We start from the raw sequence: 56,159 nt of genomic DNA, 5'->3' as shown, positions 1-56,159 counted from the left end.
TTTGGAGCCCGGATCTGATCAAAATCTGGCAGGGCGGCCCCCCGGCATATCCCCCGGAACCCTTCCTGGAAGAATGCCGCCGCTTCGACGTCACCCCCTGACGCCCTCAAAATCAAAATCAGCAAACAGAGAACAGAGAACAGAGAAATGACCCTCTCCCAAATCGACCACCTCGCCCTCCGCTGCGCCTCTCTTCAGGCTACCACGGACTGGTATGTCTCCACCCTTGGCTTCGAGCACGTTTATCCCGGTCACGGCGGTGGCGTCCCCGTCTTCCTTCGCCTCGGTTCCACCTTCCTCACTCTTTTCCCCGAAAAGGAAAATCAGCCCTCCGCCAAAAACGGCCAGGCCTGGCACCTCGCCCTCCGTGCCGCAACCTACGCCGACTTCCAGTCCGCCCAGGACGAACTCCGCTCCAAGGGCATCGCCTGCCAGTTCCGCGACCACGACATCTCTCACTCCATCTATTTTTCAGATCCCGACGGCTTCCTCCTCGAAATCACCACCTACGATCTGCCGAAGGAGCCACGCTGATGTCCATTACCCTTCATGCAAAACATCGAAGAAATACGCGCTGAAGTCCTCCGCTGGTTCGATCCCACCTCCCGCGAAGCTGACTCCGACAGCGAGCATCACTCGCCCGACGGCCGCTATTCCCTCCGCTGCACCGGTTTCCGTATGTCCGATCCCCGGCGAAACTGGGTGGTTCTTGAAGTGTGCGTCATCGAAAATGCCTCCGGAGAGCAGCTCTTCAAATTCGTCACAGACCACGACGAGAGCTTTCATGCCTGGCTGGTCGTTCATGGCACCGATTACCTCATTTTCCCCGAGGCGCAGGGCGGCCAGACCGTCTTCGATCTCACGCACCGCAAATTTGCCAGCCACTTCACCTCCGAAGACGAGTTCATCTGGGTGGGGTTCCATCTCTCACCTTCCCGTCGTTGGCTTGCCATTCAGGGATGCTATTGGGCCTGCCCTGACAGTGTGATGGTCTATGATTTCTCCAAGCCGCTCTCACTGCCATTGCCCAAAGTCCGCGAGATATGCGAAGACTGCAATACCAGCTTCTCATGCTGGACAGAAGCAGATGAACTCATCCTCACTGACGGCCAGCTCTTTAAAATGCCGGACGCCCCATGACCCTCCACTCCAACACCGAGCCGGGCGGCAAACCCACGAACGAAGATTACCTCATCGCCCGTCGTCACCCGTCGGCCTCTGACACCCTCATCTGCCTCCTCGCAGACGGCCAGGGTGGCCAGTCAAACGGCGCTCTTGCCGCACGCACCGCATGCGAAAGCGCCTGGATCCACGCCCTTCATCGCCCCGCTCACTCACTCTTTGAGGATGGCACATGGCCAGATATCCTCCAGCAGGCCGACCACGAAACCTCTCTCACCGGTGGCTTTACCACCCTCATCGCACTGGCCGTCACAAAGGACTTCGTCGCCGGCGCGTCCTCCGGCGACTCCAAAGTCTTCTTCAAACACCGCTCGCGTAGCGATCTCCATGAATGGACAGCCCATCAGCACAAAAATCCCCCCGTCGGCAGCCAGTCCGCGGACTTCGTTCCCTTCATGTGCCATGCCGTTGGCGGCGGCCGCATCTTGATGCTCTCCGATGGCGCTTGGAAATACTGCGGCTACGACGCCCTCACGCAGTCCTTCGACCTTTCCGCCTCTTCAGTTCCAGACCACCTCCGCAATGCCATTCTCAGCAGGTCAGGCCCCACATTGCCCGATGACTTCAGCATCATCACCGTGGACATCGATTGAATATGAAAACGCCATCACCCCGTATCTTGCTCAAGGCGCTCTCAAAAAACGGCCCCTGCCTCCGCCGCTCCCGCCTTCTCTGCGTGGTCATCTCCCTGGGCTTCGCGGTCTCCCATGCCGAGGATAAGACTCCCGCGCAGAGCTACGAGGAAATGTTCATGGGACAGAAGCGTCCCTTCGCCCAGCGTGGCCCGGCTCCTGTGCCCGGAGCGAAGCCGGAGGACACGGCCAGAGCGCTCTACTCAAACGAGGTCTTCTTCAATCTGCGCAACTCATTCCCTCAGCCCATCACAGACTACCTCTCTCCCTGTTTCTCACCCGGTCTGCTCCAGCATTTCGCCCAAAGCCGTGCGGATATTCAGGAATGGATGACACTGCACAAAGACGACCTCATGAAGCTGCCCATGGGCGAAGGCTCCATCTTCCTCTCATGCTATGAAGGCGGCGATGAGTTCTCCATCGGCACCGTGAAAGTGGAGGGAGACAAAGCCGAAGTCACCATCAAGCTCAACTACCATGAAAATGGAAAAGCCTATCCCTGGCAGGACGTCGCCGTCCTCATCCGCTCCTCCGGCAAATGGCTGCTCGACGACATACGTTTTGATGTAGAGGAAAACACTGGGCGCACCCTTCGCAAGCGCACCCAGATTCCCAAAGCAAAGCCATGAGGAGATGCTCCCGCATCTGCCCGCATCCCTCACTTCTTCACCCACCCATCCTTCAGCGTCACCGTCCGGTTAAACACCGGCGCGCCCGGCTTGCTCTCCACTGGGTCCGCATAAAAATACGCCACGCGCTCAAACTGCCAGTGGCTTCCCGGCGCTGCATCCTTCAGGGAAGGCTCCAGCTTCGCCGTCACCACCTCGCACGAGGCCGGATTCAGAAACTTCGCAAAGTCCCCATCCTCGCCCGCGTCAGCATCTGGCGTCTCCACCGTGAAGAGCCGGTCATACAGCCTCACCGTCGCATCCACCGCATGCCGCGCACTCACCCAATGGATGATGCCCTTCGGCTTCGTGCGTCCTTCCGGCTTCTTCCCGTGCCGCGTCGCATCATCATACGTGCAGCGCAGTTCCACGATCTTCCCGTCTGCATCTTTGATGACCTCCTGGCAGATGATGCAAAACGCAAACTTCAGCCGCACCTCGCCACCCGGCTTCAGGCGATGAAAGCCCTCAGACGGAAACTCCATGAAATCATCCGCCTCGATGTACAGCTCACGGCACAGCGGCACCTGCCGCGTCCCCGCAGCCGCATCCTCCGGATGATTCGGCGCTTCAAAGTGCTCCACCTGCTCCTCCGGATAGTTCGTGATCACCACCTTGATCGGCCGCACCACGCCATACGCACGCATCGACACCTTGTTCAGGTCCTCACGGATCGCATGCTCCAGCAGCGCGATCTCCGTCAGCGAATTGAACTTCGTCAGTCCAATCGTCTTGCAAAAACTCCGAATCGCCGCCGCCGTGATCCCCCGCCGCCGCATCCCCGAAATCGTTGGCATCCGCGGATCATCCCACCCGTTCACCAGATCATCCTTCACCAGCCTCAGCAGCTTCCGCTTGCTCATCACCGTGTAGGTCAGGTTCAGCCGCGCAAACTCCCTCTGATACGGCGCGCCCGGCAGCCCGTCCACATTGTTGATCAGCCACTCATACAGCGGCCGATGATGCTCAAACTCCAGCGTGCACAGACTGTGCGTGATGCTCTCCAGCGCATCGCTCAGCGGGTGCGCATAGTCATACATCGGATAAATGCACCACGCATCTCCCGTCCGGTGATGGTGCGCATGCAGGATGCGATACAGCGCCGGATCGCGCAGGTTCATATTAGGAGATGCCATGTCGATCTTCGCCCGCAGCACCCTCTCACCTTCCTTAAACTCACCCTTCCGCATCCGGCGGAAGAGATCCAGATTCTCCTCCACACTCCGCTCCGCACCCGCGCTCCGTGTCCCCGGAGACGTCAGCGTGCCACGATTCGCCCGCATCTCCTCATGCGTCTGGTCATCCACATACGCCAGCCCCTTTGTGATGAGCTGCTCCGCAAAGGCATACAGCTTCTCAAAGTAGTCGCTCGCATAAAAAAGATGCTCACCCCAGTCAAACCCCAGCCACTTCACATCCGCCATGATGCTGTCCACATACTCCACCTCCTCCTTCGTCGGATTCGTGTCATCAAACCGCAGATGGCAGCGCGCATTCGGCGCATGCTCCTGCGCCAGCCCAAAGTTCAGGCAGATGCTCTTCGCATGCCCGATGTGCAAATAACCATTCGGCTCAGGCGGAAACCGCGTCACCACCTGCCCCCCGTTGCGACCCGCCGCCAGATCGGCAGCGATCATTTCACGGATGAAATCAAGAGAGGCGGTGGGGGTGGCGGCAGCTTCAGACATGAAAAAGGGTGAGGGCGAACGTAGGAGACGGAAGTTTAAAGTTCAAAGTTTAAAGTTCAAAGTTCAAAGTTCGCCGTTCTCTGTTCCCAGTTGCGCGCCGCCCGAATCCGTTGTTTTTCCCCCCATCCATGACCCATTCCGCCCCAGCGCCCACGCACCTCGATCTCTCCCAGCTTGGCGAGCCCGTTTACCGCGGCTCCGTTCAGAATCTCTACGCCGTCCCAGATCATCCCGGCTACGTCGTCTGCGAGACCACCCCCGCGGGCTCCGTCTTCGATGTCGGCTCCATCTTCAATATCGAAGGGAATGACCTCAACCGCGCCATCTTCCGCCACGCCATGTACTCCCGCCTGGCCCAGCCTGCCACCTGGCAGCGCGTGAAGGCCGCCATCGAGGCCACCCCCATGGACCCCGCCTGGCGCGCCGAGCTCCTCTCCGGCCCCATGGAGACCATGCTCGAGCGCGGCGCCTCCACCCATCACCTCGGCATGGTCGATGCCGTCACCGGCGAGATCGTCCGCGAAGGCCTCCCCGTCAATCCAAGCTGCTACAATGTCGTGCGTCGCTTCCCCGTCATGCACCCGCCGCAGCGCAATCTCCTCGGCACCCACGTCTTCGACTACGTCCAGTTCCACCAAAGCTCCACCTACGTCGTCCCTCTGGAATACATCGTCCGCTTCGGCGTCACCAGCGGCTCCTCCATCCTCAAAAAATATCAAGGCCTCAGCGAATCCGCCAAGCGCAGCTACGAGCAGGAGCTCGGCCTCAGCAAGCCCATGGGCGTCTGGGAAATGCTCGAGCGCCCGATCTACGATCTCACCAGCAAATACGAGCCCGAAGACCGCGCCGTTAGCAAGCAGGAGGCCCTCATCATGTCCGGCCTCAGCAGCCAGGATTTCCTGCACACCGTGAAGCTCGCCATCCTCGGCGGCTGGGCTGTCCGCGAACTCCTCGAATCCGCAGGGCTCCTCCTCTGGGATCTCAAATGGGAGTTCGCCGTCGCCGATGAAGAACTCCTCTTTGTCGATACCATCGACGCCGACTCCTTCCGCGGCACCACTTTCCTCGACGTCTCAGGCCGCAAGCTCGTCATCCATTACAACAAGCAGGCCATGCGCGACTACTACCGCCTCGTCCACCCCGACTGGTACGCCGGCATCAATGAGGCCAAGGCCCACGCTCAAAAAATCGGCACCCCCTTCAAGCAAGTCCTCAAAGCAGGTCAGATCGAAGGCAAATGGCCCCACACCCCCGAAGTCGATCCCGCCTTCCTCGATCTCCAGGCCCTCAAGACCGCCCTCATCCGCCAGCACGTCGCCTCCGAGCGCGACGCCCCCTCCATCCGCGCCGACCTCGAAGCCACCGGCCAGGCCGAAGTCGAATTCTACCGCCTCCGCGGCCTCCTTGACCAACTCCTCGCCGCAAACTCCGTCGCATAGACTCGCTCTCGAAAAGCCTGTCCTATTGCGCTTGCACACGCAGCACCCCAGCTAGAAACCGCAAGCGCACCCCTCCGTCCGTAGGTTGGGTGTGTTTGGCGTCGAGACCACACCCGTGGTCCAACCCATCCTCCGCCAAACCGCCCGACTGCGAGGACTCCCGCACCTCCCACACCCCCACCTCACTTCGACTGCCAGCCCCCCCTGGGAGCGCGACACTCCGATGCCGCAGCGTTCCGCTCTCGCGCAGCGCTCCGCACCTCCTCAGACCTCTTCCTCAAGGACTGCTCCAACAATCGCGCTCCAGCCACTTGAACAGGACGCAGAAGAGAGATCCACCCGCAATACAATCATCATCGCAACGGCAAGGCGCATTTTGCCGCCTGCCATCGTGCCACAGGGAAGGGGATAAGACACCCCACCTCACTACGAACAACCCTCCAGGGACGTGTTCCGCACATGCCATGCGCTGCTCCGTTCCCCACTCACCGCTTGTCTCCCTCCACGCTCATCACATCATCCATTCCCCAGACAGACGCCCTCTCAAAGTCATCCGAAGGCCACAGCAGCCAGCTGAGCAAAGACGTCCCCTCGCACATCACCGAGATGCGGCAGTCATGAAACCTGCGTTTCGGTACAGGAATCTCCATCTTCACGCTTCCAAACGGCGCCACCCAGTGATCCATCGTCGAAGTGCACCACGTCTGCAGATCTCTGCGCCCATCTCGCATCATCTCGTACGCTGGAAGATGATCGTTCACCGCCAGGTAACGCACCGGCGTGATCCGGTCATTGATCAGTTCGCATACCAGCCGGCGTGAACCATCCTGATTTTCTCGGATCTCCCGCACCGCCATGTGCAACTGCCTCCGGTTCAGATGCAGCGCCACCACCTCAAACAGCAGCGCTACCAGCAGCAGCAGCGTCAATCGTTGCATGATTTTCCTTCGTCTCATCAGGTTCGTATCACGCAATCCACGCATTCTTCTTGGGCATTCCTTGCGCGAATCCCTCGCCCCAAAAAAAGAACTCAAATTGAATGGATAAAATGCTTGCGCGAATCGCGAGAACGCTTATCCATCTCGCCCCCTTCCTCGGAACGGGGAAAAGTGATTCCTGAGTAGCTCAGCGGTAGAGCGGGTGGCTGTTAACCACTAGGTCGTAGGTTCGAACCCTACCTCAGGAGCCATTTGCAATGGCAGAGTAGCTCAGGGGTAGAGCAGAGGACTCATAAGCCTTTGGTCGGGAGTTCAAATCTCCCCTCTGCCACCACGATTAACCCCTTCAGATTCGTGGTCGGCCAACACGATCTCAAAGAAATCGTCCTCGTCCTCCTACTCGAACTCGTCCTCGATCACAGAGTTCCGCCCCAGGACACCAGTAAAAGTGTCCCCACATCACCGCTGCTGCGCCAGCTCTCTCCATTCGGGATTCGCTTCGCAGCATTGCTTTCCTGCTCTAGCGAAAGTCCTGTCGAGCGTTCAAGAGCAAAACGATCTCAAGCGTATCACCACCGCAGTTTGGCAGCGAAGTGATGCGGGCACTCCTGCCCGCACCGAACGTCCCTCCAGCCCACGCCCTGCTTTCCCGCAGTCCTCCCGCAGAAAACAGCGTCCCTTCTGTCCTTCGGACATGCCACGCCCTCTTTGTCCACCACCACCCCACCTTGCCCCAATCACCCCACTCCGCTACTCTCCATCCCCACGCTCGCCTGCACCGGACAGCCGCAAAAAAACGCTCCACCCATGCTGCCCCTTCTCATCTCCCTCGCCGCCGTCTTCCTCGCGGCCATCGCATGGCTCCATTTCTACACCACGCGTCTTCACTCCCGCCAGCTTTCCACTCTCGCCTCCATGACCTGTCCCTACTGCGGTCATCCTTTCGGCCAGACGACAGCCATCGCCTCACGAGACAGGTTCCTCGCTCAATGCAATGAGACAAGGCTCAGGCTCCCAAACTGCAAGATCAACTTCGCCCGCATCTGGCCCGTTCACTGCCCCTCCTGCTCTGCCCCATACGAGTTTCATCTCGATACCCTTCAACTGCGCTCCCCTCGGCCTCAATCATCCTCTGCCGTCTGACTCGCTCAGCCATCGCTCTCCATGAAATCAGCCATCGCCCTCACCATCGCCATCCTCGGAGTGCTCCTCTCCGTGGCGAACGGCTACGCCGTTCTCAGGACCACTCACGCCGGCACCTCCGCAGCCCTGGCCCTCATGCGTTCGCCCGCCCCTGATCCATCCCATCTGAGTGCCATCGTTGGGGAAACCATCATTGCCGTCACCAGCCACGGCATGTTGGCCATCCTACCAGCCACGTTGCTTTACGTCGCGCTCACCGCTCTCCGGGTTCGTCAGCACTGGTTCTACTCCTGCACCACCGTTGCCGCCATTTACTTCCTCCTCGTGCCACCCTTCGCCACGCTTTACGGCATCATTCTGCTCGTCGCTCTACGCCGCCGAAAATCCGAGTTCGGAGCCCCCGCCATCCCACCATCGACTCATTCCCCCGAGAATGAACCCGTCTGACACAACGGTCATTCAATACCCGCCGGTATCCCCAAACTTCCCCCCCAGGCGCCATCCATCCTCTCAGCCGCATCCTGCGAGTCACCGTTTTTCCACCGCCCACCACGCAACCACCCCGCTTCCCCGGCCCACCATCGCCCCCTCTCGCCAAATCATAAATCAAAAATCGTAAATCATAAATCCCCGCCCCCACTCCCCCTTTGCCCTCTCCTCCTCCCCATCTATATTCCCGCCCCGATGCACCTCCCCATCCGCCCGCGCCGCAACCGCCAGTCACCCGCCATCCGCGATCTCGTTCGCGAGACCGAGCTCACCCCAGGCCATCTCATCTACCCTCTCTTTCTCCAGGAAGGCACTGAAAACACCCCCATCGCCTCCATGCCCGGCTGCACCCGCTGGAGCATCCCCGGCCTCGTTCAGGAAGCAGGCGAAGCCCACGCCCTCGGCGTCCCCGCCGTCGTTCTCTTCCCACGCATCCCCGACGAGCTCAAAACCCGCGGCGCAGAAGCCTGCCATGCCGATGACGGCCTCGTCCCCCGCGCCATTCGCGCCCTCAAAGCCGCCCACCCCACGCTCACCGTCATCACCGATGTCGCCCTCGATCCCTACAACAGCGACGGCCACGACGGCCTAGTCACCGACGACGGCCGCATCTTGAACGACGAAACCGTCGCCGTCCTCTGCCAGCAGGCCCTCTGCCACGCCCGCGCCGGAGCTGACATCGTCTCCCCTAGCGACATGATGGACGGCCGCGTCGCCGCCCTTCGCGCCGCGCTCGATGCCGCCGGCTTCCAGGCCGTCTCCATCATGAGCTATACCGCCAAGTACGCCAGCGCCTACTACGGCCCCTTCCGCGGCGCCCTCGACTCCGCCCCCAAAGCCGGCGACAAAAAGACCTACCAGATGGACCCCGCCAACTCGCGCGAGGCCCTCCGCGAAGCCGCCCTCGACGAAGCCGAAGGCGCCGACATCCTCATGGTCAAGCCCGCCGGCCCCTACCTCGACATCATCGCCAAACTCCGCGCCTCCACCACACTCCCCATCGCCGCCTATCAGGTCAGCGGCGAATACCTCATGATCAAAGCCGGAGCCGCCGGCGGTTGGATCGACGAAACCAAAATCATGCACGAATCCCTCATCGGCATCCGCCGCGCCGGCGCCGACATGATCCTCACCTACTTCGCCAAACAGTGGTCAAAATCCTGGCGCTGAAGCCCGGCCACATTGTGCCAAACCGTCCGATCACGAGGTGTTCGCACGGTTTCCTACTTTCCGTACGCTGACAGAAGGGCTGGCTCCCCGCGCCTCTTGCCCGCCTCCACCTCCCACCCCTTAAAAACTCTCCGCCATCTCATCCAGTTCCCGATTGATCCGTCCCTTCCACTCCGCAGAAATGTCCAGCTTCAGCAGTTCATCAAACGTCTCGATGGCCTTGATCTTCCTCCCCGCGGCCAGCAGCGCACGCGCATAAGCTTCCAGCAGACCGGCCTTGGCGGTGAGGCTGGAGATTTTCGTGAAATCCGTGCCCTCAAAGGCCTTCACCGCTTCCTTCGCACGCTTGTCGTCCACCAGCAGACGTGACAGCGCCGCGAGGCTCTCCACCCGCCACGAATAGTTCGCGGGCGTCACCTGGATCGCCTGGCGGAACTGCGCCTCCGCCTCCTTCGTCTTGCCTTGCTTGAGATACAGCACGCCCACCTCGCGCAGCGCACGTCCGCGCACACCCGGCTCGGCTCCGGGAGACTCCGCCGTCAGCTTCCATTCCTGCAGCTCCGCTGCCGCATCCTTCCGCGCATGATGAATCCCCGCCAGCAAACTGTGCGCCTGGCTGCGGCAGCGCACTGGCCAGGCATCTATGTCCTTGCCCTTCACCAGCGCCAGCGCCTCATCGTACCGCTCAAAGTCCGCCAGCACGCGCAGCCTGGCGAAGTCACGATGCGCAGGCTCCTTCACCTTTTCCGCCAGCGCCAGCGCACGCGGTGCGTCCTTCAGCGAGTCCACGGCCATGCCGATGGCGAAGTCGAGGTACGTGAAATTCTCCGCCGCATCGTCGGTCTTCGCCGCCATCGTTTCCAGTTTCTGAATCGCCTCGTCATAGCGCTTGTCCGCACGCAGACGCTTCACCGCGCTCATCTGCGTGTAGTCAATGGCCAGGGCGGAAACCCCCAGCAGGGAAAAGGCGGCAATGATAAAAAATCGGGTCATGAGCGGGGAATCACTTGAAGGTGGCTTTGCCAAAAGAGGCGTCTCCCGGGATGTGCGAGGCGTTCAGCTTGCCTGTCCATGCAGAAAGTTCCCGGCTGGTTTTCTTGCCAGCGGCGTCCAGAAAGTGCACGCGGCCCACATTCAGATACCACGTCTCCCCAGGCTTCGGCGGCTTCGTGCGCAGCGTTTCAAAAGGGATCACCGCCATCGACTCCCAGTGGCTCTTCGCAGGCAGCAGCTTCGTTTCAAAGCTCCACTCACCATTCCAGCCCTCGTCATTCCACCCGTAGCGTGGGTGCAGGTAGTCGGAGATGAAGCCGTGCTCCGCTTCATTGAAGGAGCTCGCCTCAGGTTCATACGCAAAGTAAAAGTAGCGCGCCCGGTCGCCGCTCGGAGACACATTGATGACAATGCTCTCCTGCAGCCACAGCTCCGCATCGTGCCCGCGTGCCGCAAAGCTCATCTTATCCGCCGGCTGCGTGCCGCTCACACGCACATAGAGATTCGCGTCATCGCACAGCACGCGAAAGCTCGTGGGCGCTTGCAGTGCTTCAGCAGATCCGGACGGCAGCATCGCATGCTCTGCCGCCTTTTCCCACAGCGGCGAGTCCAGCGTCACAGCGCCGCTCACACGCTCGATCGCCAGCGCCTGGCTCTTCTGCAGCAGCGCCTCAGGATTGGCGCGCATCTTCGCCGTGTCCCAGTTGAAGGGCGCACGGTCCAGATAACGGCCCGCATATTTCAGCGAACTCTCACTCGCGTATCGATACGCAGGATTCTTCTTCTTCGCATACTTCGCATCGCCATTCACAACGCCCGCGATGAAGGCATTGCGCGCATCAATCGCATCCAGCAGTTGTGTCATTGAGGCCGCGTTGTTCATCGCCTGATGATTGCGCCACGCATTGATCACCAGCGCCAGGTGCTTCAGGAAATCAAACTCATAGCGCACCATGTCCAGCCTGCGTTTCACCTCGTCCAGTTGCGCTCCGCTCTCCGCCGCCGCCAGGTCCTCCTCCAGGGCGTTCACCACATCCGGCGTCCACACTGTTCCCAGCGCAAAGATGGGGTCGCGCCCTGATTGATACGCGTACGTCCGGATCGCCTGCCACAGTTCCACGCGCTTCTGCACATTGGTGAAAAAACGCCGCATCGGATTCTCACATTCACGGAAGGCCGCCTGCAGATACTCGTCAAACAGTTCTCCCGCGCTCTGGGTGGTGGGATCAATGCCCAGGCGCAGATACACATAGATGTTCGGTCCCTCCAGTCCCCACTGCCCGCCTCCCGGGCTGCCGTTCACCTGCACGGAGTGCACGCGGTTGCTCACCAGCAGACGGTTCTGCTCCGCGATCATGCCCACCGTCGTCAGCGGCGTCAGCCCCACCAGGTGGAAGTTGCCCCAGTTGTAAAGATACGCCGAATATCCGCCCGGCACCTTGAGCTGATTCCACGCCGCGAAGGCCTCCGCGTCCGAGTGCATCATCTCAATGACAACGTTCTCCGGAAATTCTCGGAAGCTCTGCGGCGGCTGAATCGTGGGGCCGTAGGAGGTCATGAGGATCTTCTTGCCCGGCCGGTCCTTCAGCAGCCGCAGCGCCATGTCCCGGTGCATGATCCACAGCTTCTCGCCCCACGCCCGGTCATTGTTGTAGGCGATGCCGTCGGTCGGCTTCGTCGTCGGTGCGATGCCATACAGCGCCGCGCATTCCGCGCACTGGCATGGCCTGTAGCCATCCGCCTGCCCCAGCTCCACCATGTCAAATCCATCATCACAGCGCGCCACGATGTGCTTGTAGATCAGCTCCTGCACTTCCTTGTTCGAGAGGCAGAGCTGCCCGTCATCCGCGGAGAGCGCCGGCTGCCGCACGCCCGCCGTCATCATGAAGTACTCTGGGTGCGTTTTTCCATATTCCTTCATCGGCACCGCAGACGGATGCTGATGCCCAAACCGCGACCAGATGCGCGTGAAGCGCAGCGCGTGGTTGGCCGTGTAAAAAAGCTCCTTGCCGCTGTGCATGTCATGCTCCGCAAACTGCGGCGCACTCAGCACATCCAGCGTCGGCGGCACATGGATGATCGACTGCGGCACAAACGTCGTGCCCGCCTCATCCGGAGAAAGAAACCGCGCCCCCACGTAGCGGTGCACAAACTCCGCCACGCCAAACAGCGTGCCCTCATACGGCCGCGCCTCATCCCTGCCCGTGCTGCGCTTGCCCGCCAGCCGGTCTGGCTCGTCATTCCCTGCGATGATCACATCCTTGCCCACCACCTTGTGCGCAAATCCCCAGCCGTTCAGCTTCTTCATCTCCACCCCCTTTGCCGCCGCAAACTTCGTCGCTCCCAGATAAAAGCCCGGTCGCGCAGCATCCGCAGCCGACTCCTTCACCACAGCCAGCACGATCTTGTTCGCCGCAAACGCCTGCTGCAGCAGTTCCGCCCCGCGCGCCACCGACGACTCAGCCACTTCGTTCACCGCCACATCGGGCACCACGATCTGATACTTCGACCTCCCCCGAAACCCAAGAATCATGTCCTCCGGTGCGTCCTCATCATTCACCTTGGTCTGACCAAAGGCCGATGCAGCGAGGGCGAAGAAACAAACGAGTAAAAAAGTCGGGCGCATGGTCGGTGTCGTGAGCAGAAAATGGATGGACCCACGCAAACGTCATCACCCGCCACGCTTTGTCGTAAACTATCACCAACTGCTCTTTTCTTTAGACTTCACGCAGCAGCTTCGCCACGTGCATCCCGTGGAAAAGAGGGATCATCCTGATCCCTCCAACGTTCCGCGATCACTCAGCGCCCCGAATCGGTGCAAGCCTCGATTGCAGAAAAGATTTGAAGACCTCTTGCCAATGATTGGCAGTATCATCCCTCACCGAAAGCGAAACACCTTGAACATGCGCTCAAAAGCCTCGCTGTCCTCGGCTGGCAGGGTTCCTGGCGTGATGCTCACCAGGGACAGCATCTTCACTTCGTTGCACAAATAGCGGCTGCGGATGATGAGAGACTTGTTCCGCGGTGATCTCGCCATGATCTCAACAATCGTCTGATCTTTCTCCGAGAGATCCTTCCTCGACAAAACTTCTCCATTCCGGACGTTGGCCAGGTTGCGCTGGATCTCCGCCTCAATGATCGCCTCACGCTGCGCCTGCGTCTGCATTGGCAGTTCGGGCAGCGCGTAATACATCAGGAAAAAAGCCGCGTTCCCCAGGTCCTTGCCAAAGCTCGACATCTGCCCGCGCCGCTCCAGCAGAAGCAGGTCCGAAGTCGAGTTCATCGCTCCATCCAGAGCCTCAAAGGAGATCCGTGGCATGGTGCTGCCCGCCGCGGTCGGCACATGGGCAAAAGTGGTCAGCGTGCTGCCAGGCCTCCCATCCTTCACCACGGACTTGAGATCCAGTTTCTCCGCCTGCCTGCGCGCAGCCTCCAGAAACGATTGCGGTGGCCGAATGGGAAGCTCGACATGAGACGCCGCCAGCAGATCGATGACCTTCACCGTCTCCATCCCCAGCAGCTTCGTGTCCGCACCCACGTTCAGTTGAAATAGCACCAGGCAGGGCAGGGGATCTGCCTCCGCCGCATCCAGGCGCGTGCCGGCTCCATTCATTTCGCAAAAGACGCAGAGCAGGCTGGCAAGGATCGGTCGGAACCACTTCATGCCAGGAATCTGGAACTTCATGCAGCCAATTGCAATCCGCGAAGAACCGCGCATCCGCACGCCTTGTTGCTGGCTGCACGCTGAAGGGCAAACGTGCTGCCCCACACCCACCCTACGTAAGATGGTATGCAGGCACAGGCTGTCACCGCCCACCCCTTCAGCACGCCGTCACGCACTCCGTGACCACTGCGGACGCGGGTGCCCTCGTGCCCTCCTGTTCGCGCCTCCCGCCCCCACGCCGAAACATCCACGCCACCAGCGACAGCGTCACCAGCGAGCTCAGCGGCATCAGAATCGCCGCCAGCAGCGGGCTCAGATGTCCCATCAGCCCCACGATCACTGTGACAATGTTATAGCTCACCGAGAAGCCAAACACCGCATGCACGGCACGCCGATGGGTTGCCGCGATCTCCAGCAGGCTGCTCATGAAGCGCATGCTGTGCCCAAGGAAATAGAAGTCCGCCTTATGCTCCAGAAAGCTCCGCCCCGTCACCGGACTTCCCGCGCAAGATGCCGCATCAAACGCCAGGCTGTCATTCGCCCCGTCGCCAATGTACAGTGTGCTCTGCGGTTCATGCGCCGAGATCCATGCCGCCTTCTCTTCGGGCGTCAGGCTGTGCTGCCATTGCCCCGGTTGCAGATGCAGCTGTCCCGCAATCGCCGCCACCTTTGCTTCGCGGTCACCGCTGAGAATGCTCACCCGCAGCCCCCGCGTCTGCAGTTCCTCCACCTGCGCCAGAGACTCCGCGCGCAGCGCATCGCGGAAGCGGAAGGCACACAGCGTTTCCCCATCGCGTGTAAAGACCACATCTGCCGCCGTGTCCTGCGGCTTCGAGAGGCTCCACACCACGCCCGCATGCTGGCAGCGCAGCCCCAGCCCGGCCTCTTCACTCACTTCCGTGCTCAGGCCTTCACCCGCCAGATCACCCAGCGCATCATACAGACTCCGGCTCACCGGGTGCAGATTGCCACTCGTCAGGTGCCTCAGCACCTGGCGCGCCGTGTCATCCAGTCCCTTGAGAGCCTCTGGATTCAGCAGCAGCGGATTCTCCAGCGTCAGCGTCCCCGTTTTGTCAAACACCACATGCCGCAGCCGCGTCAGCTTTTTCCACAGCCCCAGCGTCCTCACAAACACACCTTGGTCCGCTGCGCGCGCCGCCGCGATGTCATCCGCCAGCGGCGCAGCCACGCCCAGCGCACAGGGGCAGGACACCACAAACACTGAGATCATCACCTGCAGCGCCCGCGTCCATTCACCCGTATGCCACCACCACCACAGGCCGCCCGCCACGCCGGCAAGCACCACCACCACCAAATAGCCCCGCAGCAGCTTTTCCAGTCGCAGATCCCGCTGCTCACCTCCGCGCCGCGCCTCCAGCAGTTTGTGCAGCGTCGAGTCCTTCCAGCCCTCCAGCGCCACCGCGTTCAAGGCCCGTGCCCCCGCATTCAGCGCACCCGAGGGAAGCAGCTGCCCGCCGCTGCGCGAGCAAGAATCACTCTCCCCGCTGATCCACTCCAGGCTGATGCTCGCATGCGCATCCGTCAGTTTCGCCGCCACCGGCACCGCCTGCCCGGGCTTCACGCTGAAGCTCGCTCCAGCCTCCAGCGCCTCCAGCATTTCCTTGTCGGGGATGGAAGGATCACGCAGCAGCTTCCGGCGGTTTCTCACCACCGCCATCTGCTGCACCAGCCGCCCTGCAAGCATCAGAAAGATGAACATCGCCACAAAATCAAAATACTTCAGCCCTGCCTCCCCGCTCATCCACCCGATCAGCGAACCCGCATAGGCAGCCACGATCCCCAGTGTGATCGGTGTGTCGATGTGCAGCACACCCGCGCGCAGCGCCAGGTATGCCCGTTGTGCAAAGTAGCTGCCACCCACCAGCATCGAAAGCGTGGCCGAAGCCGCCGCCACCAGGTCAAACCAGTGCGCAAAGGGGAAATCCGCCGGCATGCCAAAATACGCCGGCAGGGAGAAGGCCATCGCATTCATCGCAAACGCTCCGCACACCCCGGTCCGCCGTTCCAGGCCGTTGTCGCTGGTCTGGCCGCCATCCACTCGTTGCATCCCCAGCAGATAACCAAAACGCTGCAGCTCCCGCGCAAACTCCACTGGCTGAAATTTTCCCGGCTCCCACGCCATGCGCAGCTCACCGCTCGCTATGTCCACCTGAATCTGCGTCCCACCCATTTTCGCAAACACCCGTTCAATAAGCCAGATGCACGCCATGCACGAAAGCCCCTGCACAGACACTCCCAGCTCAGCCGCCACATCCGCGCTCGCCCGTGCAGCCTCCGCGGCCATCGCCGCATTCTCCAGCCACGCATAGTCCTGCTGCCTCATCGCCTGCGCCGGCACCGGCGGCAGGTTCAGGCCGGATTTCAGATCGTAGAAATGCTCCAGCCCTTCGTGCTGCAGCAGATCATGGACCGCCCGGCACCCCGTGCAGCAAAACTCATCGCTTCGCGTGTCCGGTACCGGTGTGCCACAGTGTTTGCAGACAGTTTTCATATTCGTTTATAACATTTCATTGGGCCATACCCTCGGAGCGCAGGCCTCCAAGCCTGCAGAACTCCTCAGACACCCGCCGCCCCACTTCTGAGTACGTCGTTCGGCCCTTCGCGTTCTTCGTAGCTTTAGCGAAGAAGGGAGCCCGCTCCGAAATCCCCGCTTCACCCCAAATCTCCAACCCACCCAGCACACGTATGGTAGCATCGGCTTTCGCCGGAATCTGGAATGCCGCTTCGCGCAGCAGCCTCCCAAATAAACTCCCCGCCCCCTCACTCTGAGTCTCTTGTGTCGCGTTCATGCTCATCACCTGCGTCGGTCAGTTGTTCATCGCATGGCAGCAGCTCGCCGCCTCATTGCTGCCGAAGTCCAGCGTATCCCTCAGCCTCCACGCCAGGATCACCGCCGTCACCAGCGCCAGCCCTCGCTGCACCTTGCGCATCGTCTCCGGCTGCAGCCTTCCGCCCAGCAGATGCAGCTGCGTCTGTGCCAGAAAAAGCAGAGGCAGCGTCCCCAGTCCAAAGGCCACCGCAAATCCCGCGCCCTTCGTCGCGCTCCCGTTCGCCGTCGCCAGCGCCAGCATCATGTAAAGAGGCCCGCAAGGCAGCAGCGGCGTCGCCAGTCCCAGCAGCCCCGCACGCAGCGTGCTCTTCATCCGAAACGCCGCCGCTTGCACCTTCCTCAGCCCCGCAGCCAGAAACTTCGGCTTCGGCAGCCACTTGTCCAGCCCCAGCCCCACGCAGGCAAAGGCCAGGACCAGCATCCACGGCAGCACCATCCCCGCTCCGTGCTGAAAAATCGCCAGCGGCACAGCACCCGCCATTCCGGCGATCGCTCCCGCCATGCCATAAGATACCATGCGCCCGCCATGGTACAGCGCCGTGCTCCGCATGAATCCGCCGCCTTTCCCTGCGATCGCCCACGAGCAGGAGAGCGGTCCGCACATTCCCACGCAGTGCACACTCGTCACCATCCCCGCCACAAAGGCCGCCGCGCTCGTGTCGATCTCCATCATTCCACGCTCAGATGCTTCAGCGGCACAGCCTCCGGTTGATTGTTCAGTGCGATGTAGAACAGAGCGCTCCACGCGCTGATCAGCACCACAAACGCAAACACCACCCACAGCCAGGGCCTTTGCCCGAAGAACCCGGGGCTGTCTGCGTTACTTTTGGAGATACTTGCTGGCATCGAGGTAGTCATTGGTGGTCAGGGCCGCATCCGGGCCGGTAAACTCGAAGGGTTTGGTATGGTAGCTCTTCCCATCCTTCGTGTCGGTGATGCAAATGCTGAGCTTGAAAGGGGCTTTGTACGCGGTCTCCGGCAGGGTGATCATCATCGGCTTCAGTTCCTCTCCCTGCGCTGCAATCGTGATCGGCACATCCGCTCCGGCCGCAGCCAGGCCGTTTGGCAGGGTGCCTTCCATCGCCATCGTGAAGGTCCGCGGCTCGTTGCGCTTGTTGATCAGCCGCACCAGAAACTGGTTTCTCACGATTTTGTTCGTCACATAATACGGCGAGCCCTGCATCCTCAGCACATTCGCGCGCATCGGCTCGATCCTGCTCGCCGAAAAGGCAAACACACCCAGTCCGATCACCAGCAGCCCGGTGTAAAACATAATCCTCGGCCGCACCAGCCGCGTCTTCCCGCCGCTGAAGCCTTTCATCGAGTCATAACGCACCAGGCCCGGCTTCCGCCCCAGCTTTGTCATGATCCCGTCGCATGCATCCACACAGGCCGCGCAGCCGATGCACTCCAGCTGCAGCCCGTTGCGGATGTCGATGCCCGTCGGGCACACCTGCACGCAGCGCAGGCAGTTCACGCAGTCTCCCACTCCGGCAGTTCCGGCCTTGCCTCTGGGCTCACCACGCTTCTTGTCATACCCCACGCTCACCGTGTGGTCGTCCGTCAGCGCCGACTGCATGCGCCCATACGGGCACATGATCACGCAAAACTGCTCCCTGAACCAGCTGAACGCCCCATACAGACCCGCCGTCAAAAACAGCATCACCCCAAAGGCGATCATGTGGCCCTGCGGCGAATGGTGCATCATCTCATACAGCTTCTCCAGCGAGACGAAGTAGCTCAAAAAGATGTGCGCGATGATCAGCGAGGTCAGGATGTACAGCCCATGCTTCGTCACCCGTTTCGCGATCTTCCCCGCCGTCCACGGCGCTGCATCCAGCTTCCTCCGTGCCGTGGCATCTCCATCGATCAGCCGCTCAATCCTGCGGTACACATGCTCCAGAAACACCGTGTAGGGGCATGTCCAGCCGCACCACACACGCCCAAACAGAGCCGTCACATAAAACAGGGAGAAACCCAGGCCCGTCACCAGGAAGAAGCCCACCCACAGGTCCTGCACCGCCAGCGTCAGTCCCATGAAGTGAAACCGTCGGTTCAGCACATCCAGAAACACCGCAGGGAATCCGTTCACCGGTATCCACGGCAGCGCCACATAGATGATGATCAGCATCAGTGCCACCACCCGCCGGCCCCTCGTGTACTTCCCCGCCACATCCGCAGGATGCAGCGTCTTCTTGCTTCCATCTTCATTGATGGATCCGAGGGAGACTAGGTTTAAAGGGGAGAGGGGCATCTTGATTCCTTGCTCTTATTGCGCGTTCGATGGGTTTGCAGGGGCCGCTGCCGGCGCAGGTGCAGCAGCGGGTGCGGTGGTATTGGCCGCAGGTGCGGGTGCAGCTCCCGTGGCTGCCCCGGGCGCTGGCGTCGCTCCCGGTGAATCCGCCGCACGGGTGATCGGTTCGCCTTCCTTGTGCTTGCTCAGCACAAACGCCACCACCTCGCTCACGCGTTTCATTCCCAGCACTTGCTCCCATGCCATCATGCCTTTGGTGATGTCGGGCGAGCCTTTGCGAACGATTTTGAAAATCTCAGTCGGCTTGCCGCCGTGCTTCCATTCCTGGTCGCTCAGCGGCAGGCCCGGCAGCTTCGCTCCGGCCAGCGTTCCATCCAGGTTCGGTCCGTGGCATGTCACGCACATCCCCTGCGTCATGAAGGTGGCTTTGCCCGCCTCCACCGCCGCTGTGTCGCGGGAGAGTGCCCACAGCTGTTCGTCCGTGATGCTTTCCATCTGCTTGTCTCGCGCCACCTGCATCTCGGCCATGACTTTGTCCATGATGGCCGTGTCGCTGCTGCCCAGCCCCAGCTGGTAGTAGCACAGCCAGTGGATCACAAAATACGCGATCGTGATGTAGAGGGTGAAGAGCCACCAGTTCGGCAGCTTCTGGTCATACTCCTGAATCCCGTCATAGACGTGATCGCGAAGTATTGGCTCGTTGGTTTGGGATGGCTTCTTGGAGTCCATGGTGATTTTTTTATTCGAGGGGAAGACGTGACATGTTTTCGGCTTTGTCCTTGCGCAGCAGCATCCCGCGCAGGGTCATGATTCCAAAGACGAGCACGGTGGTGGCGAAGGAGACGAGCGGCACCACGAGGTGCCAGTTTTCATAGATGATGCGCTTGTACATGGTCGTGGATTCGGGTTTGTGTCTCGGGTTACTCCGCGCCATTGGCACGGCGCGCTTTGTCTGGAATCACCGGCGCCAGCGGGAAGGGGACTCCCTGGCCTTTCTTGGCCAGCGTCTCATCCACCTGCGGCTGCTCAAATTGTCCCAGCTTCTGCAGGTAGGCGATCACCGCCACCATCTCGCTGTCAGGCCGCACCACGATGTTCGATTTCTTCAGCTCCGTGGCGATCTTCACGCCCTGCTCCAGCGCCTTCATCTTGATCTCCGTGGCGTCCATCGGAGGGTAGGGGACCCCAAGGCGGCGCAGCACGGCAATCTTTTCCGGCAGCGTCTTCTGATCAAACGCCTTCGTGCTCAGGTGCGCATACGGCGGCATGTTTGACTGCGGAGACATCGAGCGCGGATCCATCAGGTGCTCATAGTGCCAGGAGTCAGGCCGCTGTCCGTTCTCACGGGCAAGATCCGGACCTGTGCGCTTCGATCCCCATTGGAACGGATGATCATAGATGCTCTCGCCCAGGCGTGAATACTCACCATAGCGCATCACATCCGGCACCAGCGTGCGGATCATCTGCGAGTGGCAGTTGTAGCACCCTTCGCTCACATAGATGTCACGACCCGCCAGCTCCAGCGGCTCATACAGCTTCTGCACGCGGTCCTCCACATTCTTCGCGCTGTTCACCGTCACCGTTGGGATGATCTGGATCAGCCCGCCGATCACCACTGCCACAAAAGTCAGCACCGTGAAGGGCAGGTAGTTGTGCAGCAGTTTCTCATACCAGTTCGCCCACGTGTGGCTCGTCTTCTTGAACCGGCTCACCGCCATGATGGAAAAGATCACCGCGCAGATCAGCGAGGCCACATCCGCCCCCGGTGGCAGAAACAGCCAGCCAAAGATCAGCAGCATCGCCCCGATCGTGCAGGCCGTAGGGTCGTTCAAAAGCGTCTCCTTCATGCCCATCGTGTCAGAGCCGCCCTTCGTCAGCACCGCCACTTCGCGCACTTCATTCACCGCCTTGCCGCTGCGGATGGTCAGCCACAGGTTCACGCACATCACGATCCACCCCACCAGGAACATCCCGCCACCAATGATTCGCAGCCCCATCAGCGGGCGGATCGCCTGCAGCGTGTCCAGGAAGGTGTTCTTCAGCGCCAGCCCGTCTGCGGTCACCTGGTTCAGCATCAGGCCCTGCATCACACCGCTGATCCACATTGCCACCACGTAGAGCAAAATCCCAAACGTCCCGATCCAGAAGTGGAAGTTCGCCATGCTGATCGAGTGCAGCCGTGTATTCCACAGCCTCGGCGCCAGCCAGTAGAAAAGGCCCGCCGCCATGAATCCATTCCAGCCAAGAGCGCCGCTGTGCACGTGCCCGATCGTCCAGTCCGAATAGTGCGAGAGCGAGTTCACCGCGCGGATCGAAAGCAGCGGTCCTTCAAAGGTGGACATGCCATAAAATGTCACACCCGCGATGAAAAACTTGATCACCGGATCCGTGCGCAGCTTGTCCCACGCCCCGCGCAGCGTCAGCAGGCCGTTCAGCATCCCGCCCCAGCTCGGCGCCCACAGCATCAGGCTGAAAAACATCCCCAGCATCTGCAGCCACTTCGGCAGCGCCGTGTTCAGCAGGTGGTGCGGTCCCGCCCAGATGTAAAGAAACACCAGCGACCAGAAGTGCACGATCGAAAGCCGGTACGAATACACCGGCCTCTCCGCCGCCTTCGGCAGGAAGTAGTACATGATCCCCAGGATTGGCGTCGTCAGGAAAAACGCCACCGCATTGTGCCCATACCACCACTGCACCAGCGCATCCTGCACTCCCGCAAAAATCCCGTAGCTGTGTGTCCAGCTCGTCGGGATCGAAAGATGGTTCACAATGTAAAGCATCGCCACCGTCACAATCGTCGCGATGTAAAACCACAGCGCCACATACAGGCTCGGCTCGTTGCGCTTGTGCAGTGTCAGAAAGAAGTTCACCGCAAACACCACCCAGATCACCGCCACCGCCACGTTGATCGGCCAGATCAGTTCCGCGTATTCCTTCCCGCGTGAAAGGCCCAGCGGCAGCGTGATCGCCGCAGCCACAATGATCAGCTGCCAGCCCCAGAAGTGGATCGCACTCAGCGTGTCGTTCCCCATCCGGCATTTGCACAGCCTCTGCGTGGAATAATAGATCCCCGCAAACATCATGTTGCCCACGAACGCAAAGATCGCTGCATTCGTGTGCAGCGGTCTCAGGCGGCCAAACGTCAGCCATTCGGCCAGGTTCAGCTGGTGGAAGTTGAGCTGGCTGGCGATGAACACGCCTGCGAGCATGGCAACGACTCCGAAGATGATCGAGGCCAGCATAAACTGGCGCACGACCTTGTCGTTGAACTCAATGGGTACTTTGGTGGCTGCGGTGCTAGTCATGGGAAAACGGAGTGCGGGATCGGGATGCTGGCACGGTCATCCGTGCTCCCTCAGGCTCATCCAGGGGCAGCAGCGCATCCTGTTCGATGCTGCCCCTCCGCCGCTGCACCCGTTCCGCCAGATAAAGGGCCGCAAACAAGACGGCAAACATCAGGCTGACAAAGATGGTGACGGCGAATACTTCCATGAGGGTTTGCGGAGCACTGGCTCTCGCTGCGTCCACAGAAGCGCAGAACCCTCCCCCCCGCTCCACCCCCCTTGGTATAGCCTCACCCGATCTTGTGGCTCTGCACAAATCCTGCGCAAATGGCGCGTTAGAAAGCACCCCCACACCCCGTCAGAATGCGCCGAATCCATCCCGTCCCCTGCCTTCATCATCCTCGTGAAGACTGGGAGCCCTCGATCGAAAGCACCAGTCTCTTAACCTCCTCCGCAACCGCTCGGATTGCAGCAGTCACAATACCATCAACCCGCAGCGCCTAAGGCCTCAAAGCGAAACCCCTCTCCCCATCGAGGACAAACGCAAAATGCCCATCGTTCTCTTTGGGGAGAGGCCGGGTGAGGGGCCACCCATCACGTCGCTGCCGACCGATGCTTCGTCTTCACAATAGTCTGAATCCCACAACAACGTGCGGCACCCCGCTCGTTAGCCGCTCCCACCCTTTCTCAGTCGTCCCGGTTCGTTTCTTCCACCCATCACATCCGATGCTCCAAAGCGACCATGAGCAAGCGTTCCCCATGTCAGCAGACAGGCCCGCAAACGCCCCGCGCCGTGGGCCAAAGGCCCGCCGCACTCAGCCCAGGGTGCCAGCCCTAGGTTCTGGCCACGCGGCCCTCTCACTCAAAGTCGCGCTCTGAAGGAGCGCAGGAGAGTCCGCGCAACCACCCGCACCGGGCAGACCCGTAATAAATTGAGCATGGTATAAAGCTCCACTCAGCATCACGCCAGGCATGCCATAGGAAGAAAAATCTCAAAAACGCCGGGAAGCCCTGAAGCAGCAGCGGCTTCCCCATGCTCCCCTCCATCCCTCACTTCTTCTTCCCCTTCGCCTTTCCACTCTCGGCCTTCTTTGCCGCCGTCCCCTTCGCCTCACCATCACCACCCTTCACCTCGCCCACTGGCGGCGTTACCGGCGTCAAAACAATCGGCCCCGTCGCCGGGCCGGGCAGGGGACTCGTCGTCGTTCCAGCAGCAGACCCTGGCGCAGGTGGCGGCGTCGTGATCGTCCCCGGCACCCCCGGAGTCGCCGCATCACTTCCAGCTCCAGCCGCAGGCGTCGTTCCCGCCGGGGGTGCCCCAGTCGGAGCCGCGCCCGAACCCGCACTCGCCCCAGCCGCAGCAGGCATCGTCGTCTCAGTCACCGGCGGCGTCACCGGCTCCGGCTTCTTGAAAGGATCCTCCCACACATGCAGCGCAAAGCCCGCGCCCACGCCCCCCACCTCACCCAGCAGCGCCTGGCACTTCTCCTGCCACTTCACCAGGTTCGGCGCACTCCGCTCCTTCTCCGCCGTCCCTGGGAAAATCAGGTACGTCACCTTCAGGTCGCTCTCCGGCCGGATGTACGGCGTCGCCTTCGCATTCACCGTCTTCGCCATCAGCAGAGACGCCTCCCCCATTTTAAAGCTCGGCCCGTAGTCCCCGCAGATCGCCGGATAAATCTTCCCCTCATGAATCACCGCCGCGTAGTCCCCGATCTGCGGCGTAAACTTGTTCTGGTCCCCATACCCCCGGAACAGCAGCGAGATCACAATGAACGGATCCTTCTCCGCGATCAGGCTGCTCCGCGATTTAAATTCCCCGATCTCTACCTTCAGCTGATTGATCATCACGCTCAGCTCCCGGTTCCGCGCAGAGCTCAGACCCTTCTTCGAAAACTCCTCCTGCGCCTTCGCCAGCCGGTCCTCCCACTTCGCCAGCAGCGGGTTCGCATTCTTCGTCGTCTTCGCCCACGCATAGCTCGTGAACGGCTGGTAATAATCCGACAAATAAATGTACTCATCCAGCGTCGGCATCCGGTCCCCGTCCGAGCCATCCGCCACCACGTCCATCTCAGACTGGATCAAGAGCGCCCGCCGCTGCGTCGCCGGGTGCGTCAGCTCCAGGATCGTCTCCGTGTCATAAAAATTGTGCCTGTCCAGGATCTTGTTCAGCCGCGTCAGGTCATTCTGCACCCGGTTCGTCTTGTTCTCATACAGCTTGTGGTAAAAGCCGCTCACCTTGCCCGCCGGCAGCATCGTCTCCAGCCCCGGCAGCATCGCCGGCAGATTCTTGTTGATCCTCGAGAGCTCCACCAGCGTCTGGTTCGCCTTTGGCACCCGGATGCTCAGCTGAAACTCCGCCTTGTACGCCTCCGGATCCAGCCGCTCCAGACTCGCAAAACCGCCCTCCTCCGTCATCAGCTTCGTCTTAACCGTGATCCCGTTGAACAGCGTCGCCACATCGATGTCCTTCCGCGGCACATACTTCTCCGGCAGCGGCGGCTGCACCTCACGGATCACCTCCTTCGTCACTTCCTTCACCACCGGCACCTCCTTGATCACATCCCGCATCACATCCCGCGTGATCACGCGTTCCTTCGTGCTCCTCGCGGAGGCCACAATGTCCTGGATCCCCTTCTTAATCTTCCCCGCATAAGGCGTAAAGGGCAGCACCAGCCCCACGATCAGCACCAGCAGAAACACCATCCGCAGCATCGAGCCAAAGCACCCCCGCTTCCGGCGTGGCGGTTCATACGGGGCGGGCATTTCAGGTTCCGGCTGGGGCAGGGGAGAATCCAAAGACATACACGTGCAGAAATCTAATCTCGTTTCAGCGCATCCGCGACTGTATCATCATAGTCATCATCATCTTCTTCAGCCCTCTTCCAGCCTGCCCTCCTTCAGCAGCAGCCGCCGGTCCCCCCGCTTTGCCAGGGTCTGGTCATGCGTCACCACCACCAGCGTCTTCTTCGCCTCATCCACCACCTGCATCAGCATGTCGATCACCCCGCTCCCCGTGCTCGCATCCAGGTTCCCCGTCGGCTCATCCGCATAAATGATCCCCGGGTTGTTGATCAGCGCCCGAGCGATCGCCACCCGCTGCTGCTCCCCCCCGGAAAGCTCTGTCGGCAGATGCTGCAGCCGCGCAGTCAGCCCCACCTTGTCCAGCAGTTCCCGAGCCCGCGCCTCCGCCTTCTTCCCCCCGATCATCGAAGGCAGCACCACATTCTCCAGCGCCGTCAGTTCCGGCAGCAGGAAGTAATGCTGAAACACAAACCCCATCACCTGGTTCCGCGTCCGCGCCCGCTCCGCCGCCTCAGCCTTGTACAGCGAGCGCCCATGTACCATCACATCCCCGGAAGTCGGCTGCTCCAGTCCCCCCAGCACATACAGCAGCGTCGTCTTGCCCGCCCCCGACTGCCCGCACAGAAACACCTTCTCCCCAGCCGCCACCTCCACATTCACCCCCCTCAGCACCGGCAGATCATGCCCTCCTAAATGATACGTACGATGCACATCCTGCGCGGCGAGAGGGGCTGCTTCCTGGCTCATGAAAAAGAAAGAAAATGGTGTCTAAAAAAGAATCCCCCACGCTCCCGCAGACACCCCACCCCGTCAAGCCATCATCCCCCTCTTTCCCACCCCTCCCGCACGCACAACTGCCCCTCTGGAAATACTCCTACCCCTTCAACCCGCATCCTCAAATCTCTGCCTCTTTGCCGCTACCAAGTAACTCAATCTGGGATCACGCGTGGGTGTCGCTTGGTATTCCGATACCGAGCCGGCACCGTCGCGGCATCGGAATACCAAGCCACATCACCCATGCCACCCGCTTTCAGCAAATTCTCCGGGGGCCTGATCCCCGCGAGTTCATCTCCGTTTCCCACTCATGCCGCCTTGAGTTCCGGCGCTCTGCGTTAAAACCGAACGTCTCAAATCCCGTCCACCACCACCATCCGCTGCAAACCTCGGCCCGCCACGCCAGCTCCGAAAGCCCGTAGGGCTGTCACAACCGTAGCCGTGGGTGCCAACCCACGGAACGCATCACCCACACCCCTCAAACCCGTGGAACCGCGTAGCGGTGACACAAACCGCGCCACCTCAAAACGCTCCACCACACAAATCACGGCTGCCTCACCACCCGGCACACCATCGGCATCACAATCACCATCTTCTCCTGCACCACCTTCCCATCCCTCCTCATCACCATCGGGCTCAGAGACCAGTAATTCCCGCCCAGCTTCGCGCACACAAAGCCTCAGGCATCCGTGTCTATCCATGTGATCCGTGGTCCTACCATTCTGAAATCGAAAACCAACCGCTCCCCACCTCCGGCCAGTTTCCAATTCTCATTTTTCAGTTCCCAGTTTTCAGTGCCCCCGCGCCCCTCTCATTCATTCGCCAACTCCACCACTCCTCTGCCGCACCGCCTCATACATCACAATCCCCGCCGCCGTCGCCAGATTCAAACTCCGCGTCCCCTCCATCGGAATCCTCAAGCATCTCTCCATCTCCATCACCGACGCTGGAATTCCCCGCGTCTCCGGCCCAAACACCAGATAGATCTCCTCCGTCCTCAGGTCCGCGTTCCAATACGTCTTCTCCCCCTGGCACTCGATGAACCAGCACTCAGCCCCGGCCGGTATCTCCGCCTTCAGCGCCTCCCAGCTCTCCCACACCCGCACCTCAATCTCCTGCCAGTAGTCCAGCCCTGCGCGCTTCAGCTGCTTGTCATCCAGACTGAAACCCAGCGGCTTGATCAGATGCAGCCTCGCCCTCGTCGCCAGGCACAGCCTCCCGATCGCCCCCGTGTTATGCGGGATCTCCGGCTGAAACAGCACCACATTCAGCATCGCGCGTCACCCCTTGAACACAAAAAACTTCCGGCACACAAAATTCACCAGCGTCGATGACACAATCAGCAGCAGCTGCGCCGACAGGGTGCTGATGCCATACATGCGGATCAGGGGCGGGCCAGCCAGCAGGCCGATGGCAAAACCCACCGAGCTGACCGTCGAAAAATAGATGAACTCCAGCACCCTGTGATGCCTGCCCGGAGTAAACACCCAAAGGGAGTTCGTCACGTAGGCAAAGATATTGCCAAAGAAAAAAGCGATGATGTTGTTGTAAGTCACGTGCAGCGCACGCACTTCGTCAGACACTCCGCTGCTCACCAGCGCCGGAAACGGGCCCCACCTCGAAATGCAGTAAAAGATGGCCGTGGTAAGCGTCAGCGAACCGATGCCGCAGATGCCGTACTTGATGAACTGGATCAGCGGATCGGTGTCGCGCGCATTCAGCCGCGCGAGAATCGAACGCCAGCTGTTTTCACGTACAAATTGAAGAACCTCACCGATTTTTGACATCATCAGGTGAGGCTCTCCGGGGATCGTTGCTCTGCAAGCAAAGGATGCGTTTAATAGTAATGGTAGTTCCCGTTACGATCGTAATATCCCTGCTGCTGCGGCGGGCGGCCATAGCCCGGCTGTCCGTAGCCAGGCTGGCCATATCCCTGTTGATAGTTGCGCTGGTCACGCGCATTGCCGAGAGCATTGCCGCCCAGGGCACCAAGGCCAGCACCGATCGCAGCGCCTTCAAGTCCGCGACCACTTTGATTGCCGACGATGCCGCCAACGGCTGCGCCGCCCAATGCGCCCAGGACGGAGCCAGTCTGAGCATTAGGACCCGATGCGCAGGAAACCAGCGACACCGCGGTAAGGAGGGTAAGGAGAGTGTTCTTCATGATATTGGGTGATAGTCTAGATACGGTGCAAATGGCTCCTTTTTAGTAGTAGTAGCCACGACGGCGATCCTGAGCGTTGCCAATGGCATTTCCGCCCAGCGCTCCGAGGCCGGCACCGATGGCCGCGCCTTCCAGGCCGCGTCCGCTTTGGGAGCCAATGATGCCGCCAACGGCTGCACCACCGAGGCCGCCAATCACGGCACCTTGTTGTGCGCCAGGTCCGGTTGCGCAGGAAACCATGGAAGTGGCAGTAATGAGGGTGAGGATGAGGTGTTTCATAATGTTTGTTTTATGATCAAGCAGATTGCTTTGTCGTGAAATACGCCCGGTTTGTTCATAAAGAAAAGTAAAATCCTTTGTGCCGGACTTGGTTCTGCCTTCAAATCGCGCACCACCGTTGCTCCGGTCTTGTCTGTCTTTCTTTATTTGACGCGCATTCTGCCAGAGCTTACAAACCTTCCCGCCTCCGACACCAACTTCCCATGCAAGTGCATCTTTTCCTTCGCAGCCTTTTCGCCGTCTCCCTCCTCAGCCTCACCGCTCTCCCAGCTAAGGCAGACCAGCTGCCCCTGGACCATCCTTGTGCCACTTTGGTGAAGAAATACCTCACCGCAGTCGTGCAGCAGGACTGGAAGACGGCCTCCCAGATGCTCGTGCCCTCCTCCTTGGAGCGCCGCCAGCAGGAAACCGTCGGCATCATCAAGCAGGCCCCCACCATGTCCGACGAGGAAAACATGCTCTCCGGCTACAACGTGAAGGGCGTCAGCGACCTTGAAAAAATGTCCCCTCAGGAGTTCTATCAGGTCGACCGCGAAGCCTGGCACAAAAAGCTCAAGCTCACCCCTGAAGCCACCAAGCGGAAGCAGGAAACCCTCAAAATCATCGTCCTTGGTCTCGTCGACGAAAAGGACAAAGGCTTCGTCCACGCCACCGTCCGCACCTCCCAGGAAACCCTCACCGACCGCATCGAAGAGCTCTTCCTCATCTCCTTCGTCACCGATCCCTCCAACCCGAAAAACTACCTCATTTCCCCCGAAATGAAGGATCGTCCCGTCATCACTCCTCTGGACGGCTCGGCTCCCAAGGAGCCCAAGTAAGCGTCAAAGCAGCCCCCTCAGCTCGGCGAGTTTAACCTTGCCGAGCTCACTTCGCGGAATCGCCGGCACATGGCGCACATCATGAATGTGCTCCAAAGGTCTCAATAGGTTGTTGAGACTTGTTTGCAGTATTGCGGAATCCGACACACAAGTACCGCTCACCGCGAGCACCAGCTGGCTCTCTTTTCGGCCATCCGGCACATCACACACCGCCGCATCCGCACCACCCAGCCCCAGCTGAAGTTTCAGCGCCTCGATCCGGTCCTGGATCGGCTCCAGCGCCACCAGCTCTCCCAGGATCTTCACGATCCCCGACTCCCGGCCCAAGAACCGCAGGCAGGTTGCACCTGCCGCATTTTGCCACACTTCCACACGGTCGCGCGTCCGCATGCCGCTGGCGGGTATTTCCTCCCAGCGCCAGACGCCACCCTCTTGGATCGCATAGCCTTTGGCCAGGGCCGGGCCGCTCACACTCAGCACGCCCTCCGCGCTGGTGCTCACTTTCCAGATTGGCAGCACCTCCATTCCTCCGCCTGCCTCCCGTTGCGCTGCTACGCCAGAAGCCGTCTCCGTCATCCCATAAGTACGTCGCACCGGCCACCCGAGATCCAGCGCTGCTTGTTCCAGTTCCGGATTCAAAGCCCCGCCTCCGACCAGCACAACGCGCATCGTTCCCGGCGCACGCAGCCCTGCCGCCACCAGATCAAAGACCTGCGTCGGCACCAGGGAAGCCAGCGTAGCGCCAGCCTCGGCGCACTTTTCTACAAAGACCGCGGCATCCCACTTGCCCTCATACTGCGTCACTTTGCTTCCACTTGCCACCGAACGCGCCAGGATGCCGAAGCCGCCCACATGATAAACCGGCAGTGCCAGCAGCCAGTGATCATCTGCAGTGATGCCAAAGTGCGTGTTCACCGCCCGCGCTGAAGTGATCAGCGCCTCCTTTGTCAGCCCCACCCACTTCCGCGTGCCTTCCGTGCCGCTCGTTTGAAAGAAGCACGCATCCTTCATTCTCAGATGTTCGGCTGCATATTCCGCCAGGCTGCGCCCGTCTGCGTCAGCGTGCGCCTGCGCGATCCACACGCTGCCATCCTGCCAGAACTCGGACTGAAGGATCAGAGACGTCTCCATGGCAGCCCCTCCAGCACTTCGCCAAATCCCAGCCCGCCTCCGCTGCGGTCAGCCGACAGATGGCCGCCGTGCGTCGAGATGCGCTCAAAGAACGCATCCTTCTCAAAAAGGTGTTCCGTGCACAGCCCGCAGTAATCCAGAGCCTGCCCTTCAGACCAGGCCACCGCCGCCTCATACGCGGCAAACATCTGCCCAAGTCCATGATCCATCGCCGAAGTCAGCACCAGCGGGTGGTTCGGATGCATCTGCGCCACCGTGCGCCAGTCACGCCGCGCGGGCTTCACCACCACGGCATCAAAACCCTGCGTTCCAGTTTTCCAGGCCTTGTCCAGGGCGAACCGCACACCCCAACGTTGCCTCATGGCCTCCCAGGCCTCGGCATCGTACGGGAAGGGGTCTTCCACGAAGTCCAGCGCGCGATACACCCGCAGCGGCATGAACTCGATGAACTTCCCAAACGTCAGCCGGTCCAGCACGCCATTGAAGTCCACCCGCAGCCGCACACCCTGGGTTTCAAATCGTTTGGCGCAGCCTTCCAGAAAGCGCGTCGTTTCGCCATAATTGGCAAATCCCTTCGCTTTGATGGCGGGCCAGCCTTCCTCCAGAATGCGCTGCATCTGCGGTTCCGTGTCCGTGGCAAAACTCCAGGAGTAATGGCTGCGTGGGATTTCCAGCCCTTCGAACAGGCTCACGCCGGCACGTCGTGCAGCACCATCCAGCTCCGCGCAGCGCAGTGCCATTGCTGTAACTGGAGTGGTGATGCCGTCGCCGAGCAGGCGCAGTTGCTCCTCCACGGGTGGATCGCCAAATTCCGGCCAGGGATGCACGCAGCCGTAGCCGCCATCCACAAAGATCAGCGCCCCGGCAAACACCCGCCGCATCGATACCGCATTCAGCGCCACGCCGCTGCGCAGGAGGTATTCGTGAACGTAAATCGGGGAGGACTGCATGCGGGAAGATACGTCAGCGCATGGCTTCCGGTGCATGCACAATGCCCCAGCACATCAGTCCTGCGAACATCAGCAGCTGACCTCCGCTCATGGCCAGCAGGCGGTTGTGGCCAGGGCCGGGCGGTTCGGCGATGACGCGCCAGCAGACGAACAAGCCGATGGGCAGGGTGATCAGGGGCAGGGAGAAGGCGCGCGGCCAGCCTTGATGGAACCAGTAGATCCCCACCAGGTGGGCGGTGACGATGAGCAGCACGATCTCCGCCCGCGCAAAGCCCACTCCTAGCCGCACCGCGAGCGTTTTCTTGCCCGTCTGACTGTCTTCCGCAACATCGCGCAAGTTGTTGATGGCAATCAAGACCGTGCTTAGGCAGCCGATTTGAAAACCTGCGACCACGGCGGATTCCAGCCATTCGCCGGTTTGCACAAAGGCCGTGCCCGTCACGGCGACGAGACCGAAAAACAAGATCACGAACAGCTCGCCCAGTCCGCGATAAGCCAGCGGCATCGGGCCGCCGGTGTAGCCGAAGCAGAAGTAGAGAGATGGCAGGCCGATGAAGAGGATCGGCAGACCACGTGCCTGAAACAGCGGCACCGCGAGCAGCGTGGCCACGCCGAGCATCAGCCATGCCGCGATGTTCACTGTGCGTGCTGAAGCCGCCCCACTGGCCGTGATACGCCGCGGACCGATGCGTGCCTGCGTATCGGCACCTTTGATGGAATCCAGCGCATCATTGAAGAAATTCGTGGCAATCTGCAGCGCCCCGCAGCTTCCCAGCGTGCAGAACGCCAGCCACCAGTCGAACCTGCCGGATATCTTGGAGGCCAGCGCACAACCGACCACCACCGGCGCGATGGCCGCCCCAAGAGTCTTGGGGCGTGCAGCGGAGATCCAGTCGAAGATCGAAGTCATTTGGGCATTTCCACCTGGCCGTTCGACATCAGGTAAGCGATGAGGTTTTTGACGTTTTCGTCTCCAAGCGCCGTGAGGAGACCTTCGGGCATGAGGGAGACGGGAAGCTGCTCCTGCTTCACGATCTGGGTGCGCTCGATGGTGAGACGTTCGGCGGGTGTTTGCACCGTGAGGGTGCGTTCGGTCTGCTCGGGGATGACGCCGGTGATGGTGCGGCCGTCTTTGAGATTGAGGACGCTCACGCGGAAGTCAGCGGGGACGACGGCGCTGGGGTCGAGGATGTTTTCGAGGAGGTACTTCAGGTTGTGGCGGTCGCTGCCGGTGAGTTCGGGGCCGATGGCACCGCCCTGGCCGTAGAGCTTGTGGCAGGCAGCGCAGGCGGCGGTGAAGATCATGCGGCCTTTGGAGGGATCCGCTTTCTTCAGGGTGTCTGCGGTGAGGAAGCCTTCCCATTTGGCGAACTCGGCTTTCTTGGCTTCCGGGGTGTCGCGGATCTCGCCCCAGGCTTCGGTGAGGAGTTTGGTCAGCGATTCATCGCCGAGGCTGCGGATCTGGCGTGCCTGGAAAGGAGAGAGAGCCGAGGTGGGGACTTTCTTGGCTTTGATCGCTTCGAGCAGTGCTTTTGCATAGCTGGGGCGGGAGGTCAGGGTGGCCACGGTGGCGGCCTGCTGCTCTTCGCTGCGGCCCGGCCAGGGATTGAGCATGGCCTTGGGGATGTTTGGGTCATCGTAGGCGGCCAGTGCGCTGCGGGAAACGGTGCCCAGCACCTTGTCATTGATGAGCCCACGAATGACGGGCAGCAGCTCCGGCTTGGCGGTGCGGCTGAGGCTCTTGAAGGCGTTGAGGCGCGCGTTGGCATCGCCCTCGGCATTTTTCACGATGGCGACGAGTTCGTCCGCAGCGCGACCGCTGCCGAAGACGGCGGAGAGGTTGCGTGTGAGTCTAATGGTATTGTCGCTGCCGTCACCTATAAGAAACTTTTCCAGCGCATCCCAACCTTTCGGTTTTTTCGCGTTGCTGAAACCGTCAAGTCCTGCGGAGAGGCCCTCAAGAACATCGGTTATTACTTTGTCGGATGCTGCCGTGGACATCACTTGTACCAGCGCATTCACCGCTTCCGGCTTCGCTTCAATCATCTCGGCGATGCGGCGTGCTACGAGGCGGCGCACAGTGGGCAGCTTGGCTTCTTTGATCAACTCCACGCCCTTCATGGGATCAGCTGCCACAGCGGGCTCGATGCCATACCAGATCATGAGAGGCTGCTGGCGGTCGTTGGCGTCTTCTTCGTGCTTGGCCAAAGCGGTGGCGATGGGCCAGCGCTGGTCGAACGGCAGGAGCCGCATGTCGGAGGCGGTTTGCAGGCGAATGAGGCCGTCCTTGCTGTCGGCATCCGCCAGTCCGCGCAGTGCGCGAGGAGCGGGACCGGCGCCTTTTTCGTACTGCTGCTGCAGATCCATGCGGGCCCACCAGTTGTTGCTGGCGGAGCGCTCCGCTTTCTTCGACTCCCCATACACAATCTTGTAAATGCGCCCGCTGGTGCGGTGGACGCCGTCGTTGTCGTGGCATTCGCCGCTGTCGCTCCAGTCGGAGACGATGACGTTGCCGTCGGGGCAGGTGAGGAGGTCGATGCCGCGGAACCATTTGTCCTGGGCCTGCATGAAATCGGGAGCGTGCTTGCCGACGTAGCCGCAGCCCTGGCGCTCGAGCTTGTCCATGTTGATGCGGTTGCCGTGGAGGTTGCAGGTGAGGACGGCGCCGTGGTATTCCTTGGGCCAGAGGCCGCCCTGATAGATGAGCATGCCGACGTGGGCGTGGCCGCCGCCGAGTTCGAGGGTCTTGTTGCTGATGCCTTTGCGGATGTCGCTCCAGCTTTCAGAGCCGGTGTCCCAGTGGAAATGGTCGGCGGTTTGCTCGATGATCTCATACACATGCGGATTGAGATGCGTGCCGAACATGCGGCGGTAGTAGGCGCCGGGGATCACGTGCCAGAGGTGGCCGATGACGGTGTTGATCATGAAGAGATCGCCGTTTTCGTTCCAGTCGTGGCCCCAGGAATTCGTGCCGCCGTGGGCAACGGTTTCCAAAATCTTCTGCGTGGGGTGGTAGCGCCAGATGGCGCAGTTCATCTTCACGCGCTTGTCCGCAGGTGTGCCGGGTGCGCCGACGCTGGAGGTGTCTGTGATGCCGTGGCGGCCGTAGAGCCAGCCGTCGGGGCCCCAGCGCAGGCCGTTGACGATGTTGTGGCCGATGGTCTTCACATTGAAGCCGTCGAGCAGCACTTCGGGTTCGCCATCGGGGATGTCATCACCGTTTTTATCCGCGATGAAACTCAAGGTGCCATTGTGCAGCACCCAGACGCCGCCGTAACCGATCTCCACGCTGGTGAGGTAGCTGCCGCCTTCCCAGAAGACCTTGCGGCCGTCGTGTTTGCCATCGCCGTCCTTGTCTTCGAGGATGATGACGCGGTCGCGCAGCTTGGTGTCCCAGCGCATCGGGTTCTCCGCATAGGTGTAGTTTTCCGCGACCCAGAGGCGGCCCTTGGCATCCCAGCTCATGGCGATGGGCTGCTGCACATCCGGCTCCGCGGCGAACACAACGGCTTTGAAGCCCTTGGGCAGCTGCATGGTGCGCGCGACTTCTTCCGCTGGCATGGGATCGCCTTTCTCGGTGTTGAAGGGCTTGGGGAACTCGTCCGCATGCAGCGCGGAGGTTATGAGGGCGAGCAGGGAGAGAAGCGTGGTGGGGCGCATGGGAAGACGGGATTTTTGAAGCGGGGGAGACTAAATCGCAAATGAGAAGGCAAAGCTGGCAGGAAAAGTCGGGGGAGGGGGAACCGATCTCTGATGCACGTAAATGCTCGCATGGTGCGTTTCCTGCATCAGAATCCACCCATCATGCGCCCCTTTTACCTCCTGCTCCTCACCGGCCTGCTGCTGGGCCAGGCAGACGCGGCCCCGAAATCGAAGCCTGTTTCCAAGCCGGTGGCCAAGGCGCCTCCTGCCGCACGCACGGCTGCCGAACTGGCGGAGATGATCCGCCCTTCGCTGGTGAAGATCTCCCAGATGGGCCGGGAAGGCACGGACGGCATCGGTTCTGGATTCATCATCCGAGAGGATGGATTGATCGCGACAAATCTGCACGTCATTGGCGAGGCGAGGCGGCTGCAGATCGAGATGCATGACGGCACGACGCATGAGGTCAGCACGGTGCAGGCCAGCGACAGCCACCTGGATCTGGCGCTGCTGAAGATCGAGGCCAAGGGACTGAAAGCGCTGCCGCTGGGAGATTCCAGCAAGGTGCGGCAGGGGGAGCCTATCGTGGCCATGGGAGCTCCGGAGGGACTGGGATTCAGCATCGTGCAGGGAGTGCTCTCCGCGACGCGTGAGATCGAGGACCGGCAGATGCTGCAGGTGGCGGTGCCGATTGAGCAGGGGAACAGCGGCGGCCCCATGCTGGACATGCAGGGGCGCGTGCTCGGGCTGCTGACGCTGAAGTCTCTGAAGACGGACAATCTCGGCTTTGCCGTGCCGGTGAACGAACTCAAAACGCTGATCGAAAAACCGAATCCGGTGCCGATGTCCCGCTGGCTGACGATTGGGGCGCTGAATCCGAAGCTGTGGAAGACCCATCTGGGGGCGCAGTGGACGCAGCATGCGGGGGTGATTCGTTCCGAGTTTCCGGGGTCGGGCTTTGGCGGGCGGGCGCTGTGCCTTTCCACGCAGAAGGTGCCGGAGGAGAGCTTCGAGATCGCCGCGAACATCCGTCTGGATGATGAATCGGGGGCTGCGGGGCTGGCGTTTTGCTCTGACGGCGGAGACAAGCACTACGGCTTTTATGCCTCGGGCGGGAAGCTTCGCTTCACCCGCTTCAATGGACCGGATGTGTACTCGTGGACCATCCTGGCAGATGTGCCGAGCGATGCCTACAAGCCCGGTGAATGGAATGTGCTGAGGGTGCGGGTGGAGCCGGAGCGAATCGTCTGCTTTGTGAATGGAAAGAAGGTGGTGGAGAGCGATGACACGGGGCTGCGCGGCGGCTCCGCCGGGCTGTGCAAATTCAGGACGACGGTGGCGCAGTTCCGCAACTTCCGTATCGGCACCGACCTTTCTGAGAAGGCGCTGGATCCCGAAGTGGCTTCGAAGATGAGGTCAAAGGTGGAGGAGTTCGTCGCCGATGCGACCAGCTCTGAAAAGACTCTGGAAGGGCTGCTGGAAAGCCCCGCTGCCGCAAAGCGTGTGCTGGTGGAGCAGCGGCGAAAGCTGGAGGAAGAAGCGACCAAGCTGCGGGAGCTGGAGCGCGAGCTGCACCGCCGCGCGATGACGAAGGAAATCCTGGCGGAACTCGCGAAGCCGGAGCCTGAGATCAACCTGCTGCGCTGCGCGCTGCTGCTGGCGCGCCATGACAACCCCGAGGTGGACATCGCCTCCTACCTGACGAGCTTTCGGGCGATGGTGCTGGATCTCAAAGAAGATCCGGAGATCAAGGCGGGGACGATTCCTGCGGTGAAACGCCTGAACCGCTACTTCTTTGAAGAGAATGGATTTCATGGCAGCCGGGGTGACTACTCCAACCTGTCCAACAGCTACCTGAACGAGGTCATCGATGATCGCGAGGGGCTGCCCATCACGTTGAGCGTGCTGTATGTGGAGCTGGCCTCCGCACTGGGCGTGCAGGGAGTGTTTGGTGTGCCACTGCCAGGGAAGTTCATGGTGGGATTTCGCGATGGTCCGGAAGGAGAGCTGCAGCTGGTGGATGTGTTTGAGCATGGCAAGCTGGTGACGGTGGAGCAGGCTGCGCTGGATCTGACGGAGGACGGGCGCTTTCCGGAAGATGCGCTGGCCCCCATCACCAAGCAGGCCGTGCTGCTGCGCATGCTGCGCAATCTGATGAGCAGCGTGTTTGACAACAGCCGGTCACTGCGGGAGTCGCTGCCGTATCTGAACCTGTTTCTGGCGATCGACCCCAAGGCTGCGCCTGAACGGCTCACGCGCGCGCAAATACGCCAGCGGTTCGGAGAGAAGGCGGGAGCGCGTGAGGATGTGAACTGGCTGATCGACAATTTCCCTGAGGGCGGGCCGCCCGAACTGATGCAGCAGCTGGATGTGTGGATGAGGGCACTACAGGAGTGAGTGTGGCGGGATGGAGATGAAGCGGAGCAGGTGGGGTGGGACGTGGAGCGTGAGCAGCGTTGCCATAGGACTGCCGTGGCGTAAGCCCGTCCGTCTGCGAGCGTGAGGCGGGCTTTTTGGAGTGCGAGCGTCCCAGCAGTCGGCGGTTTGTGAGTGCGACAGACACTTTTGTCTGTCGATCAGCACGCGGCGGAGACACGAACCATGCGCGCCTTCCCAGACGTCTGGTTGGCGAACGCTTGAGGGCGTTCGAAGGCTTGGGAGCTTGCGAGAGCGTTGATCGACAGACAGGAGTGTCTGTCGTACTTCAATTAAGGGACGGGTTCGCCGGAGCCGGGGTAGATCCAGCGGATGACCTGGCCGTCGCGGATCTGGGCCTGAGCTTCGGCATCGAGGGGACCGCAGAAGGCGATGGTTTCGTACCAGAGATTGAGGGTCCAGGCGGGCTTGTTGTCGATGGTGGTGGCCTGAGGTGTGCCCCAGCGTTTGATCTTGGCGGGCTTGATGTCGGTGACCTGGCCGGAGCGCATGCTGGCCAGCAGGAGGTCGTAGCTGCCGTCTGCGTTGGCTTTGGGTTTGCCCAGAGCATCCACGGCATGGGGCAGGCTGGCAGCGTTGGAGCCTGACGCGAGCCTTTGCTTCCAGGCGGCTTGTGCCTGCTCGATGCGGCCTTTTTTCCATCGCTCGTAGGAGGCGCGCACCTGGGTGGGCATGTCGGTGTCGTGCACGAAGATCTGCCCGCGAGCCTGGGAAGTCTCCGTGGGGGCGACGAGAAGCACATTGCCCTGAGCGGAGAGAGCGAATGCGGTGGCGCCTGCGGGGAGAGTGGAGGTGCCGGCGGCCATGCGAAGCTGCACGGGCTTGCTGAGCCTGACCTGGCGAGGGAAGGCGGTGGGAGGAAAAACGGTCCAGTTTTTGGTGAGCTGCTCCAGAGGTTCAATCTGTGGCGGGATGAAGCCTGAGCCGGTGTTTCGAGGCTGGGCAGGGGAGTCCGGGAGCGGACGGGAGATCGGAGCGGCATGGATGGAGATGGGACGCGCAGGGGTCTCGTCCGGTGGCAGAATCAGCGGAGGATTTTCAAAGACGATGCGGCGGCCTGCAGGCGTGACGAAGCGATCATAGATCAGAAACGCCGACACAAAGATCAGCAGGGTGATGAAAAGCGCTTTCATGGCTTAGGCCAAGCTAAGCAACAGAACGGATGGAGGCAAGGGCGTGCGCAGCCTTGCTCATTACGGAAGGCGAATTAGCATGGGGGGAATCAATGCTGAAACACCTCCTGCTGCTCTGCCTGTTTACTGCTGCCGCCCAGGCTCAAGACCTGGGCCCGGCCAAGGATGATCCGTCCGTGCCCAAGGACAGGGACACGATTTTACGCATCCAGATTTTTTTGGACAAACATCTCTTTGGCCCCGGCAAGCTGGATGGGGCGATCGGTGAGTTCACCTACAAGGCGGTGGTGAACTACAACTATGCGCACGGATTCAAGGACCTGTACAACTGGACGCGCATTCAGGAGGCTGCGGAGGCGGAGGTGCCTGTCATTTTTGCTGCATTTAAAGTGCAGCCCGAACTTCCCAAGTATGTGACGCCTGAACTCCCGGAAGACTATGAGAAAGCATCGGTCTATCCCTTCATGGCGTATCGCAGCATGCTGGAGCTGATTGCGGAGCGCTTTCATACCGATGAATCTTTTCTGGGGGTGATCAACCCCGGGAAGAACCTGGCCACGCTGAAGCCTGGAAGCATCATCGTGGTGCCGAATGTGAAGTCGTTTCGGATCGAGGACATCAAACCGATGCAGAGCTTCAAGACGGACAAGCTGCTGAGCAGCCGGACGATCGTGGTGGACACCACCGAGCGCATGGCGGCGATCTACAGCGACAAGGAGGAGATGCTGGCGGCGTTTCCCATCACGCCGGGCAAGCCGCAGTTCATCCCCGTAGGCACGTGGAAGGTGATGACCATGATGGCCACGCCGACCTTCCGCTACGACAAGCAGTTTCTCGAAGAAGGGGTGCGCGGTGAGGAGGCGTTTCAGATTCCCCCGGGGCCGAACAGCCCGATCGGCGTCATCTGGTGCGGGCTTAGCAAGTCGGGCATCGGCCTGCATGGGACGGCGATGCCGAGAACGATTGGGCGTACGCGCAGTGCGGGGTGTGTGCGGTTTGCGAACTGGGATGCGATACGACTGCCGCAGCTGATTCGGCCGGGGACGAGGGTGATTGTGAGGTAGGCAGAAGTCTTGCTGGAAGGGCCATCCTCGTCCGCGCTTTGGGTGAGGCGTGAGCGTGTGGCAGTGAGGATGATCCTACTCCTGGCGAAGGTTCTGCGCTGGTTTCAGGTAAATGAGGGGCTGCAAACTGCGTAGAAGACGGCGAGGTTTTCTTCACTACTTTCCATCATGCGCATTCTCATCGCCGGCCTTTTTCACGAGACACACACCTTTCTCGACGGACTCACAACGCTTGCTGATTTTCAAATCAGGCGTGGGAATGAAATGTGGGCCAGCAAGGGGGACGCGTCGCCGCTGGGCGGGGTGCTTGAGCTGGCGGATGAATTTGGGTGGGAGATGATTCCGGCGGCGGATTATCGCGCGCAGCCTTCGGCAACGGTGGCGGATGAGGTGATTGAAGAGTTTTGGAGAGACATTGCGCCTGCGGCGGCGAAGGCTGACTATGATGCGGTGTATCTGGTGCTGCATGGGGCGATGGCTTCGCAGACGATTCCGGACGTGGAGGGGGAAGTATTGCGCCGGCTGCGTGGGCTGACGAAGGCGCCTGTTTTTGGTGTCTTTGATCTGCATGCGAATTTTTCACCGCAGATGGCCGAGCTGGCGGACTGCCTGGTGGGATATCGTGAGAATCCGCACACCGATGCGCGTGAGGCGGGATTGATTGCGGCACGGCTGCTGCATCGGTGCCTGGGCACGGGGCTGCGTCCACGCATGCAGCTGCGGCAGCCTGGCCTGAACTGGCCGCCGACGGGTACGGCGACGGCGAAAGATCCGATGCTAACGCTGGAGACAAGGGCACGGCAGTTTGAGGCAGAGGATGATGCGCTGTGGGCGATGAACGTTGTGGCGGGCTTCAGCTTTGCGGATACGCCGGACACGGGAGTGAGCTTTGTGGCCTGCACGACGGCGGATGCCAAGGTGCAGCTGGATGCACTGGAACGCTGCGCTCAGGACCTCAATCATCTCGCGCAGATCGTCGATCCGCCTGCGGATGAAGTGCTGGCACAGCTCAAGCCGCTGCCAGCGGGCTTGACGGTGCTGGTGGAGCCTGCGGACAACATCGGAGGCGGTGCACCGGGTGATTGCACGGGGCTGCTGCGTGCGCTGATCCGGCATGGGATTGAGAATGCGGCTGTCTGCATTGCGGATGCGCAAAGCGTGAGTGAACTCGAGGCGGGGGCACGCACGATCAAGCTCGGTGGGAAGGGCAGCAGGCTGGATGCAGGGCCGCTGGAACTGGAGGTGGAGCTTGTGGCGCTGAACGATGGACGGTTTCAACTGGAGGACAAGAACAGCCATCTGGCGAGCATGTGCGGGGATGTGTTTGACATGGGCCGCTGTGCTGTGGTGAAGCATGCGGGGCTGACGATTCTCATCACGAGTGTGAAGACGCCGCCGTTTGATCTGGGGCAGTGGCACAGCCAGGGGATCGCGGTGGAGAAGCTGTCGGCAGTTGCGGTGAAGGCTGCGGTGGCGCATCGGCGTGCGTATGACAAGATCGCGGCGCGGATGCTGTGGGTGGATACGCCGGGGCCGTGCAGCAGCAATCTGGCGGCGCTGCCGTATCGGCATTTGAAGCGGTGAGCGGGGTGCGACGAACGTTGGTTTTCGCCACCGTGATAGCAGCAGACCATGCGTGGAAGACTGATGCTTTCGTCGGCTGGGTGGAATTTTTTGAGAACGTGGGGAATGGCGGTGGCGCTGACCGACAGACTGGAGTGTCTGTCGTACTTCAGCCCCCTGACGATAAGTTGATCCCAAGAGAAATTTAAGTGCGGCGTCATGCGGTGTGAACATCACGCTGTCATGAACCCGAACGATCCTCATCAGCCTCCCGTGTATCAAGTTCCACCCGGATGGGAGAGGTTTCAGCCGCCAGCGGTGGCCGAGCCTGTCTTGCAAGCGGTGCAGGTGGAGGATGCTTCGCCGTCATCGAGTGCGCCTGCGCGAGGTGCGAAGCGGTCTTCTCCGTTGGTGCGAATCTGGCGGCAGATGGGCGGAGGGTCGCTCATGCTGAGCATTGCCGTGCATGTGGGGATGTTGCTGCTGGCGGGGGTGATTTTGGTGGGAACGCAGATGACGAAGAAGGAGATCGATTTTATTCCTGCGGGGCAAACGCAGGCCGGTGTGGAAGCTTCGCAAGCCCTGGAGCATCGCGTGAGCACCAAGCGGCAAACTTCAATGGCGAAGAAACAGCCGCAGACACGCCTTGCAGCGATTGGCGGCGGTGGTGTTCCTATCATGACAGATGCAGGAGACGTGCCTTTGCCAGAGGCCGGGAATGGACTGGCGGACGGAGGGGGCAAGTTGGGAACTGAATCGCTGGGGGGAGGAATGAGGGGGACCGGGCTTCCGGCTGTGGTCATGAATCTGCCCAGCACGTTTTTGGGGCGCTGCTCGGTGCAGAATCGTCTGGAAAAACTACGGCAGAATGGTGGCACGCCGGAGTGCGAGTCGGCGGTGAGCCAGTCTCTCGCGTGGCTGAAGACACAGCAGAATGCGGATGGCTCGTGGGGGCGGAACAACAAGGCGGCGATGACGGGGCTGACGCTGCTGTGCTATCTGGGGCGCTGCGAAACTCCGGACTCACCTTTCTATGGCGACAACGTACGCAATGGCATGCTGTATCTGGTGGAACTGTCGCGGAAGAATCCGCAGGGTATTGTGGCGGAGCAGCCGATGTCGAACTCAGCGACGTATGAGCATGGCATCGCGACGTATGCGCTGGGGGAAATGTATTCGTTTTATCGCATGGGAAACAGCAGTCTGCCCGGGCTGCGGGATGCGTTTGAAAAAGGCGTGCAAACCATCATTGCGGAGCAAAACAAGAAGGGGGCGTGGACTTATGGTGGCAAGGATGCGGGGATGCCGTCTGCGTATAACAAGGAGAGCGGTGGCGAGGATTTGTCCGTGACGGGCTGGCAGTTTCAGGCGCTGAAGGCGGCGAAGCATTCGGGTTTGAAAATCGCGGGACTGGATGAGGCGATCAAGCGGTGCTGCACTTATCTGGAATCGAAGCAGACGAAGGATGGCGGCTTCGGCGTGACGAATCGCGATTCACACTACAACCAATGGAGTCTCACGGGCTGCGGGGTGCTGGGTTTGCAGACGCTGGCGCGCAACAAGGCGACTGCGGTGAAAAAGGGAATCCGATTTCTGCGGGAGTTTCTGGCGGACGAGCCGCTGGACTGGGAGCGCAACTGCAATCTCTACTGCTGGTACTATTACACGCAGGCTTTCTTCCAGGCGGGCGGAGATGACTGGCGGTTTTACAACTCCCAGTTCCTGCCGCAGGTGCTGGGAGCGCAGCTGCCAGATGGCTCCTTCAAACGCGGACGGCCGAACTGGCCTGCGGGCGATGCAGCGGATGCGATTTACAGGCAGTGCCTGTGCACCCTGCAGCTCGAGGTTTACTTCCGTTACCTGAAGGTGGCGGATCGCGGCGAGGGATCGTTCTTCGAGCGATGATGGTATTCGTGCCGCATATGAGAAGTACGACAGGCACTCCAGCCCGTCGGTCAGCGTGCGGCAAACAGACTGCATCCACGCGTTGCCTCAAATCGTCTGCATAGCGAAAGCCGGAGATTTTTCGAAGGCTGTGTCAGCCTGCGTGAGCGCTGATCGACAGACAGGAGTGTCTGTCGAACTACCAATCTCCAGGACACCCTACCGGCTTAGACTGCGCCACACGGCGGGCAGTCTTTCGCGCACCAGTTTGGCGCTGTTGGTGGGGATCAATGCGGGAGACATGGGAACATTCTTCGTGTCCTCGAAGTCGAGCTGGCCGGGGCTGCGGGAATACTTGTAGTCTTTGTCGAGGCTGCCATCGCCGGAGAGCTGGATGCCGACTTCCTCCACGCGGGGCACGGAGAGGTAGAACTGGTGCTGCTCGAGGACGCAGACTTCGCCGGACTTCAGCCGCAGTCTTGCCTGAGCGAGTTCCCGGAAGAGTTCGCGGGCGGTGGCTTCGGCGGGGTTCACAAAGGTGCGCTGCTCGGCGATGAGATCGCGAAATGCATCTTCCTTGCGCAGTTCGCCAAAGGCGGTGTCGATTTCATCCCTGGCGAGCGGATAGTGAGTGCAGCCGAGCACGATGGTCTGCAACGGAGAGGTGGGTTTGGAATCGCGATAGGCTTCGGTCAGAGCACGGGCTTCTTTGAGCGCGTAAGCGGCCACCGAGTCAGGAAAGGCGGTGTCTCCCTCGATGGCGCCCGCGAGGGTGGGGCTGCCCTGCTGCGCGATGACGGGCACGCTCTTCCCAGCGCGACCGAGCGTGCTGGTGATGGTGCGGGGATAGACTTTGCTGGAGCAAGTCCCCACGGTGGCGAGGATGCCGATGCCGCCGGTGGTTTTGGATTCCAGAACGCCGCGCGCTCCGGCTTCCACCACGCCGATGACGATGACCGGAAGCTTCCATGCGGCGACGGCTTTGCGAATGTCTTCGAGGCCGTAAGCGGTGGCGGTATTGCAGGCGATGACGATGGCCTTCACCGGGGGCTTGTCATACCTGGGTGAGGTTCCTTGAGCGGGCCAGACGCGGCGGCCCAGCAGGAAGACCGCGTCCTTCACGATGAGTTCGCGCAGGTAGTCGGTGCGGTTCACGGCGGAATAGTTGCCGTAGGGCATGTTGGCCTGGTCGCCGAAGTAGATGAAGCGCTCCTCGGCAAAATCGGGAACTCCATCCGCGCCGGGCTGCAGGGTGGTATTGTTGAAGGCGTCGAGTGTGAGCAGCGCCTCCAGCACGGTGAGTCCGCCGATGCCGGAGTCAAACACGCCGATGGGAAGGTGGCGAGCGGCCTCGGCATCGCTCCAGGCGCTTGCATCAAAGGTGAATGCGGCTTTGCCATCTGCATGGGCGCGCGCGTGCTCGATGAGATCAGCAGCATGAATTGCGGCGGCGAGCAGGAGCAGCGCGGAGAGAATTTTCATGGAAGAGTGGCAAAAGGGGGCCTGAAGATACGCAGCATGCATGCCAATCGATCAGCAAGTCAGCTGGGGAGGGGGCAATTGGGACGATGCCTCATTCGTCACACAAACGCAAACAGCAGCCGTCCGAAGAACACGGCAGCCACCATGCCGACGAAGTCTGCCGTGAGCCCCGCCACGAGCGCATGGCGAAAGCGGCGAATGCCGACGCTGCCGAAATAGACGGTGAGCACGTAGAAAGTGGTCTCGGTGCTGCCGTAGAGAATGCCGGCGGTGAATTTCACCATCTCGCTCAGGTCAGGCCGGGTGAGGATTTCATTGAGGATGCCCTGCGCGCCGGAGCCGCTGAGTGGGCGCATGAGGGCAAGCGAGAGAAGCTCCACCGGAAAGCCGAGGGCATTCAGCACTGGCGCGAGTGCATACTCCAGCAACTGAAAGGCCCCGGATTCGCGCAGGATAGCCAGCACGGCCAGCATGGCTACGAGGTAGGGCATGATGCGCACCGCCACCTGAAAGCCTTCCTTGGCACCATCCACAAATTCTTCATACACCTTCACACCGCGCGCCCAGGCCACACCTACCGCGAGGATGAGGATGGCGGGAATGGCAAGGCCGGAAGCGCCATCCATCACCCGCCGCCATACCGGTGGCTCGGCCTTCTCCTGGGTCGAGGCTGCAGCTTTTGCTTCTTCTTTTTTCAGTGCGAGGGTCTTTTCGGCCTCCGCTTTCCTTTGTGCGGACTGCGCCAGCACTGTCGAGAGGCCGGTTTGATCGAGGATGGTTTTGCGCCAGTGAGGCGGGCCGAGCTCGAGCGCAGAAACGCTGATGAACAGGAGGCCCAGCAGCATGAGCCAGAACCTGGCCAGCGGGGAGATGCCCGCAGTTCTGACGGAAGCGGCCTGGGCCTCTTCGGCGGCGAGTTCATCTGGCTGCGCGGCAAAACCTGGCAGGCGCTGAAAGGTCTTGGCCGCGATCACCGCCGCCGCGGACGCGCAGGCGGTGGCGAGAATGGTGGGAACGATCACACGGAAGCTGTGGCTCACGCCGGCGGCATTGAGGAAATTCATGGCCGTCATCGGGATGAGCGTGAAGGCGCCAGTGTTTAGCGCGAGAAAGGTGATCATCGCATTGCTGGCGCTCTGCTTGTGCGGATTCAGCTCCTGCAGGTGGCCCATGGCCTTCAGGCCCAGCGGCGTGGCGTTGTTGGAGAGGCCCAGCATGTTGGCGGAGAGGTTCATCACCATGGCGCTCATGGCCGTGTGGCCTGTGGGGACATCTGGAAACAATCGGCGGAGCAGGGGAGAGAGCAGGCGCACCACGGCCTCCAGCACGCCGGCCTTTTCCAGCAGGCGCAGAACCCCGAGCCAGAACATCATCATGCCAGCCAGCGGCAGAGCGATGCCCATGACCGCCTTTTCCGCGCCCTTCATCGCGGCATCGATGACACTGGCGTCTCCCGAAATGCGTCCCACCAGGCCCGCAACCAAAAGTCCGATGAAAAGAAGGGTGGCCCAAATGTAGTTCAGCATGGCTGTGGCGGAAAGTGTGACAACGTGGTAGCCAGATGCGGCTGGAATGCGTAAACGTTTCAGCGCCGGCCTCAAGTGCCAAGTACCCATTCGACTTTGCTGCACGTTCCTGTTCCCTCATTCGTTCACTCCATTCATGCCCTGTCCTATCCAGCTCGCCAGCAAGCTCAGCGGTCTCAGCCAGCATGTGATCCGCATCTGGGAGCGGCGCTACAGCGCGCTGAGCCCCAGCCGCACCTGCACCAACCGGCGCATGTACTGTGACGAGGCCGTGAAGCGCCTGAAGCTGCTGAAGATCCTCACGGAGAACGGGCATCGCATCGGCGGGGTGGCGCGGCTGAGCACGGAGGAGCTGGAGCAGCTCGCCCAAGGCACGGTGCCGGTGGCGCGGCCGGTGCCTGCCATTCCGGCAGATCCCGCAACACCTGTGCCAGCGGACGATTTCGTGACGCAGCCTCAGCCGTCGGATCCCGGCCACTACGTAGAAGCCGCCATCGCCGCCGCCAAGCGCTACGACTCTGAGGGTCTGCGCCGTGCGCTGCTGCAGGCCCGGCTGCAGTTTGGCCAGCGCGGCATGCTTCATCAGGTGCTGTGCCCCCTCATCGTCCAGATTGGCAGCAACTGGCAGCACGGAGAACTGCGCGCCGGACACGAGCACATTGCCACGGCGGTAATCCGTGAGCTGCTTTTGACTCCGGTGCCCGGCAGCCAGCTTCCGGCGCATGCCCCTGAACTCGTCGTCGCCACACCGGCGGGGGAATTTCACGAGCTGGGAGCCTTGATTGTGGCCGCTTCGGCGCGCGACCTCGGATGGTACGTAACTTATCTCGGCCCGAATTTGCCGGTGGAGGAGATCGCAGCATGCGCCCTCGCCCGGCACGCCAAAGCGGTGGCGCTGAGTGTGGTGTACCCTGAAAACTGTCCGGTCATTGTGGAAAAACTCCGCCGCATGCGCGAACTGCTGCCCCCTTCCGTGCGCTTCATCGTGGGCGGGCGGGCGTCAGACGGCTACCGCGCCAGCCTTCCCGATGAAAACATTCAGTGGGTGAACTGCCTGCACGGCCTGGACGAAGCCCTCTGCAAGAATCAGCGCTGAGGCCGGTTGCACACGCTGAATGCCGCCTCTAGTTTGCGTTCCCATGCTTCTCTACCGCACCACCACTGGCAGCTACATTCAGACCGCGAACTCATGGCACGCCGTGCCTGAATCCAACTGGGACGCACTGCTCGAAATCGTGGGCCTGTCCGCCTATCTTGCGCAGATTGCCGCCAGCTCGGCACCCGTGGCTGCGCCGGCACCGGACACCATCCTGGCCCCCATCGTTTCCCAGGAAGTGTGGGCCGCGGGCGTCACGTATTTCCGCAGCCGCACCGCCCGCATGGAGGAGAGCAAGGACGCCGGCGGCGGCAGCTTCTACGACCGCGTGTATGCGGCTGAGCGCCCCGAGATTTTCTTCAAGGCCACTCCGCAGCGCGTCGCGCACCCCGGCCAGCCCATGCATCTCCGCAGCGACTCAAAGTGGATGGTGCCCGAGCCAGAGCTCACCCTCTGCATCAACAGCCGTGGCGAGATCATCGGCTACACGGTTGGCAACGACCTCTCCTGCCGCGACATCGAGGGAGAGAACCCGCTCTATCTGCCGCAGGCGAAGTGCTTCAAGCTCTGCGCCGCGCTCGGCCCTGCCATTCTCATTCAAAACGAAGCGCCCGCGCCGACGACGCGCATTCATCTGCAGATCGACCGCGCCGGAGCCGCGGCCTTTGAAGGAGAAACCACCGTCTCCCAGCTCAAGCGCACGCCCACGGAACTCGCCGGCTTCCTTTTCCGCGACAACACCTTTCCCACTGGCACCTTCCTCATGACGGGCACCGGCATCGTCCCTGGCGATGAGTTCACACTTCAAAGCGGGGATGTCATGAGCATCACCATCGAAGGCATCGGCACGCTGGTGAATCCGGTGGGGTGAAGGAGCGCGGAATTTATTCCGCGGCACTCCGCAAACGCCAGTCTTCTCCCGGTGGTGCATGAGCCCGGGACGACTGGTCGCCAGCGGCGGAAATGAAATCAGGAGCATCCTCTCTTCATCACCGCGTGCGACCGTTATTCGTAAACGTTCCCACGCAGCGCTGCCCAAGGATGCTCCTCTCCGCCTGGGTATAGTGTGGAGGGGGCGCGTCCGGGTCACGCTCTTCGTAGGGGACGCAGCTCGACACGGACAATGCACTCACGGCGGTCATCAGTACTAACAATGCCTGCATCGTCGGGAGGGAAATGAGCTGTTTCATGGGTGTAAACCGGTTGGTTGCTGGCTGAAACGAAATCCACGCGCTCCTCTTGCTCTTATAGGCTCATTATTTCTTAATGAATAAAGCATTTCACATTGCGTCGGATGCAGCTTCAATCTGCCGACCTTCCATGAATGCGCTTAGTATCCCGCTGGTATTCGCCGTCATGCTCGCCGCGGGCTGTGCTTCACGCCCGAGCGTGGCCGTCACCAGCAGTCTCGGCTCGCATGCCCTGAAAGGCAGGACGGTTGCGGTGGGAGGTTTCGCCGCCAGGGATGTCATGACCTACCCGGGACAGACGGCGGAGGCACTGATTGTATGCGATGCGGGGAAGGCGCTGCGGCATCGCTTCAAACATTCCTACGCCATGACGGCGGAGGCCACCTGGTCCGTCGCCGGGCCGCCTGCCACCAAGGTCAACCTCGGCATCCCGCTCACGCTCGGCCACAAGCCCACCCCGGACTTCATGAGGAGGACGCGAGCTGAAGGTGTGGATTACCTGCTGTGGATTGACCTTTTGGAGAACTCGGTGGGAAAGGCCAGCAAGCAGTGGGTGTCCACTCGCAGCAGCAGATCGCTCTCGAACAGCGGCAGCAGAAGCAGGTCAACGAACGTCTATCCCAACACGCTCACCACCGTTGTCGCCTACCATCGCTCCGAATCCGCGAGCCGCAGTCTCGGCGCCAGCTACACCCTGCTGGACACGGCCACTGGCAGGACGGTGTGGCGGGCGGACTCCAAACTCTCCGGGGAGAACGTGAACTACTCCCAGTCTCCCACCGGATACCCCGCGCCACCGCGCGTGCCTTTGCCTCCGGAGGAAGATGTGCTCATGAAGCGCATGACGGCTGCGGCGATTGATGCGCTGCCGAAGTGAGGGAAGCAAACGTTCAAACTTCGGCCTGTCTGACGGCCGATTTGCCGGAGGAATCTTGGTAAATTTCCCAGATGCCGTGTTTGTCTGGGGAATAGATTTCAAACCTTCCATCCGGCAGGCGGAACAACCTGTCCACAGGGTGATTTGATGTGGTCAAACGGGGCTTCCGGGCCTGTCCGTAATGGATGCGCTTCGGGTGGTTTACAGCCATCAGGACCAGTTCATGCCGCACATTACACGGATTCCGGCCGGGATGGTCAACTGCGAATCGATCCCGAATGTGTTCCAGGCTCGCAGGTCCATCGAGTTTCATCAGCGTTTCCAACACCAACTGCCAATTTGAGGGGCGTGCGTCCGGTGGAGTGCCCACCTGCTTTTGTGGCGCTTCCGGTGGCTCCAGATCGGGTGCTAAAAGTCTCCGTACGTCTCGCTTGGCTATGATGGTGTCTTGGGATGGCTCCTTCAGCATTTCCGCGTCAGCACCGGCATGATCCAAACCATCCACATGAAAGCAGAGCGAGCGAAAACTCTCCGGCTCCTGGGTGTAGTCGCTCCAATGGGCGGTGTAACTTTGGCGCAGCTGGATTGGCTGCTCCCGTCCCTTGATGCTTCCCTGGCCTGCACTCGGGTGCCACCTGAGCGTGCCTTGAAAGAGGCGGTTATCTGTCAGCTTAAATTGCTCATCGATGCTCGGCTTGGAACGGGACGGAGGTTGCGCCCAGTAGCGAGAATCATTGCTGACTACGATCACAAAGCCTTCTGAATTCGGCGTCTTGCCTACAAAGTTTTCAATCCGGCACAGATCCTTGAGGATGTCGTAGGCTCCCTGATCAGTGGCTCCCTGATTTTTGAGTTCAAAAAGCTCTCCCTTGTAATGGTGGCGCGCCTCACGTGTTTTGTATTTCAATTCGAGATAGACGACACGCTCACCTGACCGGACGATCAGATCCACATAGCGCCGCTCTGAATTGAGAGGAAGCGGAACCTCAAGGCGAATATCGAGGCTGGAGTCGATGTGCCGCAGCTCCCAGGCAAGCGCATGCTGAAAGTCGGCCTCCGAATGGAAGATGGGGCGATGCTTGGACAGGCTGGCCATGGCTCGGGCGATGGTGATTTTCATGCTTCATTTCCTTGGCAGTGCTAGGTGTTCGTGATCAACTCGTAAAAGCTAACAACTTTAAGAATTGAGGAGTGGGAGACTGGCTGGTTTGGGCGGGCCTCGCCTTGCCCACGCACGAATGCTGGACGAAACCGCATTTCTCTTTTAGAGACTCACCAACCATGACACTCACTGGACATCACTTCATCGCAGGCCGCGAAGCGGCTCCTCACGGCCATCTGTTTTACGCCTATAATCCCACCACCAGCGCCCAGCTGGAGCCTGCGTTTGGAGATGCCACCCATGCCGAGGCTGATGAAGCCATGCAGGCGGCGGATGGCGCCTTTGACGCCCTGCGTTTCGCCACACCAGAGACTCGTGCGACCTTGCTCGACACCATCGCGGATGAAATCACCGCCTTGGGAGATGCGCTGCTGGAGCGTGCACATGCGGAGTGCGCCCTGCCCATGGCCCGCCTCACGGGAGAGCGCGGTCGTGCGATCGGCCAGCTCAAGCTTTTTGCCGCGCTGATCCGTGAAGGCTCGTGGGCCACTCCCTGCGTGGACCACGCCATCCCGGACCGCCAGCCGTTGCCAAAGCCGGATGTGCGCCGTGTGATGATGCCGATAGGCCCTGTCGTCGTCTTTGGTGCCAGCAATTTCCCCTTCGCCATCGGTGTCATCGGCACGGACACGGTCTGTGCACTTGCGGCGGGCTGCCCGGTCGTGGTCAAGGGGCACCCCGCGCACCCCGGCACCTGCGAGATGCTGACGCGCGCGGTGCTGAATGCTCTGCACAAAGTGGGTCTGCCTGCGGGATGTTTCTCCCTTCTGCATGGCAAGTGCAATGACATCGGCACCACGCTGACCAAGCACCCGCTTACACAGGCGGTGGCTTTCACTGGTTCGCTCCGAGGCGGCCGTGCCCTCATGGACGTGGCTGCGGCCCGCCCTCACCCGATTCCCGTCTATGCGGAAATGGGTTCCGTGAATCCGGTCTTCGTGCTGCCAGGTGCTCTGAAAGAGCGTGCCTCGAAAATCGCGGAAGCCTACATTGGTTCGGTGACGATGGGGGTTGGGCAGTTCTGCACCAATCCAGCCGTCGTCCTCGGCCTGAAGAGCGATGGCTTGAACCAGTTCATCAGCAATGCCGCCGCCCTCGCGGGCAAAGTGGCGCCGCAGACGATGCTGCATCGCGGCATCTGCGAAGCTTACGATGCCGGCACCGCCGTGTGGCAGACCGTCAAGGGGCTTCAGCTTGCCGGGCAGTCGGAAACCGCGCCGAGTGAAAAAGCTTCCCAGGCCGCCTGCCGCATCTTCACCACTTCGATCGATGTGCTGGAGTCCAATGAAGAACTTCGTCGCGAGGTCTTCGGTCCGTGCTCCATCATCACCCAATGTGCCGGGCTCGACGACATGCTGCGCTACGCAAACAGCCTCGAAGGACAGCTCACCGCCACCCTGCACGGAACTGAGCAGGATCTGCGCGACTTCGCCCCGCTCGTGCGTGTGCTGGAGCGCAAGGTGGGCCGCATCATCTTCAATGGATTCCCCACCGGCATTGAGGTCTGCCCCTCCATGCACCACGGCGGTCCGTACCCAGCCGCCAGCCATAGCTTCTTCACCAGCATCGGCTCTGGAAGCATCTACCGCTTCGTGAGGCCTGTGTGCTACCAGGGCTTCCCGGAAGAAGCGCTGCCTGAACTCCTAAAGGACGCGAATCCACGAGGCGCGATGAGGATTGTTGATGGCGCTCTGACGCGGTAAAAGAAAGTACTCGCGAGCTTTAGCTCGCTCCGGAAAACGTCGCTCCTCACAGCATCCGCAAGTCATGCCGGCTTGCGGATGCACCGCAGCATGTTTGGTGGGCGGTCGCGGAGTGAAGAATGAGCGGAGCCGGCGCTTGCGCAGGCTGAGTTTTTCGGAGGCGGCGTGTCCCATCTGTGCACAACACCGTGCATGGCATGCGTCGGTTCTTTGAGTCTGCGCCAAGCAGAGGCCGCTCGAAAGCGGTAGCTCCGATGCAGGCTTGCGCCGTGCATCTGCGCGACCGCACTCCAAAAAAACCGGCGCTTCGGCAACGACTTGATCTTTGGAACCTTGGCTGCTGACGACGCGCTTCCCGGAGCGAGCTAAAGCTCTGGACTACTTTTCTAGCGCTCCTTCTTCGTGTTCGACGGCGCGTTGAGGAACTTGCGCATGTCGTTGAAGATGCTGTCGGGGCCTTCGTGGGTCTGCGCGTGGGTGCGCACGCCTTCAAACCACTCCTGGGTACTCGGCGTGTGCGCCTTGGCCACCGCGAGCAGAAGTTCCAGCGTGATCGGCACGGGCTGACCTGTGTGAATGGCCGCAGACAGGGCGAGTTCGGCGGCACGGTCAAAGACCCATTTGAGGTCGGCACCGGAGAAGCCGTTGGTGGCTTCGATCAGCTCCTTGGTGTCGAATTCCGCAATGGGTTTATCCTTGGCCAGCAGCTCGATGATCTGGGCACGGGCAGGAGCGTCCGGCGGGGCAACGAAGATGGCCTGGTCAAAACGACCGGGGCGGCGGAAGGCTGGATCAAGCGCCCAGGGCTGGTTTGTGGCGCCAATGACAAGGATGCGCTGGTTCTCGCTGCGGATGCCGTCCATCTCATGCAGAAACTGGTTCACCAGATTGCGCATCTGGCTCTCGCGCACCTGCCGGCGGTCCATGGCCAGGGAGTCGATGTCATCAAACACAAGGACGCAGGGCGCATTGGCGCGCGCGGTTTCGAAGATTTGATGAAGGTTGCGTTCCGTGCTGCCGAAGTAGGGGTCAAAGATCTCGTGCAGGCCCACGGAGAGGTAGTTGCACGGGACTTCTCCCGCGACGGCGCGGAGGATCAGCGTCTTGCCACAGCCTGGCGGGCCGTAGATCAGGATGCCGCCACCGGTTTTACGGCCGTAAGCCTTGTAGAGATCGGGGAACTGCAGCGGGTAGGTGATCTTGAGGCGGATCTCCTCCTTCAGCTCCTCCATTCCGCCAACATCTGCGAAGGTCACATTGCCACGTTCGGGGTCGCCGGGGGCGTAGAAGGTCTCGGGGCGCCATTCAAAGGGCGGGTCATCAAAGGGGTCTTCGAAGAATTCATCCTGATCGCCACCGCCGGACATGGGAGCCTCCTGGCTGGAAGGTTCGGGTGCCGGGGCAGGGGCGGTTTTGCGGGCATCGCGAGCGGTGCGGCCCAGCTCGCGTTCCAAGGCGGGATCGCTCATTGTGCCGTCGATCTGGGCGGCGCGGTCAAAGTGTTCGATGGCCTTGGCGCGGTCTCCCTCGCTGAGGTAAACGCGGCTCAGCAGCAGGTGCGCCTGGGCATTGGTAGGCTCCAGAAAGATGACGCGTTCAGCGCGTACAGCAGCACCGGAAGTGTTTCCTTCCATGAACAAGACCTTGGCGATGCCAAGCATGGCGTCCGTCTGATCCGGGTCGAGATCCAGAGCCCGGGTGAAGACCTCGCGCGCCTCATCCAGATGGAGTTCTTCGAGGCAAGCACGACCGTAGAGCAGGAGCAACGACAGGTTGTTCGGTGACTGAGTCAGAGCGTCCCGGAGTGCGGTGGAGTTTGGCATGATTTTATATGTGAGACAGCCGCGGAGGCGATCCTGCTGAGATTTAAGTGCGCATGGAGCATGCCGCCAATGATTTCTTGGTACAGCTTCCTCCAATTTGTGGCGTTCTGATGACAGCGGTGGCAGCACCGTGCCACCACCACCGGATCATGCTTGATGTTTGCGTGTTACAGTTAATGATAAAAGGGCTTACTGAGCGGGACGTCGATGAAAGCATGCCTCTTATTACTTTTTTTGCTGGGGATGGCACGGCCAGACTGGGCAGCACAGCCGGCTGAAGATCCTCTGCTCTCACCCACGATCGTTCTTTGTCTGAAACCGATACGCATGGCACAGCAGCCAGGGATGCGGGAAGCGGTGGAAACAGTGAAGCGGCTCGACTCCTTTTCCAAAACCCAGGAAGGAGCGTCCAGGAAAGCTGTCGATGCTCTGGTTTTCATCTTCAAAGATCTTTTTCAAAAGGAGCAGGAACTGATCGATGCCGAGGACGCCCTGGCATTGGCCGAGCGTCTGGCGGGCGCCAAGGATGAACTGGCCACGCATGAGGAGACGGTGGGCAGCCCGCTCTCCGGACCGAATCCCGGGCTGGCGGTGATGATTCGCAAGGAGGGCGCGGACATCCGTGGCAAGGCGACGCGCAGACGCGATGAGGCCCTCAAGGTGATGAAGGAGAAAGTCGCCGCCTACAACATGTCCGTGGGGTACTTCAAGGATCAGGGCAATACCGAAGTGGTGGTCGCGCTGGCGAGTTCCTTGTTTGCCGTGGTGGACCGTCACATGCCCAAGTTTGATTTCAAGCCCACGGTGTCGCGGGAATGGATCGAAAAGCAAAAGCGGGATGAGGCTTGATCAAGGGGCACGGTTTGGAAAATGGTGCTGCCTGTCATCAGGCAGCTGCATTTTTTCCCAGGGAGATCACCTGCGACCTTTGACCGTTACCATTTCTTCTTGAAGCCGCCGCCACCGCCGAAACGATTGCCGCCACCACCGAAGGGGCGCTTGGGCGGGCCGCCGAAGCCGCCGCCACCGGCATCCTCGCGCCGCGGGCCGTCATCGCCGCCACCGTAACCGGGGCTGGGGCCTTCGCCTTCACGCTGCTGCCAGGGTTTGCTGCCGAAGCCGCCTTTCTTGAAGCCACCGCCGAAGCCGGGCTTCTTGAAGCCGCCTCCCTGACCGCCAAAGCCTTTGAATCCACCACCACCGCCGCCGCCGTGGCCACCTTTGTTGTAGCCACCGCCGCCGCCAAAGCCGCCCTTGTTGAAGCCGCCGCCGAAGCCGGGTTTCTTGGGAAATCCGCCACCGCCGCCGAAGCGCTTGGGCCGCACGCCGCTGATGTTGTCCGGGCGATCCGCGTGGTCCATGCGGATGTCTCGGCCACGGATTTGAGCACCGCGCACGCCTTCGAGAACGGCCTCCACGTTGTCCCCAGGAACTTCGACGAAGCTGCATTTCTCCAGCACATCGATGGCGCCAATGCTGCCGGGGGTCAGATCCTGAATGGTATTGTAAAGCATGCCGGCGATGTCCTGCGGGCGCACGTTGTCCATGCCGCCGACGTTGATGAAGAGGCGCACCATGCCGGAGCGCGGGCCTTTCTGCACCCAGCTTGTCTGCTTTTTGGGCAGAGGACGGTCATCTTCTTCGTCAGATTCGTACTCGTTGTCGAATCTGGCTGGAGCGGGACGCGGGGCAGGGGCCGAGACTGGGGCTGCTGCCTGATGATTGGTAGGGCCTCCGTCTTCCTCAGGGGCGCTTTCTGCGGCTGGAACTGCAGCAGCAGCGGTGTTTTCCACCGGAGAGGTGCCTTCGACAGAAACGGCAGCAGCTGCGGAGGTGGCTCCAGTACTCTCAGCGGCTGGCGCTGGAGCTTCGGTGGCGACTTCGGAGGGGACAGCAGCGGGGGCGGCCTGCGGCGCCGGTGCGGGCGCCGGCCTCGGCGCGGGGGCAGCGGCCTGCGGGCGTTGCTTGAAATCGGGCTTTTTGCCGGCCCGATCTTCAACGATCTGCTCGGACTCGCGACCCTGATCCTTCATGAGCAGGTCCATGAGGGCGCTGGCGATCTCCGTGGGGGAGAAGCCAATGTCCAGCAGGCGCTGAATGCTGTGCTCGTGATTGGTGTAGCTGGCGCCTTCCAGCACTGCTTTCACCTTCTCAAAGGTCTGGTCCACGCGGGTGGCTTCCAGCTCCTCCTGAGACGGCACCTTGGCGCGCTCCACGCGCACATTGATGAAGCGCTGGATGCGCTGCATGAGGTAAATTTCA

General features: G+C 61.0%; 50 protein-coding genes and 2 tRNA genes (2 of these 52 cut by a window edge). 22 read left to right on the top strand and 30 right to left on the bottom strand.

Features of this window, described 5'->3' with window-relative positions; translation table 11 throughout:
• The 5 genes in view from ACILSO_RS07455 to ACILSO_RS07435 are tightly spaced (at most 46 nt apart) and all read left to right on the top strand, a layout consistent with a single transcriptional unit that may run on beyond the window.
• Positions 1 to 101, top strand: the 3' end of a protein-coding gene (locus tag ACILSO_RS07455) for a hypothetical protein (RefSeq protein ID WP_395736751.1). The gene continues 427 nt to the left of window position 1, outside the view; the window shows 101 of its 528 coding nt (coding positions 428–528); its start codon lies off the left edge, out of view; the stop codon is at positions 99 to 101.
• 46 nt (positions 102 to 147) lie between these two features.
• Entirely contained in the window at positions 148 to 534 is a 387-nt protein-coding gene (locus tag ACILSO_RS07450) for a VOC family protein (protein WP_395736750.1), read from the top strand.
• A gap of 15 nt (positions 535 to 549) precedes the next feature.
• Entirely contained in the window at positions 550 to 1,140 is a 591-nt protein-coding gene (locus tag ACILSO_RS07445) for a hypothetical protein (RefSeq protein WP_395736749.1), read from the top strand.
• Positions 1,137 to 1,775, top strand: coding sequence for a protein phosphatase 2C domain-containing protein (locus tag ACILSO_RS07440; protein WP_395736748.1), 639 nt, complete (start codon positions 1,137 to 1,139; stop codon positions 1,773 to 1,775). Before ACILSO_RS07445 ends, ACILSO_RS07440 begins: the two co-directional genes overlap by 4 nt.
• 2 nt (positions 1,776 to 1,777) lie before the next feature.
• The gene (locus ACILSO_RS07435; protein ID WP_395736747.1) at positions 1,778 to 2,443 is read left to right on the top strand and encodes a hypothetical protein; all 666 of its coding nucleotides are present in this window, start codon (positions 1,778 to 1,780) and stop codon (positions 2,441 to 2,443) included.
• A gap of 29 nt (positions 2,444 to 2,472) precedes the next feature.
• Here ACILSO_RS07435 and ACILSO_RS07430 read toward each other — a convergent pair whose 3' ends face one another.
• Positions 2,473 to 4,170, bottom strand: a complete 1,698-nt coding sequence (locus ACILSO_RS07430) for a glutamine--tRNA ligase/YqeY domain fusion protein (protein ID WP_395736746.1) — start codon at positions 4,168 to 4,170, stop codon at positions 2,473 to 2,475.
• Positions 4,171 to 4,298: 128 nt separating this feature from the next.
• Here ACILSO_RS07430 and ACILSO_RS07425 point away from each other — a divergent pair, with 128 nt between their 5' ends.
• The gene (locus tag ACILSO_RS07425; RefSeq protein WP_395736745.1) at positions 4,299 to 5,609 is read left to right on the top strand and encodes a phosphoribosylaminoimidazolesuccinocarboxamide synthase; all 1,311 of its coding nucleotides are present in this window, start codon (positions 4,299 to 4,301) and stop codon (positions 5,607 to 5,609) included.
• A 485-nt stretch (positions 5,610 to 6,094) separates the two neighbouring features.
• Here the strand turns inward: ACILSO_RS07425 and ACILSO_RS07420 are convergent, their stop codons facing one another.
• Entirely contained in the window at positions 6,095 to 6,547 is a 453-nt protein-coding gene (locus tag ACILSO_RS07420; protein ID WP_395736744.1) for a hypothetical protein, read from the bottom strand.
• 176 nt (positions 6,548 to 6,723) lie between these two features.
• Between ACILSO_RS07420 and ACILSO_RS07415 the strand changes: the two genes are divergently transcribed.
• The 5 genes from ACILSO_RS07415 (at position 6,724) to hemB (ending at position 9,349) form a co-directional block, all read left to right on the top strand.
• Positions 6,724 to 6,798: transfer RNA gene (locus tag ACILSO_RS07415), tRNA-Asn, on the top strand.
• An 8-nt stretch (positions 6,799 to 6,806) separates the two neighbouring features.
• Positions 6,807 to 6,881: transfer RNA gene (locus ACILSO_RS07410), tRNA-Met, on the top strand.
• Positions 6,882 to 7,354: 473 nt separating this feature from the next.
• Complete coding sequence (locus ACILSO_RS07405; protein WP_395736743.1) at positions 7,355 to 7,690, top strand: hypothetical protein; 336 nt, start codon at positions 7,355 to 7,357, stop codon at positions 7,688 to 7,690.
• Between the two features lie 21 nt (positions 7,691 to 7,711).
• Positions 7,712 to 8,137, top strand: coding sequence for a hypothetical protein (locus tag ACILSO_RS07400; RefSeq protein ID WP_395736742.1), 426 nt, complete (start codon positions 7,712 to 7,714; stop codon positions 8,135 to 8,137).
• Positions 8,138 to 8,374: 237 nt separating this feature from the next.
• A complete protein-coding gene (hemB, locus tag ACILSO_RS07395; protein ID WP_395736741.1) occupies positions 8,375 to 9,349 on the top strand; it encodes a porphobilinogen synthase in 975 nt (324 codons plus the stop codon).
• A 120-nt stretch (positions 9,350 to 9,469) separates the two neighbouring features.
• Here the strand turns inward: hemB and ACILSO_RS07390 are convergent, their stop codons facing one another.
• The 17 genes from ACILSO_RS07390 to ACILSO_RS07310 all read right to left on the bottom strand — a co-directional run bounded on the left by ACILSO_RS07390 (position 9,470) and on the right by ACILSO_RS07310 (position 28,417).
• Positions 9,470 to 10,342 (bottom strand): tetratricopeptide repeat protein, encoded by an 873-nt coding sequence (locus ACILSO_RS07390; RefSeq protein ID WP_395736740.1) that lies wholly within the window; start codon positions 10,340 to 10,342, stop codon positions 9,470 to 9,472.
• Between the two features lie 10 nt (positions 10,343 to 10,352).
• Positions 10,353 to 12,968 (bottom strand): DUF4838 domain-containing protein, encoded by a 2,616-nt coding sequence (locus ACILSO_RS07385; protein ID WP_395736739.1) that lies wholly within the window; start codon positions 12,966 to 12,968, stop codon positions 10,353 to 10,355.
• A gap of 252 nt (positions 12,969 to 13,220) precedes the next feature.
• Positions 13,221 to 14,006 (bottom strand): hypothetical protein, encoded by a 786-nt coding sequence (locus ACILSO_RS07380; RefSeq protein WP_395736738.1) that lies wholly within the window; start codon positions 14,004 to 14,006, stop codon positions 13,221 to 13,223.
• A 157-nt stretch (positions 14,007 to 14,163) separates the two neighbouring features.
• Positions 14,164 to 16,518, bottom strand: a complete 2,355-nt coding sequence (locus tag ACILSO_RS07375; protein WP_395736737.1) for a heavy metal translocating P-type ATPase metal-binding domain-containing protein — start codon at positions 16,516 to 16,518, stop codon at positions 14,164 to 14,166.
• Positions 16,519 to 16,834: 316 nt separating this feature from the next.
• Positions 16,835 to 17,530, bottom strand: a complete 696-nt coding sequence (locus tag ACILSO_RS07370; protein WP_395736736.1) for a sulfite exporter TauE/SafE family protein — start codon at positions 17,528 to 17,530, stop codon at positions 16,835 to 16,837.
• Positions 17,527 to 17,703, bottom strand: coding sequence for a hypothetical protein (locus ACILSO_RS07365; RefSeq protein WP_395736735.1), 177 nt, complete (start codon positions 17,701 to 17,703; stop codon positions 17,527 to 17,529). Before ACILSO_RS07365 ends, ACILSO_RS07370 begins: the two co-directional genes overlap by 4 nt.
• A complete protein-coding gene (ccoG, locus tag ACILSO_RS07360; protein WP_395736734.1) occupies positions 17,678 to 19,111 on the bottom strand; it encodes a cytochrome c oxidase accessory protein CcoG in 1,434 nt (477 codons plus the stop codon). The genes ACILSO_RS07365 and ccoG overlap by 26 nt, the downstream gene beginning before the upstream one ends.
• 15 nt (positions 19,112 to 19,126) lie before the next feature.
• A complete protein-coding gene (locus ACILSO_RS07355) occupies positions 19,127 to 19,840 on the bottom strand; it encodes a cbb3-type cytochrome c oxidase N-terminal domain-containing protein (RefSeq protein ID WP_395736733.1) in 714 nt (237 codons plus the stop codon).
• Between the two features lie 10 nt (positions 19,841 to 19,850).
• Positions 19,851 to 20,003, bottom strand: coding sequence for a hypothetical protein (locus tag ACILSO_RS07350; protein ID WP_395736732.1), 153 nt, complete (start codon positions 20,001 to 20,003; stop codon positions 19,851 to 19,853).
• Positions 20,004 to 20,031: 28 nt separating this feature from the next.
• Positions 20,032 to 22,416, bottom strand: a complete 2,385-nt coding sequence (gene ccoN / locus ACILSO_RS07345; protein WP_395736731.1) for a cytochrome-c oxidase, cbb3-type subunit I — start codon at positions 22,414 to 22,416, stop codon at positions 20,032 to 20,034.
• Positions 22,409 to 22,603, bottom strand: coding sequence for a hypothetical protein (locus ACILSO_RS07340; RefSeq protein ID WP_395736730.1), 195 nt, complete (start codon positions 22,601 to 22,603; stop codon positions 22,409 to 22,411). The genes ccoN and ACILSO_RS07340 overlap by 8 nt, the downstream gene beginning before the upstream one ends.
• Before the next feature lie 842 nt (positions 22,604 to 23,445).
• Positions 23,446 to 25,161: a glycoside hydrolase family 75 protein gene (locus tag ACILSO_RS07335; RefSeq protein ID WP_395736729.1), complete on the bottom strand. Its 1,716-nt coding sequence runs from the start codon at positions 25,159 to 25,161 to the stop codon at positions 23,446 to 23,448.
• 108 nt (positions 25,162 to 25,269) lie between these two features.
• Positions 25,270 to 25,947 (bottom strand): ABC transporter ATP-binding protein, encoded by a 678-nt coding sequence (locus ACILSO_RS07330; RefSeq protein ID WP_395736728.1) that lies wholly within the window; start codon positions 25,945 to 25,947, stop codon positions 25,270 to 25,272.
• 842 nt (positions 25,948 to 26,789) lie between these two features.
• Entirely contained in the window at positions 26,790 to 27,248 is a 459-nt protein-coding gene (locus ACILSO_RS07325) for a tRNA (cytidine(34)-2'-O)-methyltransferase (RefSeq protein ID WP_395736727.1), read from the bottom strand.
• 6 nt (positions 27,249 to 27,254) lie between these two features.
• Positions 27,255 to 27,764, bottom strand: coding sequence for a GtrA family protein (locus ACILSO_RS07320; RefSeq protein ID WP_395736726.1), 510 nt, complete (start codon positions 27,762 to 27,764; stop codon positions 27,255 to 27,257).
• 47 nt (positions 27,765 to 27,811) lie between these two features.
• Positions 27,812 to 28,138 carry a glycine zipper domain-containing protein gene (locus ACILSO_RS07315; RefSeq protein ID WP_395736725.1) on the bottom strand — a complete coding sequence of 109 codons (327 nt, stop codon included), beginning with the start codon at positions 28,136 to 28,138 and terminating at the stop codon, positions 27,812 to 27,814.
• Positions 28,139 to 28,180: 42 nt separating this feature from the next.
• A complete protein-coding gene (locus ACILSO_RS07310) occupies positions 28,181 to 28,417 on the bottom strand; it encodes a glycine zipper domain-containing protein (protein ID WP_395736724.1) in 237 nt (78 codons plus the stop codon).
• 203 nt (positions 28,418 to 28,620) lie between these two features.
• On the opposite strand from ACILSO_RS07310, the gene ACILSO_RS07305 reads away from it, so the two are divergent.
• A complete protein-coding gene (locus ACILSO_RS07305) occupies positions 28,621 to 29,235 on the top strand; it encodes a hypothetical protein (RefSeq protein WP_395736723.1) in 615 nt (204 codons plus the stop codon).
• 3 nt (positions 29,236 to 29,238) lie between these two features.
• Here the strand turns inward: ACILSO_RS07305 and ACILSO_RS07300 are convergent, their stop codons facing one another.
• The 4 genes from ACILSO_RS07300 to ACILSO_RS07285 are packed head-to-tail and all read right to left on the bottom strand — an operon-like array spanning position 29,239 to position 34,976.
• Positions 29,239 to 30,366, bottom strand: a complete 1,128-nt coding sequence (locus ACILSO_RS07300) for an AMP-binding protein (protein WP_395736722.1) — start codon at positions 30,364 to 30,366, stop codon at positions 29,239 to 29,241.
• Positions 30,351 to 31,316 carry a hypothetical protein gene (locus tag ACILSO_RS07295; RefSeq protein WP_395736721.1) on the bottom strand — a complete coding sequence of 322 codons (966 nt, stop codon included), beginning with the start codon at positions 31,314 to 31,316 and terminating at the stop codon, positions 30,351 to 30,353. Before ACILSO_RS07295 ends, ACILSO_RS07300 begins: the two co-directional genes overlap by 16 nt.
• A 13-nt stretch (positions 31,317 to 31,329) precedes the next feature.
• The gene (locus ACILSO_RS07290; RefSeq protein ID WP_395736720.1) at positions 31,330 to 32,226 is read right to left on the bottom strand and encodes a 1,4-dihydroxy-2-naphthoate polyprenyltransferase; all 897 of its coding nucleotides are present in this window, start codon (positions 32,224 to 32,226) and stop codon (positions 31,330 to 31,332) included.
• The gene (locus ACILSO_RS07285; RefSeq protein ID WP_395736719.1) at positions 32,223 to 34,976 is read right to left on the bottom strand and encodes a PVC-type heme-binding CxxCH protein; all 2,754 of its coding nucleotides are present in this window, start codon (positions 34,974 to 34,976) and stop codon (positions 32,223 to 32,225) included. The genes ACILSO_RS07290 and ACILSO_RS07285 overlap by 4 nt, the downstream gene beginning before the upstream one ends.
• 144 nt (positions 34,977 to 35,120) lie before the next feature.
• On the opposite strand from ACILSO_RS07285, the gene ACILSO_RS07280 reads away from it, so the two are divergent.
• Positions 35,121 to 37,355, top strand: a complete 2,235-nt coding sequence (locus ACILSO_RS07280) for a transglutaminase family protein (protein ID WP_395736718.1) — start codon at positions 35,121 to 35,123, stop codon at positions 37,353 to 37,355.
• Positions 37,356 to 37,666: 311 nt separating this feature from the next.
• On the opposite strand, the gene ACILSO_RS07275 is transcribed toward ACILSO_RS07280, so the two are convergent.
• Positions 37,667 to 38,527, bottom strand: coding sequence for a hypothetical protein (locus ACILSO_RS07275; RefSeq protein ID WP_395736717.1), 861 nt, complete (start codon positions 38,525 to 38,527; stop codon positions 37,667 to 37,669).
• Between the two features lie 92 nt (positions 38,528 to 38,619).
• On the opposite strand from ACILSO_RS07275, the gene ACILSO_RS07270 reads away from it, so the two are divergent.
• A complete protein-coding gene (locus tag ACILSO_RS07270) occupies positions 38,620 to 39,591 on the top strand; it encodes a L,D-transpeptidase (RefSeq protein WP_395736716.1) in 972 nt (323 codons plus the stop codon).
• Between the two features lie 168 nt (positions 39,592 to 39,759).
• Positions 39,760 to 41,175 (top strand): M81 family metallopeptidase, encoded by a 1,416-nt coding sequence (locus ACILSO_RS07265; RefSeq protein ID WP_395736715.1) that lies wholly within the window; start codon positions 39,760 to 39,762, stop codon positions 41,173 to 41,175.
• Positions 41,176 to 41,459: 284 nt separating this feature from the next.
• On the opposite strand, the gene ACILSO_RS07260 is transcribed toward ACILSO_RS07265, so the two are convergent.
• Complete coding sequence (locus ACILSO_RS07260) at positions 41,460 to 41,603, bottom strand: hypothetical protein (RefSeq protein WP_395736714.1); 144 nt, start codon at positions 41,601 to 41,603, stop codon at positions 41,460 to 41,462.
• On the opposite strand from ACILSO_RS07260, the gene ACILSO_RS07255 reads away from it, so the two are divergent.
• Positions 41,602 to 43,059 (top strand): prenyltransferase/squalene oxidase repeat-containing protein, encoded by a 1,458-nt coding sequence (locus tag ACILSO_RS07255; RefSeq protein ID WP_395736713.1) that lies wholly within the window; start codon positions 41,602 to 41,604, stop codon positions 43,057 to 43,059. The two genes, ACILSO_RS07260 and ACILSO_RS07255, sit on opposite strands and share 2 nt — an antisense overlap.
• A gap of 198 nt (positions 43,060 to 43,257) precedes the next feature.
• Here the strand turns inward: ACILSO_RS07255 and ACILSO_RS07250 are convergent, their stop codons facing one another.
• On the bottom strand, positions 43,258 to 44,520 hold the full coding sequence (locus ACILSO_RS07250) for a glutamate racemase (RefSeq protein WP_395736712.1): 1,263 nt from the start codon (positions 44,518 to 44,520) through the stop codon (positions 43,258 to 43,260).
• Positions 44,521 to 44,618: 98 nt separating this feature from the next.
• On the bottom strand, positions 44,619 to 46,046 hold the full coding sequence (locus tag ACILSO_RS07245) for a nucleoside recognition domain-containing protein (protein WP_395736711.1): 1,428 nt from the start codon (positions 46,044 to 46,046) through the stop codon (positions 44,619 to 44,621).
• 136 nt (positions 46,047 to 46,182) lie between these two features.
• On the opposite strand from ACILSO_RS07245, the gene ACILSO_RS07240 reads away from it, so the two are divergent.
• The 3 genes from ACILSO_RS07240 (at position 46,183) to ACILSO_RS07230 (ending at position 49,209) form a co-directional block, all read left to right on the top strand.
• The gene (locus ACILSO_RS07240; protein ID WP_395736710.1) at positions 46,183 to 47,142 is read left to right on the top strand and encodes a cobalamin-dependent protein; all 960 of its coding nucleotides are present in this window, start codon (positions 46,183 to 46,185) and stop codon (positions 47,140 to 47,142) included.
• A gap of 43 nt (positions 47,143 to 47,185) precedes the next feature.
• A complete protein-coding gene (locus tag ACILSO_RS07235) occupies positions 47,186 to 48,013 on the top strand; it encodes a fumarylacetoacetate hydrolase family protein (RefSeq protein WP_395736709.1) in 828 nt (275 codons plus the stop codon).
• Between the two features lie 449 nt (positions 48,014 to 48,462).
• A complete protein-coding gene (locus tag ACILSO_RS07230) occupies positions 48,463 to 49,209 on the top strand; it encodes a hypothetical protein (RefSeq protein ID WP_395736708.1) in 747 nt (248 codons plus the stop codon).
• 13 nt (positions 49,210 to 49,222) lie between these two features.
• On the opposite strand, the gene ACILSO_RS07225 is transcribed toward ACILSO_RS07230, so the two are convergent.
• Positions 49,223 to 50,329: a hypothetical protein gene (locus tag ACILSO_RS07225; protein ID WP_395736707.1), complete on the bottom strand. Its 1,107-nt coding sequence runs from the start codon at positions 50,327 to 50,329 to the stop codon at positions 49,223 to 49,225.
• Between the two features lie 161 nt (positions 50,330 to 50,490).
• Here ACILSO_RS07225 and ACILSO_RS07220 point away from each other — a divergent pair, with 161 nt between their 5' ends.
• Positions 50,491 to 52,074, top strand: a complete 1,584-nt coding sequence (locus ACILSO_RS07220) for an aldehyde dehydrogenase (NADP(+)) (RefSeq protein ID WP_395736706.1) — start codon at positions 50,491 to 50,493, stop codon at positions 52,072 to 52,074.
• Positions 52,075 to 52,460: 386 nt separating this feature from the next.
• Here ACILSO_RS07220 and ACILSO_RS07215 read toward each other — a convergent pair whose 3' ends face one another.
• Positions 52,461 to 53,897 (bottom strand): AAA family ATPase, encoded by a 1,437-nt coding sequence (locus tag ACILSO_RS07215; RefSeq protein ID WP_395736705.1) that lies wholly within the window; start codon positions 53,895 to 53,897, stop codon positions 52,461 to 52,463.
• Positions 53,898 to 53,950: 53 nt separating this feature from the next.
• Between ACILSO_RS07215 and ACILSO_RS07210 the strand changes: the two genes are divergently transcribed.
• The gene (locus ACILSO_RS07210) at positions 53,951 to 54,175 is read left to right on the top strand and encodes a hypothetical protein (protein WP_395736704.1); all 225 of its coding nucleotides are present in this window, start codon (positions 53,951 to 53,953) and stop codon (positions 54,173 to 54,175) included.
• A 49-nt stretch (positions 54,176 to 54,224) separates the two neighbouring features.
• The gene (locus tag ACILSO_RS07205) at positions 54,225 to 54,746 is read left to right on the top strand and encodes a hypothetical protein (protein WP_395736703.1); all 522 of its coding nucleotides are present in this window, start codon (positions 54,225 to 54,227) and stop codon (positions 54,744 to 54,746) included.
• An 86-nt stretch (positions 54,747 to 54,832) separates the two neighbouring features.
• On the opposite strand, the gene ACILSO_RS07200 is transcribed toward ACILSO_RS07205, so the two are convergent.
• A protein-coding gene (locus tag ACILSO_RS07200) for a DEAD/DEAH box helicase (protein ID WP_395736702.1) crosses the window boundary here: on the bottom strand, positions 54,833 to 56,159 show its 3' portion. It continues 1,049 nt past the right edge of the window; only the last 1,327 of its 2,376 coding nucleotides appear in the window; the start codon falls outside the window, past its right edge; the stop codon is at positions 54,833 to 54,835.

This window comes from Prosthecobacter sp., from assembly GCF_044226605.1.
In the GTDB taxonomy this organism is placed as follows: Bacteria; Verrucomicrobiota; Verrucomicrobiia; order Verrucomicrobiales; family Verrucomicrobiaceae; genus Prosthecobacter.
Note: the sequence above shows the minus strand (reverse complement) of the source record. Positions and strands in the feature narration are given on the sequence as shown.

What these genes read in the sequence shown, in the direction of transcription:
- ACILSO_RS07450 (WP_395736750.1), top strand. Translation starts at nt 148, where the DNA reads ATGACCCTCTCCCAAATCGACCACCTCGCCCTCCGCTGCGCCTCTCTT.
- ACILSO_RS07445 (WP_395736749.1), top strand. Translation starts at nt 550, where the DNA reads ATGCAAAACATCGAAGAAATACGCGCTGAAGTCCTCCGCTGGTTCGAT.
- ACILSO_RS07440 (WP_395736748.1), top strand. Translation starts at nt 1,137, where the DNA reads ATGACCCTCCACTCCAACACCGAGCCGGGCGGCAAACCCACGAACGAA.
- ACILSO_RS07435 (WP_395736747.1), top strand. Translation starts at nt 1,778, where the DNA reads ATGAAAACGCCATCACCCCGTATCTTGCTCAAGGCGCTCTCAAAAAAC.
- ACILSO_RS07430 (WP_395736746.1), bottom strand. Translation starts at nt 4,170, where the DNA reads ATGTCTGAAGCTGCCGCCACCCCCACCGCCTCTCTTGATTTCATCCGT.
- ACILSO_RS07425 (WP_395736745.1), top strand. Translation starts at nt 4,299, where the DNA reads ATGACCCATTCCGCCCCAGCGCCCACGCACCTCGATCTCTCCCAGCTT.
- ACILSO_RS07420 (WP_395736744.1), bottom strand. Translation starts at nt 6,547, where the DNA reads ATGCAACGATTGACGCTGCTGCTGCTGGTAGCGCTGCTGTTTGAGGTG.
- ACILSO_RS07405 (WP_395736743.1), top strand. Translation starts at nt 7,355, where the DNA reads ATGCTGCCCCTTCTCATCTCCCTCGCCGCCGTCTTCCTCGCGGCCATC.
- ACILSO_RS07400 (WP_395736742.1), top strand. Translation starts at nt 7,712, where the DNA reads ATGAAATCAGCCATCGCCCTCACCATCGCCATCCTCGGAGTGCTCCTC.
- hemB (WP_395736741.1), top strand. Translation starts at nt 8,375, where the DNA reads ATGCACCTCCCCATCCGCCCGCGCCGCAACCGCCAGTCACCCGCCATC.
- ACILSO_RS07390 (WP_395736740.1), bottom strand. Translation starts at nt 10,342, where the DNA reads ATGACCCGATTTTTTATCATTGCCGCCTTTTCCCTGCTGGGGGTTTCC.
- ACILSO_RS07385 (WP_395736739.1), bottom strand. Translation starts at nt 12,968, where the DNA reads ATGCGCCCGACTTTTTTACTCGTTTGTTTCTTCGCCCTCGCTGCATCG.
- ACILSO_RS07380 (WP_395736738.1), bottom strand. Translation starts at nt 14,006, where the DNA reads ATGAAGTGGTTCCGACCGATCCTTGCCAGCCTGCTCTGCGTCTTTTGC.
- ACILSO_RS07375 (WP_395736737.1), bottom strand. Translation starts at nt 16,518, where the DNA reads ATGAAAACTGTCTGCAAACACTGTGGCACACCGGTACCGGACACGCGA.
- ACILSO_RS07370 (WP_395736736.1), bottom strand. Translation starts at nt 17,530, where the DNA reads ATGATGGAGATCGACACGAGCGCGGCGGCCTTTGTGGCGGGGATGGTG.
- ACILSO_RS07365 (WP_395736735.1), bottom strand. Translation starts at nt 17,703, where the DNA reads ATGCCAGCAAGTATCTCCAAAAGTAACGCAGACAGCCCCGGGTTCTTC.
- ccoG (WP_395736734.1), bottom strand. Translation starts at nt 19,111, where the DNA reads ATGCCCCTCTCCCCTTTAAACCTAGTCTCCCTCGGATCCATCAATGAA.
- ACILSO_RS07355 (WP_395736733.1), bottom strand. Translation starts at nt 19,840, where the DNA reads ATGGACTCCAAGAAGCCATCCCAAACCAACGAGCCAATACTTCGCGAT.
- ACILSO_RS07350 (WP_395736732.1), bottom strand. Translation starts at nt 20,003, where the DNA reads ATGTACAAGCGCATCATCTATGAAAACTGGCACCTCGTGGTGCCGCTC.
- ccoN (WP_395736731.1), bottom strand. Translation starts at nt 22,416, where the DNA reads ATGACTAGCACCGCAGCCACCAAAGTACCCATTGAGTTCAACGACAAG.
- ACILSO_RS07340 (WP_395736730.1), bottom strand. Translation starts at nt 22,603, where the DNA reads ATGGAAGTATTCGCCGTCACCATCTTTGTCAGCCTGATGTTTGCCGTC.
- ACILSO_RS07335 (WP_395736729.1), bottom strand. Translation starts at nt 25,161, where the DNA reads ATGCCCGCCCCGTATGAACCGCCACGCCGGAAGCGGGGGTGCTTTGGC.
- ACILSO_RS07330 (WP_395736728.1), bottom strand. Translation starts at nt 25,947, where the DNA reads ATGAGCCAGGAAGCAGCCCCTCTCGCCGCGCAGGATGTGCATCGTACG.
- ACILSO_RS07325 (WP_395736727.1), bottom strand. Translation starts at nt 27,248, where the DNA reads ATGCTGAATGTGGTGCTGTTTCAGCCGGAGATCCCGCATAACACGGGG.
- ACILSO_RS07320 (WP_395736726.1), bottom strand. Translation starts at nt 27,764, where the DNA reads ATGATGTCAAAAATCGGTGAGGTTCTTCAATTTGTACGTGAAAACAGC.
- ACILSO_RS07315 (WP_395736725.1), bottom strand. Translation starts at nt 28,138, where the DNA reads ATGAAGAACACTCTCCTTACCCTCCTTACCGCGGTGTCGCTGGTTTCC.
- ACILSO_RS07310 (WP_395736724.1), bottom strand. Translation starts at nt 28,417, where the DNA reads ATGAAACACCTCATCCTCACCCTCATTACTGCCACTTCCATGGTTTCC.
- ACILSO_RS07305 (WP_395736723.1), top strand. Translation starts at nt 28,621, where the DNA reads ATGCAAGTGCATCTTTTCCTTCGCAGCCTTTTCGCCGTCTCCCTCCTC.
- ACILSO_RS07300 (WP_395736722.1), bottom strand. Translation starts at nt 30,366, where the DNA reads ATGGAGACGTCTCTGATCCTTCAGTCCGAGTTCTGGCAGGATGGCAGC.
- ACILSO_RS07295 (WP_395736721.1), bottom strand. Translation starts at nt 31,316, where the DNA reads ATGCAGTCCTCCCCGATTTACGTTCACGAATACCTCCTGCGCAGCGGC.
- ACILSO_RS07290 (WP_395736720.1), bottom strand. Translation starts at nt 32,226, where the DNA reads ATGACTTCGATCTTCGACTGGATCTCCGCTGCACGCCCCAAGACTCTT.
- ACILSO_RS07285 (WP_395736719.1), bottom strand. Translation starts at nt 34,976, where the DNA reads ATGCGCCCCACCACGCTTCTCTCCCTGCTCGCCCTCATAACCTCCGCG.
- ACILSO_RS07280 (WP_395736718.1), top strand. Translation starts at nt 35,121, where the DNA reads ATGCGCCCCTTTTACCTCCTGCTCCTCACCGGCCTGCTGCTGGGCCAG.
- ACILSO_RS07275 (WP_395736717.1), bottom strand. Translation starts at nt 38,527, where the DNA reads ATGAAAGCGCTTTTCATCACCCTGCTGATCTTTGTGTCGGCGTTTCTG.
- ACILSO_RS07270 (WP_395736716.1), top strand. Translation starts at nt 38,620, where the DNA reads ATGCTGAAACACCTCCTGCTGCTCTGCCTGTTTACTGCTGCCGCCCAG.
- ACILSO_RS07265 (WP_395736715.1), top strand. Translation starts at nt 39,760, where the DNA reads ATGCGCATTCTCATCGCCGGCCTTTTTCACGAGACACACACCTTTCTC.
- ACILSO_RS07255 (WP_395736713.1), top strand. Translation starts at nt 41,602, where the DNA reads ATGCTGAGCATTGCCGTGCATGTGGGGATGTTGCTGCTGGCGGGGGTG.
- ACILSO_RS07260 (WP_395736714.1), bottom strand. Translation starts at nt 41,603, where the DNA reads ATGAGCGACCCTCCGCCCATCTGCCGCCAGATTCGCACCAACGGAGAA.
- ACILSO_RS07250 (WP_395736712.1), bottom strand. Translation starts at nt 44,520, where the DNA reads ATGAAAATTCTCTCCGCGCTGCTCCTGCTCGCCGCCGCAATTCATGCT.
- ACILSO_RS07245 (WP_395736711.1), bottom strand. Translation starts at nt 46,046, where the DNA reads ATGCTGAACTACATTTGGGCCACCCTTCTTTTCATCGGACTTTTGGTT.
- ACILSO_RS07240 (WP_395736710.1), top strand. Translation starts at nt 46,183, where the DNA reads ATGCCCTGTCCTATCCAGCTCGCCAGCAAGCTCAGCGGTCTCAGCCAG.
- ACILSO_RS07235 (WP_395736709.1), top strand. Translation starts at nt 47,186, where the DNA reads ATGCTTCTCTACCGCACCACCACTGGCAGCTACATTCAGACCGCGAAC.
- ACILSO_RS07230 (WP_395736708.1), top strand. Translation starts at nt 48,463, where the DNA reads ATGAATGCGCTTAGTATCCCGCTGGTATTCGCCGTCATGCTCGCCGCG.
- ACILSO_RS07225 (WP_395736707.1), bottom strand. Translation starts at nt 50,329, where the DNA reads ATGAAAATCACCATCGCCCGAGCCATGGCCAGCCTGTCCAAGCATCGC.
- ACILSO_RS07220 (WP_395736706.1), top strand. Translation starts at nt 50,491, where the DNA reads ATGACACTCACTGGACATCACTTCATCGCAGGCCGCGAAGCGGCTCCT.
- ACILSO_RS07215 (WP_395736705.1), bottom strand. Translation starts at nt 53,897, where the DNA reads ATGCCAAACTCCACCGCACTCCGGGACGCTCTGACTCAGTCACCGAAC.
- ACILSO_RS07210 (WP_395736704.1), top strand. Translation starts at nt 53,951, where the DNA reads ATGGAGCATGCCGCCAATGATTTCTTGGTACAGCTTCCTCCAATTTGT.
- ACILSO_RS07205 (WP_395736703.1), top strand. Translation starts at nt 54,225, where the DNA reads ATGGCACAGCAGCCAGGGATGCGGGAAGCGGTGGAAACAGTGAAGCGG.